Below are 50,677 nucleotides of genomic sequence, written 5' to 3'. Positions count from 1 at the left end.
CCACCAGGCCTGACCCGGCCCTCTGGTTGTTGACATCGGTGACTCCACGAAAAACAAGCGAAGCCGATACGATGCCCCAGGCCAGCAATGTCAACAAGGATGGGGGAAATGGAGCGCGTACCGTGTTGCGGCGAAGAGCCGGCCGCGCAGCATTATGTGCGGCTATTAGATGCCTTGGCAGGCTTGCGGCTTAAAGCCTGGCCTTTTGACGGCCCGGCCGTGTTGCGGGAAGGCGATGCGGTTCATGTGATTGACGGCTGGTGTCATTTGGGCACAGCCCGCTCTGACGAAGAGCTATGGGCCTGCCTGAGCAACGGACGACCCGGCTTTGACCGCGACACTTACCGGATTTTGATTAAGCACCAGGCGAAAATGCAGGGCTTGCCGGCAGGAAACTCCCGGATAAGTCAGGGCCAACTGCATTGCGCTTTACCTTCCAGCGCGTCGGTCTAGCGGCTTTTCACCGCCCAACCCTGTGCTTGATTCGGTGCTTAAAGGTAAACGGAAGGCTCAGCATCAGGGCGTCGCTTGAACCTGCGATGTACCCAATAGTATTGTTCCGGTATCTGTCTGATTTGTTCTTCAAGGAACTGATTGGTGGTTATTGCGTCGGCTTTGTCGTCCCCGCTGGGGTAATTTTGCAAGGGTTCAAAGATTTTCAGTGCATAGCCCTGGTAATCGGGCCGTACCTCGGTCACAAACGGGACCACGCGGGCACCGCTGATCTTGGCCAAACGGGAAACCGCCGTCAGGGTGCAGGTTTGAATGCCAAAGAAGGGAACAAATACCGAGTCTCGCAGGCCGAAATCCATATCGGCGGCAAGCATAATAGGCTTGCCTGTTTTTAGAACGCTCAGGGTCTGGCGGGCACTGGCGCTGCGGGGAAGCATCACCGTGCCGAACCGCGATCGTTGCGTATAGGCAATTGTTTCCATCGCCTTGTTTGACATGGGCGTGTACAGCGAAGCCACGTCGTGCAAGATGGAATAATACATACAGCCGGCTTCAATCGCGGCAAAATGAAAGCCCAGAAAAATCGTGGGTTGTTCGTAGCTGTCCGCCAGTTCAATGGCGCTTTCCAGTGTGCTCAGGTCAAGCAGCGTCTGGGCACTGCCATACCATTGCACGCCGCGCTCGAGGTAGCTGCGAATCACGTGCTGGAAGGTAGCCCTCCCCAGAATATCCAGTTCCTGTTCGCCTTTTTCCGGAAAGCACAGCCGAAGATTGGTTTGCAGGATGCGTTTGCGTTTTCCGGGGATACGATAAAGCAGAGAGCCCAGAGCATGCCCCGCTCTTGCGACCCACCGGTAGGGTAGGCTGGCTAGCAGGCGCAACAGGCCGGAAATAAGTACGTGCTGGATTTTTTCATTCAAAATGGGGGCTCTGGAAGGTGTACCGGGTGGTTTATCCCGGGTGAAGTATGACCTGACAGCATACAGGATGAATGTGTCGTCGCTGCCAAGCGTAGGCTCCCCGAATGCGTAATATCAGAAAGAAAAAAATCCCGTAAGATCTTGCGCTTACGGGACTATGCTTATCCAAGCGAATCCGTGAAAATCCAAACTCCGGTTTAGATGTTAAATGGAAAATTGCTTGACAACTAATTGATAAAAAATGGTCTATCTCAAGCACTATCGATTTGTACTCGCTTACGTAGCCAGATTAAGTGCCACTAACCTTACGCAGATAAAGCCATGCACTAATCATGCGATCGTCTATGATCAACCGTATGCAAAATTGCATAGAAATCGCATAGAACCAATTCTATGCGCGAATCAATGCTCACGCGCATTGATATATTCATAGCGGGTCCAGCGGCGCTCACCGATTTGCTGCAGCTCCGGATGCTCCGCCTGGAGTTCCTGCATCAGCCGCCTCACCTGACTACGATCATAGTGAGTGATCTGCCGGATGTGCTGGTTGCTCAAACCGGGCTCGCCCCGCTTGGCACGCTCCATCAGGATGCTAAGTACACGAACCTTTGCCGCGTCCCAATCGATACGACGACGTTTTTCGCCCTGCCCATCGCCCGTCAATCGGCGATACAGCGCCGGTGACAGACACCAATAAGTCCCCCTGCCCGTGCCCCCATGCTCGACATAGCCATTGGACTCCATGCCGGACAAACGTTCCCGGATTTCGGCTTCACTACGCTGGCACAAAACTGCAGCCGCTGCGGTATCTACCTCGGGATGCTGGCGCAAGTGGCCCAACAACAGCAGTTCATCCACGCCCAGAATATGGCCTTTCTCAGCTTCTTCGGCGACAAAAAGGCGCATGGCAGCATCGAACTCCCGCTTGGCAAAACTGACCAGTACAGAGTCACCGATCTCACGAATCACCGGTGGCTCCTTGCCTTCCACTAGCAACGATGAAAACATTCGGTTGATGCCGAGATTGCTGCGATTGACCAAACGCAAACGAGTGAGCGCTTCTACCAACAGCGGGTTCCGGGCCGCAGGCTGATGGTGCAGGATATTCTCGGGCGTAATACCTGCGATAAACCCGCCGTTGTTGCTGATCTCCAGCCGGTCACGGTACAGCTTTACCATCACCGGCCCCGCAATCCGCAGATCCGCGTGACAAAATGCGTTCATCAGCGCCTCGCGCAAGGCAATTTCCGGCCAGGTGCGATATTCGTAGTGGAACAGGCCCTGCTTGTAAGTCGTGATCGGGTTGAACGGCAACAGTAGTTCTTCCAGCCGCTGCACCGCCAGGGGCAACGCACTGACACGGTCTTCACGATTGGCGTAATCAGTGTCGGAGGCCATGTGCAGAAAGGTCCATCCGTGGCCAGGCACATACCCGCGAATCGCTTCCTCCGTTCCCGCCAAGAGCAGCGCTGCCCGGGTCAAGCTGCCGTTCTTGATCAGACCCAGGGTACGCAAAAGCTCTATATCACCTAACCGTAGCAGCTCATCGGGTGCGCGTTCCCGACGCGCCTGGTTGCGCAAGGTCTCCAGCGCGGTCGCCGACAGAAACCGAGGATTGGCTTCAGCAACAAACTGGCCGGTATAGTCTGTCTCGCCCGTTTCCACGCCAATCTTGCGGCGCAGTGTGCCGGTCAGAGGCTGGCAATCCTTACCGATTCGGATGGTACCTTTACCAGCGCTATCGGTGTAGGGTGGCATGCCCGGATGAATCTGCATCAGCAACAGGCGCCCGGTGCCTTCCGACACCAGCAGCTCTTCAAACACAGGCATGATTTTCGGGTCAGTCTGATCGTAGACCGCCGCCTTGAGCATATTGGTGTCAATTTCCGGTGGAACACCCAGAATCGCCCTACCGCGCCCCTTCACTCGATCAGCCACACCAAAAACAACTGTGCCGCCGCCACCATTAGCCATGCACACGGCCATTTGCACCAAAGTCTTCACAGCCTTGTCTCGGCTTTGCGTATCCCATTGTTTGAAGTCGAGATCCTGATCCTCCAAGTCATCCGCAACGCACAGCTCCAAATCAGGCAGCAAGGCTTCTATCTGGGCTGCAGAACGCATGAATGGCCCCCCATCAATGGATATTTTGTGTCTAAATACATAGTAGCCATGAATGCAAATTGTCCAACACGCTGTTGGACATCTTTTGCCTGGCAGCACCATGCGCGGCACGTGGCCGCTGCCGTGGGGACATCAGCATCCATAGTCGCGTCGACCCCTGAATGCTGTCGACATTGAGCGGGCACTGTGGATTCATTGCGCCATTGCGGTGGCGCCAACGTGTCGATACGGTGGCCCCAGAGACACGTTAGCTTACAATGATATCAATCTCTGATAAACATTGCTGGACGCACAGGGAAAGCTCGCCACGACCCCACAAAAAATGGGGTAATTTCAATAAAAATTACCCCAATATCCTCAATTGATTACCCCATTTCCAGCCTTCCGCACCCGGCAGAGACAAATGGCAAGGGAATGGAACCAAGGCACAACGAGGTATCCGGATAGCCCCAGTAGCCGCGCAAATCCTGATAAAACTTCTGGATTTGCTCTAGCTGATCGGCACGCGCAGCAACGCTCAGCAGACCGCATTACTCCTACAGCCCATTAATTTGAAATGGGTCAACCTATCCACCAAGCGCTACAGAGACCCACCGAGACCCAGCGAAAAACCGTCAGACGTTGAACAAAAAGTTCAACACGTCGCCGTCTTTGACCACGTACTCTTTGCCTTCGGCCCGCATTTTGCCGGCTTCTTTGGCGCCTTGCTCGCCCTTGTGGGCGATGAAGTCTTCAAAGGCAATGGTTTGGGCACGAATAAAGCCACGTTCGAAGTCGGTGTGAATGACACCGGCGGCTTGCGGCGCGGTATTGCCAATATGGATCGTCCAGGCGCGGACTTCTTTGACGCCGGCGGTAAAGTACGTTTGCAAACCCAGCAAACGGAAACCGGCGCGAATGACGCGGTTCAGGCCGGGCTCGTCCATACCCATGTCGGCCAAAAATACGTTGCGGTCTTCGTCGTCGAGGTCGGCGATTTCGGCTTCGACGGCAGCACATACAGCCACCACGGGCGCGTTTTCGGCCTTGGCGTATTCTTGCACGGCAGCCAGGTGCGGGTTGTTTTCGAAACCGCTTTCGGTAACGTTAGCCACGTACATGCTGGGCTTGGCCGTGATGAAGCACAGGGGCTTGAGCAAGGCGAGGTCGTCGGCATCGAGACCCAACGACCGGATGGGGCGGGCTTCGTTAAGCGCGGGAATAACCTTTTCTAGCAAGGCCACCATTTTGATGGCCTCTTTGTCGCCGGCACGCGCTGTTTTCTGGTGACGCAACAAGGCCTTTTCGGCAGCCGTCAGGTCGGCCAGCGCCAGTTCGGTATTGATGACTTCGATGTCGGAAATTGGATTGACGCGGCCTGCGACGTGAATGACGTTTTCGTCTTCGAAGCAGCGTACGACGTGCACAATGGCATCGGTCTCGCGGATATTGGCCAGGAACTGATTACCCAGGCCTTCGCCCTTGGATGCCCCGGCAACCAGCCCCGCAATGTCTACGAACTCGACCACTGCCGGCATGACGCGTTCGGGCTTGACGATTTCGGCCAGGGCGTCGAGACGCGGATCGGGGACTTCGACCACGCCGACGTTAGGCTCGATGGTGCAGAACGGGTAGTTTTCGGCGGCAATGCCTGCTTTGGTGAGCGCATTGAAAAGAGTAGATTTACCAACGTTGGGCAAACCAACGATGCCACATTGCAAAGCCATGAGTATCCTGAAATTTGAACAATAAAAGGGCTATTTTAACTTGGCTGCCCCGAGAGCGACGACAAGATGAGCCATATCACCAGCAACGGGCCGGCATTGAATATGGCGTGCAGCGCAACCGCTGCCCCGAACCCGCGCCGTACGCGGATCCAGGCCAATACCAGGCCGGTAAGCCACTGCGGCAAAACCAGCATGGGCATGACCCATAAGGGCGTTGAGTTGTACGAAAAATTACCCAGATGAATGGCGGCAAACGCCAGGCAGGACAAGTGAATAACCCAGAAAAATACAGCCCGATACTTTTTGCGACGACGCCACGCCCCGGCAGAAAACCGCGCCGAGGCGCGCGCACTAACAGGCCACCAGGCCGCCAGTAACACCAGGGCGACCAGAGCTATGGTTAACGCTTGCGGCCCGACAAACAATGCACACAGCGCTGCGGGCAATAGCCACCACAACTGGCCCAGGCGGCGCAGCCCGTAACGAAACACCAGCTCTTCGACCAGCGGCGCCCACAACACGGCTTGCAGCCACGGGATGCTGTCGAGCCGCAGGCGATGCTCGGCGCCACCTAGCCCTGCCGCAGCCACGGCAATGGGCCCCAACACCAGCATGTTCAGCAACCACAACAAACCGGCCCACTGAAACAGACGCCCGATACGTAGGCGCGGAAACCAGTCTTCGACCCAGCCGTCACGGGCGTGTCGCCCGGGCAACCGGCCAAAATCGGGGTGGCGCACAAAGCGCACAAAGTCCCGGAATTCGGTACCGAACCCGGGCCAGCCGCCTGTGGCAGTCGGTCTAGCCACTGTTGGCCTCGTGCAGTTGATTCATGGCTTGGGGGTAACGACCTTCGAGGAGCGCCGGCATGACGGCGCGACAGCGTTCAAGTGAGTGTTCGATTTGATCGAGCTCTTCGCGGCGCGGCGGATTAAGCACAAATGCAGCGACTTGTTGCGCCAAGCCCAACGTACGCGGGTGACCAATGCCAATGCGCAAGCGCCAGAAATCGGCACTACCAAACACCAACTGGATATCGCGCAGGCCATTGTGGCCGGCGTGGCCTCCACCCTGCTTCAGTTTGACATGACCCGGCATCAGGTCGAGCTCGTCGTGCAAGACCAGCACCTCGGGGGGAGTAAGTTTATAAAACCGCATCAGCGCCCCGGCCGCCTGCCCCGAGCGGTTCATGAAGGTGGTTGGCTTGGCCACGATAATCTGTTCGCCCGCCACACGCGCCTTGGCCACCCAGGCAAAGAAGGCCTTCTCGAGCGTAAAACTGGCGCGAAAGTCGTCGGCCAACTGGTCGGCCAGCCAAAAGCCGGCGTTGTGGCGTGTTTTCTCGTATTCGGCTCCGGGGTTACCCAGGCCGATGATCAGGCGAATCGGGGGCTTCATGACTGCCAACAAAAAGTGTAAAGGGGCTATCGTAAAACAAAACCCCTGGCGGGCGACCGTCAGGGGTTTTTTGCACCCGGTGACTACGCACACGGGCACGATACAACAGTGCAAACGATTACTCGGCTGCAGCTTCGCCTTCGGCAGAAGCGCCACCCTTGACCATGGCAACAGCCAAAGCGGGGTTGGTATCGCCACCGTGAGCCACAAACGTTACGCCTTTAGGCAGCGTAATGTCGGCCAGGTGAACGATTTCACCGGCGATCATTTTGCCCAGATCGACTTCGATGAACTGGGGCAGGTTGCCTGGCAAGCAGCTGATTTCGAGCTCGTTCATGACTTGGCTGATGAGCGCACCACCCAGTTTGACCGCAGGCGATGCATCGCCGTTGATGAAGTGCAAAGGCACTTTGGTGTGGATGATGTGGCTGGCATCGACGCGCTGGAAGTCGACGTGCAGAACCAGTTGTTTGAAGGGGTGCCATTGCACAGCACGCAACAAAACTTTTTGCGACTTGCCTTCGAGGTCCATGTCGAGAATCGACGCGTGGAATTCTTCTTTGCGAAGCGCGTGGTAGATTTCGTTGTGATCGAGCTCTATGTTGATGGGGGCCTCGGGGCCGCCGTAAACAATGGCTGGAACACGACCGGCGTTGCGCAGGCGGCGGCTCGCACTCGTACCTTGGACGCTACGCAATGTGGCATTAAATTTCATGGATAAAGCTCCGGAATAAGGGGCAAGATGCCCCGTTAAAAAACAGCCATGATGGCTGCAGATACCTGCGGGCTGCCGCGACCAGCGAACCCGCAGTAAAAAAATTTAGTCGACAAACAACGAGCTGACCGATTCGGCGTTTGAAATACGCAGAATGGTTTCGCCCAGCAACGACGCGCACGACAGCTGACGGATTTTGCCGCAATTACGGGCGGCCTCGGACAGCGGGATAGTGTCGGTCACGACGAGTTCGTCGAGATCGGACGACGTGATGCGCTCGACGGCCTGGCCGGACAAAACCGGGTGGGTACAGTAGGCGTAAACACCCAACGCACCGCGCTCTTTAAGCGCCTGAGCCGCTTTGCACAACGTGCCTGCGGTGTCGACCATGTCATCCATGATGATGCAGGTACGGCCTTCGATTTCGCCGATGATGTTCATGACTTCGGACACGTTGGCACGCGGGCGACGCTTGTCGATAATGGCAAGGTCGGCCTCGAGTTGCTTGGCCAGCGCACGGGCACGCACAACGCCGCCGATGTCAGGCGATACAACAACGACATCTTTGTAATTACGACGCCAGATATCGCCCAGCAAGATGGGGCCGGCATAGACGTTGTCGACGGGGATATCGAAGAAGCCCTGAATCTGGTCGGCGTGAAGGTCCATGGTCATGACGCGATCGACGCCTACGACCTGAAGCATGTTGGCCACGACCTTGGCCGAAATGGACACCCGCGCAGAGCGCGGGCGGCGGTCTTGGCGCGCATAACCAAAATATGGCAATGCAGCAGTAATGCGGCCGGCCGAAGCGCGACGCAGAGCGTCGACCATGACCATGATTTCCATGAGGTTGTCGTTTGTGGGTGCGCACGTAGGCTGCAACACGAAAACATCTTTACCCCGGACATTTTCATTGATCTCGACCATGACTTCGCCGTCGGAGAACCGGCCTACTGTCATTTTCCCGAGGGACATGTCGAGGTGGTTGACGACGTCGACGGCAAGGCGAGGATTAGCCGTGCCGGTAAAAATCATGAATCTGTCTTGTGCCATGATGGATGGGGGGTAGTTTCGAAGCGTTAAATAACAAAAGCTGTTGACCCGCACACCCTTTTTATGGGGCCGACTCAACAGCTTGTATTAACTGCAAGCCTTTGGAAGGCTTTACACCAAATTTTTGGCTGGGGAAGAAGGATTCGAACCTTCGCATGCTGGAATCAAAATCCAGTGCCTTAACCAGCTTGGCGATTCCCCACCTGACTGTTTTACCAGTTGTACAACGGATGATTTACCAACCCGGGGCATGCCCACGCGTTGCTGACTACCGCTGTATTGCCGTTTTCATAGCACGCTATTTTACCGACAATTTTTTCCTGAAAGGCCTGGGCCTGGCTTAATGTTACAAACTCGACAAAAAGACAAGCACCTGATCCTGTCATTCGTGGTGTTACCCCAAGGCTTTGCATAAAGCGGCTGGCATTTTGTACCGCCGGGTACTTACCAAAAACAACGGGCTGCAAATCGTTTTTACCAAATAAAGCACAGCCTGCATTACTGCCAACCTGCTTTTTTTGTTCAACCGATTCTTGCCAATCAGTAAAGACCGTTATTTTGACGTAACCTGTATCTCTTGTCAAATCGGGTGATGAAAAAATTCCTGCCGTGGGTACAGACTGCGTCGGCTGTACAACAACATAGGCACGGTCGGGCATGGGCACAGGGCTGAGAATTTCGCCTATGCCCTCGGCAAACGCCGGCTGCCCGAAAACAAAAACAGGTACGTCGGCGCCCAGCGGCAACGCAAGCTGCATGAGTTGTTGACGGGTTAAGCCGGTACCCCACAACCGGTTAAGCGCAATGAGCGTGCTGGCCGCATCGCTGGAGCCACCGCCCAAGCCGCCGCCCGACGGGATATTTTTTTGATAACTGATTTGCGCGCCAAACGACGTGCCGGTGGCTTTTTGCAGCGCCATCGCGGCCTTCACGACCAAATCATCTTCGGGCGCAATGCCGGGAAACGTGGTTTCGCACACAATACGGCCATCGGTGCGCCGGTCGAAATTAAGGTAATCGTACAGACCAATGAAACGAAACGCGGTTTGCAACAGATGGTAGCCGTCGGGTCGACGCCCAACCACATGAAGAAACAGGTTCAGCTTGGCCGGCGCAGGTACGTCGTACAGCGCTTTAACGCCGGGTGCGGGTGCTTGCAACGCCATAAACAACCTTAAGACGCGTCAACGACCAGGCGCACGCTGATTGCCCTTTGGCCTTCGGTACGCTTAAGCTGCAACAAGCCGGGCCCCTGGTTATCGTAGCGCGACAACGTCACAGACCAACCGTCTTGCACAAAACGCGTCAGGCGGCCCTCGGCATCGGTTTCGCGCGACTGCACCAGACCCTGCCCCGTACGCCCCCTAAGCCAATCGCGCAAACCCGCAACCGGAATCGCCACGCCGACGACTTCTTGCACCAGGGCATCGGCATTAGGTGCGGTTTGTGTTGTGCCGTTGCTGCGTGTAAGCACGGCCTGCCCGGGCAACACCTCGACCCGCGCCAGTGTGCTGCCCAAAGGGTTGGCCAGATCGAGCAACAACCGGTAGCCTGCGTCGTACCAGGCAAAACCGCCTTGTACCGCCTGCGGATTGGCCCCGACCTCTTCTACCGACACGGCAAACCGGCCGCTCCGCTGAAAAGCCGGGTCGGCGGACTGCACCTGAATGGCTGCGGGCGTGGCACATGCTGCCAACACGGCGGCAATACATACCACCAACAGGCTGCGAAACCAAAGGCGAAAGTTTATGAGCGGCATGAACAGACCTGAGTAAACCGCCACTTACTTCACCCCAAAACGGCTGAGCGTTTTCAGCAAGGTTTCGTTGTTCGGGTCTTTTTCGCGACCTTGCTCCCAGATTTTCAGGGCATCGTCTTTGCGCCCCATTACCCAGTACACCTCGCCCAGATGGGCCGCGACGTCGGCGGCCGGCAAGGCGCGGAACGAGCGCTCGAGGTACTGCACCGCCGCGCTGTAATCGCCTGTGCGATACAAATACCAACCAACGCTGTCCAGAATGTAGGGGTTGTTGGGCTCTAGCTGAAGCGCCCTTTCGAGCAAAGCCTGGGCTTCGTCCAGACGGATGTTTTGCTCGGCAAAGGTGTAGCCCAGCGAATTAAAGGCATTGGCATCGTCGGGCTCGAGCACCATAACTTCGCGCATGAGCCGCTCGAAGGCCTCGAAGTTACCCTGACGCTCGTACAGCATCGCCAGGTCGTACTTTATTTCGGCGCTGTTGGGCACCGCTGCATCGGCCTTGGCTAAAGTGTCGATGGCCAGATCGGTACGGCCACCATCGCGATAGATCGAGGCCAACGTCATGGCCAGTACAGCACGCTCGTTTTCGCTTTGCGGCGCAATGGCATCGATGGTTTTACGGGCTGCGGCCAAGTCGCCCATACGGCCATACAGCACAGCCTCGTGCACCCTCACCTGAAACTCCAGCGCGGGCTCGTCGATTTTGCGCAACTGCGCAATGGCCTCGGGCAAGTCGTTTTCTTGCTCGGCAATGCGCACCAGCATCAGGCGGGCGTCGGACGAGTCGGCAATTGCATTGCTGGCCTTGTCGTCGAGCGACTGGCGCCGCTGGGTTTGCACGTTGATGTATTCGTTAAGCAGCGCTTTGGCCGCGCTGTTATTACCGGCCCTGAAATTCACTTCGGCCTCGGTGTAGAGCAGGTCGAAGTTTTCGGGGCTGCTGCGGCGCATTTGCTGGACTTGCTGCAACGCGGCGGCATAGTCGCCACGCCCGGCCAGCCGCGACACCAGCATCAGGCCCAGCCGCCCGCTTTGCGGGTTGCGGGCAATAAAAGCCTGGGTAGCAGCGATTGCCGCCTGCGGGTCAACCTTAAGGCCGTACTCGAGCATACGTTGGGCCGCCTGTTCGGAGGCGGGGTCGAGCTCGAGTGCGCGACGGGCATTGCCAAGCGCACGCTGGGTATCGCCACCCGCCCACGCGGCATCGGCCAGCGCCAGGTAGGTGATAGGCAACTTGCGAACCGGTTCGCGCAAGGCGGCGTCGAGCACTTGGTAAGCCGCACGCTTGTCGGCCAGCTTGCTGACAATGGCCGCCGCCTGACCCACCGCGGCGTCTTTGTCGTCGGCCTTTTCAATTCGCGTCCAGAGCGCAGCGGCAAGCCCTTCGGTTTTCCCGTTCGATGCCGACAAAGCCAATGCGCTGGCAACGGCTTCAGGATCGTTGGGCGCCATTAACGACCACAGTTGGGCGGCCTGATCGGCCAAGCCGAAATTGCGGCTGACCATGGCAAACTGGAATGCCCGCTTGGCCAACCGTGGGTCGGATGTGTCGCGTGCCGCACCTAACAGTAATTCGCTACCCAGCGTAAGGTCACCGCGCTGAACCGCAAACTCGGCCACCATCAGGCGGTATAAAAGTTCGGGCGTCAGCGTAACCGTGGGCAACGCATTGGGCCGCAAGTGGATTTGCTCGACAGGTGTGGGCGGCGCATCGCCCGGCGCCGCATGCGCCACAACAGAAAACTGCAACAATGCAGCCGCCACAACAGAGGGCAGCAGGGAAATCGAAAGTTTCATTAACAAGAACCGTCACAATTGCGCCGATAATACTGCGCCTGATGGCAAAATAACATAAAGCCGCATAGACCGTAGCCCCCCAATATGCCCGAATTACCTGAAGTTGAAACCACCCGTCGCGGAATTGCGACGGTCATGCCCGGCCAGGCGCTCAGAGCCCTTAATGTCTTTGAGCCGCGTTTACGCTGGCCGGTTCCCGCCGACTTACCAGACCGGGTCAAAAACCAGGTCGTACGGGCCTGCGAAAGGCGCGGAAAATACCTGCTGATTACGTTTGATCATGGCGTGATGATCGTCCATTTAGGCATGTCGGGGTCGTTGCGCCGGGCCTTGCCCGACGAACCGGCAAAAAAGCACGACCATGTCGAATGGCGGTTTGACGACGCCCGGTTTTTATTGCACGACCCGCGCCGTTTTGGCGCGGTGCTATGGCACGACCTGGCCGATGGGCCGGTGCTGGCGCACCCCCTGTTGGCCAAACTGGGCATTGAGCCCTTTGACGACGCCTTTACCGCACAATATTTATTTAACGGGCTGCGCGGCCGCACACAAAACATTAAACAGGCCTTGCTGGGCGGCGACATTGTGGTGGGCGTGGGCAATATTTACGCCTCTGAAGCCTTGTTCAGGGCTCGCATAAACCCGCGCATCAAGGCCGGCAGCCTTTCGTTGGCGCGCGCCGAACGCCTGTGGACGAGCATAAAGTCGACGCTGTCAGACGCGCTGACCTCGGGCGGAAGCACGCTTCGCGATTACGTGAATGCCACGGGCACACCAGGCAGCTATTTTGAAATTCATGCTGCCGTGTACGACCGCGCCGGCCAACCTTGCCGTATGTGCCAAACGCCCATTAAACGCATTGTGCAAGGTCAGCGCGCGACCTACTACTGCCCAAGCTGCCAGCGCCGTTAACCGCGCACCGGCAGCCAAAGCAAGCCCGGCTAAGGGTGGGTGCCTTGCACCAGCACCTTACCCGGGTTCATGAGGCCTTTGGGGTCGAACACGGCCTTAATGCGATGCATCAGCGCCATTTCGACCGGGTCTTTGTACTGGGGCAGAACGTCGCGCTTGAGCTGACCCACGCCATGCTCGGCACTGATCGACCCACCCAACCGATACACGCTGTTGTGGACCAGTTCGTAAACCTGGTCTTGCAGCGCAAGCAAGGCGTCTTCTGACAGCTGGCTACCGCGCGTAATGTTGTAGTGCAGGTTGCCGTCACCCAAATGGCCAAAAATAACGTGCCCCAACCCGGGAAACTGGTCTTGCACGGCCTGGTTGGTGGTTTTAATGAACTCGGCCATGAGCGACACCGGGACCGACACGTCGTGCTTGATGCTTTTACCTTGCATTTTCTCGGCCAGCGGAATGCTTTCGCGCAGATGCCACAGCGCTTTGCTTTGGGCGATGTTTTCGGCAATGACGGCGTCAATGACCAGGCCGGACTCGATGACCTCACCAATGATAGTTTCAAAGCGTTCGCGGGCGTGATCGGCGCTTTCGGCATCGGACAGCTCGAGCAAGGCATACCAGGGTAGCTGGGCCGATGAGCCCTCGAATGGCAACCGCTGCTGCGGGAAGCAATCGTTGACGGCTTTCAGGCAATTACCGGCGATGAGCTCGAAACCAGTAAGGGCGGGCCCAAAACCCTTGCGGGCTACCGACAGCAAAGCCACCGCATCTTGCACGCTATTGATGCCCACCAGTGCCGTGCACTGTGCAACAGGTAACGGGTAAAGCTTGAGCGTTGCCGCTGTAATGACACCCAAAGTGCCTTCGCTGCCGATGAACAGATCGCGAAGATCGTAACCGGTGTTGTCTTTGCGCAGGCCACGCAAACCCTGCCACACCTGGCCGTCGGCCGTAACGACCTCGAGCCCCAGCACCAGGTCGCGCGCATTGCCGTAACGCAACACCTGCGTACCGCCGGCGTTGGTGGCCAGATTACCGCCAATGGTGCAGCTGCCTTCGGCGGCCAGCGACAACGGGAACAGGCGATCGGCGTCGCGGGCGGCCTGCTGCACCGTCTGCAAAATACACCCGGCCTCGACGACCATAGTGTCGTTGTCGATATCGATACTGCGAATACGATTGAGCCGACCCAGCGACAACACCAGTGCCCGGCCGGAGTGGTCGGGGGTGGCCCCGCCGCACAAGCCGGTGTTACCCCCTTGCGGCACTACCGGCACGTTATGTTGATTGGACCATTGCATGACGGCTGCGACTTCTTGCGTTGAGCCGGGCCGAACAACGGCCAGCGCGGCCCCCGTATAGCGGCCACGCCAGTCGGTTAAATAGCTTTCGGCATCGGCGCCGGTCAGGACATTGGGTGCACCGAGCAGGCGCACAAGTTCATCGAGCAGGGTCATGGCATACCTCGTAGACAGTCATTTTCCATTTTAAGCCTATGCCATAATTGGACCGCTTTTAACCCCACGGTTCATCAGGATCTATTGTGACGACCCCTTCTTTTCCCGACGCTGTTTTCAAAGCCTACGATATTCGTGGCACGGTACCCGAACAGATCAACCCCGACTTTGCCCACCACCTGGGCCTGGCGCTAGCCCAACAAGCCATTAAAGAAGGCGTTGATACGCTGGTTGTGGGATACGACGGCCGCTTGAGCAGCCCGGCGCTGTCGCAAGCATTACAAGGCGGCATTCAGGCCGGCGGCGTCAATACGCTGGACTTGGGCTGCGTACCTACGCCGCTGGTGTACTTTGCCGCGCACACCAAGAAAACAGGTTCGGGCGTTGCAATTACCGGCAGCCACAATCCGCCCAACTACAACGGCTTCAAGATGATGATGGCCGGCAAAACGTTGTATGGCGCGGGCGTGCAAGCCCTGAAAGCCGCCATGAACCACGGTGACCTGCCGGTCGCTGCAACACCCGGCAAGGGCGCACACTATGCACCCATTACCGACTACATCCAGCGCATTGTCGGCGACGTCAAACTGACACGGCCCATGAAGATCGCCATCGATTGCGGCAACGGTGTCGGCGGCGCCGTAGCGCCCGAGCTGTTCCGGGCGTTGGGTTGCAACGTTATCGAACTCTTTTGTGAGGTCGACGGCAACTTCCCTAATCACCACCCCGACCCGGCCGACCCGCACAATCTGCAAGACCTGATCCACACCGTAAAAACCACCGACTGCGAACTGGGCCTGGCCTTTGACGGCGACGCCGACCGACTAGGCGTAGTCACCAAGTCAGGGGAAATCATCTGGCCCGACCGCCAGCTCATTTTGTATGCGCAAGACGTGCTGCAGCGTGAGCCGGGCGCCACGATTATTTTCGACGTGAAGTGCAGCCGTCACGTTGCTCAGGCCATTCGGGCCGCTGGCGGCCAGCCCCTTATGTGGCAAACCGGTCACTCGATGATCAAGGCCAAGCTGGCGGAAACCGGCGCGCCACTAGCCGGCGAAATGAGCGGCCATACCTTCTTCAAAGAACGCTGGTTCGGCTTCGACGACGGGCTGTACACCGGCGCCCGGTTGCTGGAAATTGTGTCTCGCCAGGCGAACGCGTCCGCCCTGCTGGAAGCGTTGCCCCAAGGCGTGTCAACGCCCGAGCTGAAGATTGAAATGAATGAGGGCGAACCGCACGCGTTGATTGCACGGCTTCAAACCGAAGGCCGTTTTGCCACAGCTACCGAAATCAACACGATTGATGGCGTTCGCGCCGAATATAACGATGGCTTCGGGTTAGCCCGCGCCTCGAACACTACACCCGTTGTGGTGCTGCGCTTCGAGGGCGACAACGAACAAGCCCTCAAACGCATCCAGACTGAGTTCCGTGATGCGCTGCTGGCTCTGGCACCACACGCCCGCTTACCGTTTTAACAACGATTCATACAGTTGCAAGTGGGCCTGCTGGACGAGTCTGATGTCGAACACACGTTCGGCCAGTTGTCGGCCGGCCCGGCCCATTTGTTGACGTAGCTCGGGGTTTTCGGCCAGGCGTACCACCGCATCGGCCAGCGCCCGCGCATCGCGCGCAGGCACCAGCACACCGGTTTCGCCAGGCTCGATGGCATCGCGGCAACCCGGCACATCGGTAGTCACCACCGCACGGCCGCTGGCCGCCGCTTCAATCAGCGACTTGGGCAAGCCTTCGCGGTACGAGGGCAATACGGCGATATGCGCCGACTGATACAGCTCGGCAATATCGGTGCGCTCGCCCAGACACTCCACCACACCCTCTTGCTGCCAGGCTTTCAGCGTGTCTTCTGTGACGCTGGCCGGGTTGATGACGTCGGGGCTGCCCACCAATACCCAGCGCAGGCCCGACGGATGCCCTCGCGTCAGACGCGCTGCTTCGACGAATTCGTTGACGCCTTTGTCGTGCAGCAAACGCGACACCATAATCGCCACGGGCGCACCCCCGGGTTCCGGCAGTGCCGGAAACTCGTCCAGGTCAACACCCGACCCTCGGATCATGACCACCTGCCCGGGCCGCAAGGCCCCGGCCGACTGCAACATATCGCGGTCGCCGCTGTTCTGGAAAATGACCCGGCTGTGCGGATGGCCCAGCGCCAGACGGTACAACCGTGTTGCCGCCCAACGAATAAGATTGCGTTTAGGGTCGCCCCCGGTAAACACAAAGCCCAGCCCCGATACCGCACCGATAAACGCCGGTACTTTAGCCAGGCGCGCTGCTATGCCGCCATACAGCAAAGGCTTGATGGTGACCGCGTGCACGATGGCGGGGCGCTGCTGAACAAACAGGCGACGAAAGGCCAGCATGGTCAGAAACTCGCGAAACGGGTTACGGCCGCTACGCGACATGGGAATGACATGATGGCGAAAACCCAGCGCCTGAATTTGCGGCACGGTCGGGCCATCCATTGTGGCGACATGCACGTCAAAGCCGGCCTCACGTGCCGCCAAAGCCAGCGGCAGACGATGCGACAGGAAAAACGCGGGGTTATTGATCGCAAACATCAGGCGGCGACGCCCGGCCAGTTCGTGCCAGTGCGCACGGTACGCTTCCACCATCGCCGACAAACTGAAGAATCGGGCCACGCGCTCGCGCCCTTTTTGAAGCCGGGTCGCCATATCGGGCGTGCCCAATTGCGCCAATGCCTGGCTAAGCGCATCGGACAAGGCCTGGCTGTCTTGGGGCGGCGCGACCCAACCCAAGGTACTGACAATACGCGATGCATCGCCGACATCGGTCACTACATTGGCAACCCCTACGGCCATCGCCTCGGCCACCACGTTGGGAAACCCTTCGGCACAACTGGACAACACATGAATATCCAGCGCCTTCATGATGTCGGGCACGTCGTCGCGACGGCCCAGCAGCAGTACCCGGTCGCGCAGGCCGTGCTGCTCGACAAGCGACATGAGCTGCGCATTGTTTTCGTCGACCTGGTGGCCGACCAAGACCAGTTTCAGTTTGGGGTGGGCTTGTGCGCTGCGCGCCACGGCAGCCAACAAATTGGCATGATCTTTCAGCGGGTTCCAGCGCGCTACACACCCCACCAAAGGTGTATCGAGCGACACATGAAGCTGCGACCGCATGCGCAAACGCACCTCAGGATCGGGCTTCCAGCGCGACAAGTCGTAACCATTGGGGATGACGCGAAAAAGATTGGCCCGATACCCCCACGACTTATGCCGGTGGGCGGCGTTGTCGGCGCAGGCCACAATAGCTGCTGGAATCATCCCCGAAGTGCGGGCGCACAGCCATGCAATGGCACGACTGACACGACTGGCCTTGTGCAGGTTGGCCCCCGAATTACGAATGCCCCAGGAAACAGCCCGAATACCGGCAAGGCGGGCAACCACGCCACCGACCAGATCCGCATGGTACATCCAGGTTTGTACGACATCGGGTGACAGCTGGCGCAACAGGCGATACATCTCGCGCAGGCCGGCAAAAGTCAGCCGGCCCGAGGGCATGCCTAGCGTCAACACATTGACACCGGCCTCGCGCAATCGCGGGCCGAACACGCCGTCGTCCGTCATGGAAATGACGGTGTGGCGGTCTTTTTGGTCGGACGCCGTCAGCAAGCGGTGCAATACGGTTTCGGCGCCGCCATGCCCAAGCCCGGAGATGATATGAACGATATGCAAAACGGTCGTATCAGTCATTGTGCTTTGTAACCCTGGAAAGAACCCCGCCCCATTGCTTGACCACAGCAGGCAGGCTGAATCGGGCCCGCACCGACTGCGCCGCCACTTTACCCAGCTTTTGCCGTTGGGCGGCATCGCCCAACAAGGTGCGCAAACCCGCGACAAACTTGTCTTCGTCGCCTAACGCCACCAACACAGCATGTTGACCGTCTTCGGTCAGTTCACGTGGACCACTGGGGCAGTCGTACACAACAGCGGGCAGCCCAAGGGCCATCGCCTCGAGCAATACATTGGGAAACCCCTCTACAGAGGACGTCATGACAAACGCACTGGCCTTTTGCAGCTCAATCCACGGCGACGTCGTGCGCCCCGGCATATGCACCCTACCCGATAGCTCCATTTGCTGAACCTTTAATTCGAGCCCTTCACGCATGGGGCCGTCGCCAAAAATATAAAGATCCCACTGCGGGAAATCGGTGTGAATGCGCGAAAACATATCAATCAAACGGTCGAATTGCTTGTTGGGCATAAACCGACCCATGGCGACAAGACGGAAACGACCGCTGTCATCGGGCATAAGCGACGAAAGCGCCATGCCGTCGAGTTCCGGCGGCATCGGATTGGGCAGTACGTCGAGACTGGGCATGTGCGGCACCATCTGCGCAAAAGCGCTGGCCGTTGCCTGGGTTTGAACGCAAACCGCCGCTGCGCGTCGGTACAGCCATCGGCGCAACATCGACAATACAGGCCCGCTACTGTCGCTGAATGCCGGATTGGTACGCTCGCATACCACGACAGGCACAGTCAGCCCCCAAGTGGCCAATAACGTCATGACGTTGACATTGGTCAGGAAGGAAACAACAACATCAGGCTGCTCGTCGGACACAAACCGGCGCATCTGGCATAACTTTAAAAACGGCGAACGCCACGAACGAGCGCCGGCACCTAATCGATCAGCCAACCATTCAACCCGCACATTTGATGCCAGCGGATAAAAACTATGTCCCTTGACGGGGTAGGTCGGCATGAGCAGCACGTGATGACCCTGCGACGCCCAGGCGTTGCACAGCGTTGCCGCAACACGTTCGGCACCGCCTGCATTCATCGAGCTGACCAGGAGCGCGATTTTCATGCCGAGAGGCCTTCGTTCGATTGCGCGTCAAGCCAGGCCTGCGTCATTAACACCCCCCATAAATGGGCGCTCCAATCATGATGCCCCGCTAAATGCGACTGCCATTTTTTCGTGACAGGCTCGGCATTGAAAACACCATGGCGCGCCAGGTGCGCTGGGTCGAGCAAACTTTGCGCCCAGTCTTTTAATGGACCGCGCAGCCACTGCCCGACAGGTACGCCAAACCCCTTCTTGGGCCGGTCAATGAGCACTTCGGGCACATGGCGATAAAGCACTTGCCGCAACAACCATTTGCCCTGCCCATCGCGAAACTTGTATTGCGGCGTCAGACGCTGCGAAAACGCATACACGCGGTGGTCCAGTAAAGGGACGCGCGTTTCCAGGCTGGCGGCCATTGCCGCCCGGTCGACCTTGACGAGAATGTCGTCAGGCAGATAGGTCTGGGTATCGAGCAGCATCATGTGGTCTGCGAACGGCAAGCCACTGGGCTGGTCAAACACTGTGGGCGCCAGACGACCGCCGTTGATCACCGCGGAAGGGTCTTCCCAATACGACACAAACTGGCGGTAAAACGGCCCCGAGCCCTCGGCGTGCATCAGACGACCGAATTTATCGAGCTGCCCGGCGCTGTTTCCGGGCAGCGCCCGGCCCAGCGTTTGCGCCAGCGACCCAAAAGGCTTGCGCATCAGACCCGGCATACTGCTGCGCTTGTCCCACCAGCGCTGCGCGCGCTGATAACGCGAATAACCGCCAAACAGCTCGTCGCCACCGTCGCCCGACAAGGCCACAGTGACGTGCTGGCTGGCCATTTGCATCAGCAACACTGTGGGGATCTGGGAAGAGTCGGCAAAAGGCTCGTCGTAAATGTCGGGCAAACGCGGCACGACATCAAGAGCATCTTGCGCCGAAACGTACAGTTCGGTGTGCCGTGTTCCCAGATGCGCGGCCACTTCACGCGCGTATTCGGCTTCGTTAAAGGCGGGCTCTTCGAAACCAATGGCATAGGTATTGACGGCGTTGGCGCTCAGCGCCTGCATCAAGGCCACAACCAGCGACGAATCGACTCCGCCGGACAAGAACGCCCCCAAAGGCACGTCGGCCATCATTTGGCCACGAATCGCCGTCGTCAATACCTCTTCAAGCGCGTCGACGGCATCTTCTTCGCGGGAAAAGCTCAAGGCCTGCGCTTTGCCCTCTTCGGCCACCTGGCGCGCAGACCAATAGGCCGAGGAAGGCGGCAGACTACGCTGACGGCAATCTTCGGCGGTAAGGGTAATGTAGTGGCCAGGCGGCAGCTTTTTGATGTCTTCGTAAACGCTAAACGGCGCCGGAATATAGTTGTGACGCATCATCAGCGTCAGTGCGGTTTTGTCGGGCGCGGTATTGAAACCCGGCATGCCACGCAGCGCTTTGAGCTCTGACGCGAAAACCAGCGCTTCGCCGGCATGGCCCCAATACAGCGGCTTTTCGCCCATCCGGTCGCGCGCCAAAGACAGCGTACGGGCGTCGCGATCCCAGACCGCAAAGGCAAACATACCCACCAGCGACTGCAACGTGGTTTCGAGGCCCCAGGCGGCAATGGCCGCCAGCAAGGTTTCGGTGTCGGAGTGGCCACGCCAGTCGGGTGCACGGCTTTGCACCTGCAGCAGCTCGCGCAAGGCCAAATGGTTATAGATTTCGCCATTAAGCACAACCACATAACGACCGCATGCCGACACCATGGGCTGGTGACCGGCTTCGGACAAGTCGATAATGGCCAGCCGCACATGGCCCAGGCCAATATTGGCGTCGGCGTCTTCCCAATAGCCCTGGCTGTCCGGCCCGCGATGCTTCATGACTTTGCGGCTGTTAGCCAGAACATTCTGCCGGTCGTTCAGTGGGCCCCAGGCCCCAACAATTCCACACATAGCTACCCTTTATTCAGGCTGTTTTACCCGGATCGGCGGCGTCGACGAATACCTGCCGCCACAGCGCCATGACCCGGGCCGACGAAAAGCGGTCGCGCACATCGATGGCGCGCCTGGCCATGGCCTCGCGCTTTTGCGGGCGGGCCATGAGGTCGGACAAATGGGCCGCCAAGGCGTCGACGTCTTCAGACGGGCTGACCAAGACGCCGTCGATGCCATGACGGACGATTTCACGCGGGCCTGTTTCGCAATCGAAGGCCACTGCCGCCAGCCCGCTGGCCATGGCCTCAAGCAAGGTATTCGACAGCCCTTCGACCCTCGAACTAAGCACGTAAAGATCAGACTGCTCGTACCATTGACCGACATTACCGACACGACCCGGCATCGTGACCCGATCGGCCAGGCCAAGCGCCTCGATTTGCGCTTGCAGGGTTTCGCGTTCAGGCCCCTCGCCCAACAGGGTCAAGTCCCAATCGGGCAAATACTTTGCGATGGCGGCGAACGCAGTTAATAGAAGATCGAATCCTTTATGCGGATGCAGGCGGCCAACCGCCAGCAAACGCTTGCGACCATGCCGCTCGGGCGGCTCGACGCACGGGTCAGTCGCGTCAAGTGGCCAGCGTACTGCATTGGGGATGACGCAAACCTTCGAGCCCGGCACATGTTGTGACAACCATTGCGCCGTACCCGACGTAAGCGCCACCACCCTTGCCGCGCGCGGATAAGCCCAACGACGCATGCGCAGCCAGAATGTCGAAAGCTCTTGCGATGGCGGGTGCGTGTGCTCGGTAGCAATGACGCGACACGGCAACCCGCGCGCGGCGGCCACGGCCAGAACCGATGAAGTGGTCATCATGCCCAGGACGAGCGTGGGCCGCACACGCCGGATGACGCGGCGCAACTTGAACACGCGACGGATGTTGGCCAACAAGGCACTGACCTGCCCACGGCTGGCCCCGGCTGTACCCAGCACAATGCGGGCTATGCCCGCTTGCAACGGATAGGCGTCGGACGAAGCATCGGCCTGAGTGACCACAGTAACCTGGTAGCCCTGCCTGTACCAGTAGGCGCCCAGGTCGGCGGTGACGCGCTCGGCCCCACCCCCGCTCAGGGAGTGGATCACAATCATCAAATGCGGCGCAGACTTCTTTTTAGACACAACACAACCCAAAAACATATTGAAAACTATACGGTTGCAGGCCGATACCGCAAGGCGGCAACCGCATAGCACACATACGACGAGGCATACATGAAGGCGGTTGCCAGCATGATGCCCTGGGCGCCGTACACGGGCGCCAGCACAGCGTTCATGGCTGCTTTTACGGCAAAATTTGCCACGGCAATGGCGGCCATAAGCCGATAGCGGTTCTGACTGGCCAGCAACTGCACCAAAATGAGCACCCCGAAATAGAAGGGCAACTGCAACAGCCCCCATCGCAATACTTCGGTAACACGCTGCGTATCGTCGGCGGTAAACGCACCACGCTCAAACAACAACGCAACCCCGTATGGCGACAGCCACCACCCGGCCAACGTGGCAGCCGCCCCAGCAGCCAGCATGGCGACTGACCACTTCAGGGCAACGCGCCTGCCGTAGACCGCATCACCCCGACTATGAATATCGGCCAGCACCGGCAACGCAGCCCGACCGACCGACGCTGCCCCCACACCCAGCACCAGCGCCAACAGCCGTGTCGCATAACCTAATGTAGCGTTGGTGTTGTCGCCCAACGAAGCAGCCGTGTATTGGTCGATGGGGCCGACAAAACTCATGGCCACTTGACCAACAAGCATGACCCCTGCAGCCTTGACCAGTTCGGGCCAATGAGACGACCCGAACCCGAACTGCGGCAATGCCAATGTTTTATCGGCCCGCCCCGCCAGCCACAGCAACAGCACCGACTGCAAAAAATAACCAACCAACGTACCCCACAGCAGCGGCCCGACATTGTCAACGACCCCGGCCAGCAAGACCCAGATCAGGATAACAACCGCCGGCACGCTATCAAGCAAGGTGTTCAGGTGCCGCTCGTGGGCACGCAAACGCGCCGCACTAATCCCTGCAACCAAGGTCAGCAGCGCTGCCGGCGCAAATGCCCAGGTCAGTTGCAGGCTCATGGCACGGGTTTGCGGGCTTAACCCCTGCCCGGCAAAATCAAGCACCCACGGCCATGCGGTGTATATCAACACGGCCAGCACTGTACCCAGCGCAATCGACCAGGCTTGAAGCTCGGACAAAAACTGGTTGCGGGCCTGGTCGGGCTCGCGTCGGGTACGCACCAACACGGGTATCAGTACAACCGACAGCACCCCCACCAGCGTAACCGGCAGCCAACTGGCCAGTGTCAGCGTGAACTGATAGGCGTCGACGGCATCGGACACACCGTAGCGGTACGCCACGGCCATTTCTTTGGCCGCCCCTGCAAACTTGCCCAGCAACAAGAACAGGGCGACCCGCAGTGCTGCTTTGGCGATGCGCTGGTGATCGTCACCCAGCCGGGCAAGTTTTCGGGACAGGAAGCTCAAGTCAACCCAGAAACTGAACGTACCAGGGCATCGCCTTTTTCAGGCCGTTGACGATATCGTAGGCCGGGGCGTAACCCAGTAGCCGTTGGGCCTTGCCAATGTCGGCTTGCGAATGACGGACGTCGCCGGCGCGAAAATTGCCATATACCGGCGACTTGGCGTACTGAATGCCATTCTCGGACAAGGTATTGGCCAAATAGCCAAACAATTGATTCAGGCTGGTGCGCGCATTGAAGGCCACGTTATAAACCTGGTTGACGGCGTCGCCGGTAGCCGTGGCTGACAAAATATTGGCCTGGATGACGTTCTCGATGAAGCAGAAGTCGCGGCTGGTTTCGCCGTCGCCATTGATGGTGACATCTTGGTTTTTGATCATGGCGGCCACCCATTTGGGGATGACTGCAGCATAGGCGCCATTGGGGTCTTGCCGACGGCCAAATACGTTGAAGTACCGCAGGCCAATGGTATTGAACCCGTACGAACGCGCGAATACGTCGGCGTAAAGTTCGTTGACGTACTTGGTGACGGCATACGGCGACAACGGGCGACCGATACGGTCTTCGACCTTGGGAAGCGCTTCGTGATCGCCATAGGTAGAGCTGGATGCCGCATAAACAAACGACTTGACCTGCGCATCGCGCGCCGCAACAAGCATGTTCAAAAAGCCGGAAACATTCACTTCGTTGCTGGTGATGGGGTCATTAAGCGAACGGGGTACCGACCCCAGTGCCGCCTGATGCAAAACGTAGTCTGCGCCCTGCACGGCCTGATGGCAGGCATCAAGATTACGGATATCGCCTTCGATGAAACTAAATCGCACCCAGGCCTCGGGCCCCACATTTTGTTTGACCTCGTCGAGGTTGCGCTGATGGCCCGTAGCAAAATTGTCGAGCCCGACAACGGTTTGGCCGTGTTCAAGCAAGGTTTCGACAAGGTTGGAGCCGATAAAGCCGGCGCACCCGGTGACCAGCCAGCGTTTAGGCTGGGCGCGCAGGTTTTCAAGAACTTCTGAATAACGTGTCGTCATGCCTGCCCCTTACAGACGCAAATCGGCTTCGTCGGCCGACAACACATACTTCAGGTCGTACAGCACATGATCGGGCTTACCCAAGGCACGAATTGCCTGAGCACCCATGTCGACAAACTGATGGTGGGCAACCGCCAGGATGACGGCGTCGTACTTGCCATTGACGGCCGAGGGCACCGGTGTAATGCCGTACTCGTGCACGGCCTCTTCGGCCGACACCCAGGGGTCGTAAACATCGACTTCGATGTTGTATTCGCCCAGTTCGCGAACAATATCGACCACGCGGGTATTGCGCAGGTCGGGGCAGTTCTCTTTAAACGTAAGCCCCATGACCAGCACGCGCGAACCTTGCACCTGAATACGTTTTTTGGTCATGGCCTTGACCAGCTGCGACACAACGTAGCTGCCCATGGCGTCGTTGAGACGCCGGCCTGCCAAAATGATTTCGGGGTGATAGCCAATAGCCTGGGCTTTGTGCGTAAGGTAGTAAGGGTCAACGCCAATGCAGTGCCCGCCCACCAAACCGGGGCGGAACGGCAGAAAGTTCCACTTGGTGCCGGCCGCCTCGAGCACGGCCTGGGTGTCAATACCCATTTTGTTGAAAATCAGGGCCAGTTCGTTGATAAGCGCGATATTGACGTCGCGCTGGGTGTTCTCGATAACTTTGGCGGCCTCGGCGACGCGGATGGACGGCGCTTTGTGCGTACCGGCCACGATGATTTCACCATAGAGGGCATCGACCAGGTCAGCCACTTCGGGGGTCGAGCCGGATGTCACCTTTTTGATGGTGGACACGCGGTGCTGCTTGTCGCCCGGATTGATACGCTCGGGACTGTAACCCGCGTAAAAATCGACGTTGAATTTCAAACCCGAAACCCGCTCGAGCACAGGCACGCAGTCTTCTTCGGTGGCCCCCGGGTAAACCGTAGACTCGTAAATAACAATATCGCCGCGCTTGAGCACTTTACCAATGGTTTCGCTGGCACGAATCAGCGGTGTCAGGTCGGGTTGCTTGTAGTCGTCGATGGGCGTGGGCACCGTCACAATAAAGACATTGGCCTGACCCAGCTGGGATGCTTCGTGACTGAATACCAATCCACTGGCTTCGGCAAGTTCGGACTCTTCAACTTCGAGCGTGTGATCTTTACCCGTTTTCAGTTCGGCAATACGCCGCGCATTGATATCAAAGCCAATAACAGAACGTTTTTTACCGAATTCGACGGCCAGAGGCAGGCCCACATAGCCCAGGCCAACCACAGCAAGTTTTACGTCTTGAAGTTGCAAAATTGATCTCCAGAAAATTATTTAGTGTGACGACCGATAGACGGCAACAGTAACCAAGAGGGGCGACGCCAAGACACCAGGCGCGAGTAAATCCAGATGTACACCGACGCAAACACAACAAGGCTGATGCACAGGATCAAGGTGTTGTCCCACCAGATAGTGGCCGGCACCAGACCGATAAGGGTGAGCACCCACAAGTAAGGCGATGTCATGGCATTGCACAATGCCGGTACCGCATGACGGCCGTCGCGGCTGAACGTAACGCGTACCAGCCGGCGGAACACCAGCTGGTGCAAATGCAAGGCATCGGGTTGGTCGATAGGTGTGCCGCGCTTGAAGCGACGACGCCAGATTGAGAAGAGGGTTTCGAATACCGGGTAAAACAAAACGGCCAGGGCATAAAACGGCGAAACCCCGGGGTTGCGAACCACTAACTGAACCGCGAGTTCGGCCAGCATGAACCCCAGAAAATACGCCCCGCCGTCGCCCAGAAACACCCGTCCGAAGGGGAAGTTCCAGACGAGGAAACCCAGCGTGGCAGACGCCAGCGCTGCAGCAATAAGAAAGATGGGAATATCTTGGACTTGCAGCGCCACCAGACCGATGGATATGGCCATGAGCGTTGCCACCATACCGGCCAGACCGTTCATGCCGTCGACAATATTAAGCGCGTGCGTACAGCCGCCCACCGCAACCATGGTGAACAACAGCGAAACGGGCCAGTACGCCAGCAACCAGTCGACGCTGGAAAAGCCCACGCGAGAAACTCCGCCGATGAGCCACCAGGCAATAGCAGCGGAAAGAAAGGCCGCCAGCAAACGCTTGCTGGCGCCGATGTCTTTGGTGATGTCTTCGAGGAGGCCCGCGACGAAAACGGGCATGGCCGCAATAAACAGTACCGGCCACAGCCAGGTAAGCGTCATGTTGCTGGGGCCCAATACCAGCAACCCCGCCAAACTACCTGCAACAACGGCAAGCCCACCCACACGCGGCGTGGCGCGCGAATGCGAAGCCTGGGGCTTGTTCAGGTCGGAATCCCCCGTAAGCTTGCCGTGCCAGCGCTCGGACGCCACGATAAGACCGCCCACCATAAAGGCGACGATACAAATGTAGAGCCACGTCAGGGTGTCCCAAGTTTGAGGTGTGTTCACAAATTACCTACAACGCAATACAGATAAACGCTAATTATGCAGTGGATCTGTAACAATGGTGCCACTTGCATGCAATAAGATGCTACTGAAAATTGTTACTGTATTTAAATATGGAACACCTGGGCAAAAAAAAGCCCGAGATCGAGAGATCTCGGGCTAAATCCACCAAAGGAGGAGGGTGGAGGAGACAACCTGGGCATGTCGGGCTACGAAGGTAGTTACCTGAGCCACACTGCGCTAAAACTAGGGTTAACCCCCTTGCGCTGCGTTTCGACATCCGATAGAAGCATTGTATTTAAACTTTTGTTGCGTTGCAAGAAAAATTTTATTTCCCTGCTTTTTTACAACAACCGCGTTAACTTGCAACGGCCTGTTCAAATACGTTTAAGCTTCAAACATTAGGCAAATTGTAGACTAGGGCAAACCCTAGGTCAATAGCTTTTTTGCAGCTTTTTGTTTTGTTACAAAAAAGGCATGCGCGCGCCACACACTACACCCGATAAGCCGTGGTGGTCATGATTTTGGCCATGAGTTTCATGCCCGCTTTAAGGGGGGCCGGCAACGGCAGCGCGCCGTGTTTTTCGGCCGTTTGACGATGGCTGATTTCGTCGTCACGCATCTGCTCGACAATTTTGCGCGAACGCACATCGTTGTCGGGCAACATCGACAAATGGCTTTCAAGGTGGTGCTCGACCTGGGTTTCGGTTTCGGCCATGAAACCCAGATTGCGGCCAATGCCGGCACGCCCGGCCACCACCCCCAATGCAAAAGAACCGGCGTACCATAGCGGGTTCAGGTAGCTGGGCCGGCTATGAAGCTCTTTAAGACGATCCGCGCACCAGGCCAGGTGATCAACCTCTTCGCCGGCCGCGTCGTAAAGCATCTTGCGCGTTGCTGCATCGGGACAAAAAAGCGCCTGCCCGCGGTACAACGCCTGCGCGCACACCTCACCCACATGATTGACTCGCATCAGGCCCGCCGCATGGTGTTGTTCGGTTTCGGATAGCGCACGATCTGCGGCGGTGGGCCGCCCGGCGGGATTGGGCCGCGAGGCATGGGCGGCGCCCGCCAACACCTCAAGCGCCCGCCCGGCTTCGGCCAGACATTGGTCAACCGGGCTGAACTGGCGTTGCATGGGTTTAACAGCAGTCATACGAGCATCCTTTAAATACAGCATGGCGGCCTGGGGCGATGTGAACACCCTGCCGGCTGGTATCCCTGAATTCTACAAAATACCCGACCTGTGCGGGGCCACGTTAGCCGGCGTTGTAAACGGGACACGGGTCAATCCGGCAGGCTATTGCCCTGCCCCGTAGGCGGCCGCAACATATTGACGCGCCAGCCAGCCAGTATCTCTGTGCGTCGGCCTACGCGCGTACCGGCGTAGTGACGATGATATGGATTAATATTGAAGCTTTTCTTCGATGCTGGATTTTTGCCATGGAATGCACAATTGACTGGGGTGGCCCCGAAGGCATGCTTTTTGTTGCCCGTACGGGTAGCGGACACGTAACCGCCATGGACGGTGCCCCCGAAGGCGGCGGCAACAACCTGGCCCCGCGCCCTATGGAAATGATGCTGACCGGCGCCGGCGGCTGCGCCGCGTACGACGTAGTGCTTATATTAAAGCGCGGCCGGCACGCCGTAAGCGGCTGTCAGGTCAAACTTACGGCCGAGCGCGCCGACACCGACCCGAAAGTATTCACACGCATCAATTTTGCCTTTACGGTCACGGGCGCCAACCTGCCCGACGCCGCCGTCGAGCGCGCCGTAAAGCTTTCACACGAAAAGTACTGTTCGGCCACGGCCATGCTGGCCAAAACGGCCGAAATTACGCACACCATTACCGTCGTCAATACCTGAGCCCCCAATGAACCAGTACGAAACCTTCATGCGCCACGTGTACACCCACGGGGTACAAAAAACCGACCGCACCGGCACCGGCACCCGATCGGTATTCGGCTACCAGATGCGTTTCAACCTGGCCGAAGGTTTCCCGTTGGTCACCACCAAAAAACTGCACACCAAAAGCATTTTTATCGAACTGCTGTGGTTTTTGCAGGGCGGGCGCAACGTAAACTGGCTGAAAGAGCACGGCGTTAGTATTTGGGACGAATGGGCGCGCGAAGACGGCGACCTTGGCCCGGTATACGGCGTGCAATGGCGGTCTTGGCCTACCCCCGATGGCGGCCATATTGACCAGATCAGCCAGGTGGTTGATCAAATAAAAAGCAACCCCGATTCTCGCCGGCTGATTGTGTCGGCCTGGAACGTCAGCGACATCCCCAACATGGCGCTGCCGCCGTGTCACGCCTTCTTCCAGTTTTACGTGGCCGATGGCAAGCTGTCATGCCAGCTGTACCAGCGCAGCGCCGATATTTTTTTAGGTGTGCCCTTTAATATTGCCAGCTACGCCCTGCTAACCCATATGGTGGCACAGCAATGCAACCTTGATGTCGGCGATTTTGTCTGGACAGGCGGCGACTGCCACCTGTACAGCAACCACTTCGAGCAAGTCGAGACACAGCTTGCGCGCGACCCGTATCCGTACCCCAAGCTAAACATCAAGCGCCACCCGGCCACCTTGTTTGACTATGCCTACGAAGACTTCGAAGTACTGGACTACCAGAGCCACCCGCATATCAAGGCGCCGGTTGCCGTGTAACGGCAAGCTTGCACACCCCTTATGACACTGGCCCACATACCCCAATCGCCTCGTATCAAGTGCGTTGTTGCGTATTCGCGCAACCGCGTTATTGGCAAAGACAACGCCCTGCCCTGGCACTTGCCGGCCGACCTGCAACACTTTAAAAAGAATACGCTGGGCCAGCCCATTATTATGGGACGCAAAACCTGGCAATCGTTAGGAAGGCCGCTGCCCAAGCGACGTAATATTGTCATCAGCCGCGACCCCGCCTTTGCGGCACCAGGCGCCGAAGTATTCACCGGGCTGGATTTGGCGTTGGCCGCCTGCAGCCACGAAACCGAAATTTGCATTATTGGCGGCGCACAAATATTTACCGACGCCCTGCCCTACATCGACGAAATTATTGCCACAGAAGTACATGCCGAGATCGCGGGCGATGTTTTCTTTCCGGAACTGCCTGCGGGGCAATGGCAAGAAACCGAGCGGTTACCCCAGCCCCCCGAGAACGGCTACACGTACGATTTTGTGACCTATAAACGGGTAGACCTGGCCCCGTAGTGCTTGCCGGCGGGCCGTCTTGGTGCGCCAAGACACCAAGGCTGCCGGGGCCGGAAGTCATTAAACCGCCAAAGCGCGTTACTGCCCAAGTGCTATTGCCCGGCTTGCCAAGGCGGGCAGGCACAAAACAGGTTGCGGTCGCCGTAAACGTTATCGACACGCGCCACAGGCGACCAATACTTCGACTGCCTTAGCCTTGCCAGCGGATACGCGGCCTGCTCGCGAGAGTACGGTGCGCGCCAGCTGTCGGACAGCAGCATTTGCGCGGTGTGAGGCGCATTTTTAAGCACATTGTTTTCGGCATCGCACCCGCCCGATTCGATGCAGGCAATTTCTGCGCGAATCGAGATCATGGCATCGATAAAGCGGTCGAGCTCGGCCAACCCTTCGGATTCGGTCGGTTCGATCATTAGCGTGCCGGGCACCGGGAAGCTCATGGTCGGCGCATGAAAACCGTAATCGACAAGGCGTTTGGCAACGTCTTCGACCTGGATACCGGCGCTGTCTTTGAAGGGACGCAAATCGATAATGCATTCGTGGGCCACCCAGCCGCCACGCCCCGAATACAGAACCGGGTAATGGCCGCGCAAGCGCGCCGCAATATAGTTGGCATTTAATATGGCCACGGCCGTGGCGTTATGCAGACCCTGCGCACCCATCATGGCAATGTACAAATACGGTATGGGCAAAATACCGGCCGACCCGTACGGCGCAGCCGACACTGGCCCGCAAGGGTCGTTGGGCACAATACCCCGCGCGCCGGAAACACCCGGCAAGTAAGGGGCCAGATGCGCTTTGACCGCGACAGGCCCAACACCCGGCCCACCGCCGCCATGCGGAATACAAAACGTTTTATGCAGGTTAAGGTGCGACACATCGGCGCCGAACAGGCCCGGCTTGGCCACACCCACCATGGCGTTCATGTTGGCGCCATCAAGGTAAACCTGGCCCCCCGCACGGTGCACGATATCGCACAGCTGTACAACGGCCTCTTCGAAAACACCATGCGTTGACGGATACGTGATCATGACCGCCGCAAGAGCGTCGGCGGCCTGCGCCACCTTGTGCTCAAGGTCGTGCATGTCGATATTGCCGTGCTCGTCGGCCTGCACCACCCGTACCTCGAAGCCCGCCATTTGCGCCGAAGCCGGATTAGTGCCGTGGGCGGACGAGGGAATAAGGCAAATATTCCGGTGGCCCTGCCCGCGTGCACGGTGCCAGGCGCGAATGGCCAGCAAGCCGGCGTACTCGCCCTGGGCGCCCGAATTGGGCTGCAGACTAATGGCGTCGTAACCGGTGATTTCGCATAGCCAGGCCGACAGCTGCTCAATTAATTGATGGTAACCCTGCGCCTGCTCGAGCGGCACAAACGGGTGCAGCTGCGAAAAAGCCGCCCAGGTAATGGGGAGCATTTCGGCTGTCGCGTTAAGCTTCATGGTGCACGACCCCAGCGGGATCATGGTGCGGTCAAGCGCCAGGTCTTTGTCGGCCAAGGTGCGCAGGTAGCGCAACATGTCGGTTTCGGACTTGATGGACGAAAACACCGGGTGGGCAAGCACCGGGGCGGTACGCTGCAGGGCCGCCGGGAAGAGCTGCGCTAACAGCGCACCGACGGGCTGCGGCTTGAACGAACCCAGTAAGCCAGCGATTGTTTCGTGTGCCTGCGCGGGTTCGGCCGAGACGTCGGCAAAAACCGCCAAAATATCTTGCACATCGGTCAATTCGACAGTTTCGTCGAGCGAAATGGCAAGACTGTCGGGACCCGCTTGCCTGAAATTGATATGCCGGGCTTGCGCCGCCTGCAGCAAGGCTTGAGTTTGGCGACCTGTGGCGATGTGCAGGGTGTCGAACTGGGCGGCATTAACCACCCGCCAGCCCAGGGCTTCGAGCGTACGACGCAATAATGCGGTACTGTCGGCCACCTGGGCGGCAATTGACCGAAGACCGTCGGGACCATGCCACAACGCATACATGCCGGCCATCACGGCCAACAGCACCTGGGCGGTACAGATATTTGAAGTCGCCTTCTCGCGACGGATGTGCTGCTCGCGCGTTTGGAGGGCCAGGCGCAAGGCCGGGTTGCCTTGCGAATCGACAGACACCCCCACCAGGCGACCGGGCAAATGCCGGCGCAAGGCCTCGCGACAGGCCATGAATGCGGCATGCGGCCCGCCATACGCCATGGGCACACCGAAACGCTGCGCCGAACCTACAACGATGTCGGCACCCCACTGCCCTGGCGGCGTCAGCAGCACCAGCGCCAATAAATCGGTAGCCACCGCCACCGTAGCTCCCGCCTGATGCGCCTGGCTAACCAACCCGGCGTAATCGACGACCCCGCCCAACGAGTGCGGATACTGCAATAAAACGCCAAAGCAGTCGGGCAACCCGTCGGCCTCGTCACCCACCTTGAGCTCGATGCCCATGGCCTGCGCGCGGGTATGCAGCACCGCCAGCGTTTGCGGATGACAATGCACAGACGCGAAGAAACAGCGGCTTGGCCCGGTGGCATTGCGCAGGGCCATACCCATGGCTTCGGCCGCGGCTGTTGCCTCGTCGAGCAACGAGGCATTGGCGATATCCATGGCGGTCAGGTCGGCCACCATGGTTTGAAAGTTAAGCAGTGCTTCGAGGCGCCCCTGGGAAATTTCGGGCTGGTAAGGCGTGTACGCTGTGTACCACGCCGGGTTCTCGAGGATGTTGCGCTGAATGACAGGTGGCGTATGCGTGCCGTAGTACCCCTGCCCGATATAGCTGCGAAACAATGCGTTTTGACTGGCCAGTGCAGCTACCTGGCGCAGCGCAGCCGCTTCAGACAGCGGCTCGGGCAACGACAAACGGTTGTCACGAATGCCCTGGGGGACAACTTTTTCGATGAGGTCGGCAAGGCTGTGTGCCCCAACCACCGAAAGCAGGTGCGCCTGTTCTGGCGCCGAAGGCCCAATATGACGGGCCGCAAAAGGGTTGAGGTTTTGGGCGCCGTGCTGCATAGACCGCTTACCCTTGGGCCTGCCGATAGCCTTCGGCGTCGAGCAGGCCGTCGAGGTCGGCCGCATTGGCGGGGCGAATCTTGAATATCCACGCCTCGTAGGCCGACGCGTTGATCAGCTCGGGCTGACCTTCGAGGGCGGTATTGAATTCGACGATCTCGCCGGCCACCGGCGCGTAAATGTCGGACGCGGCCTTGACCGACTCGACGACGCCGGCAGTGTCGCCGGCCTTCAGCGTATTGCCTACCTTGAAGTCACCGACGAACACCAGGTCGCCCAACTGGTCTTGGGCGTTGTCGGTGATGCCGACCACCAGAACATCGCCATCGGCTTTTACCCATTCGTGCGACGCGGTGTATTTACGATCGTTTGGCAAATTCATTCAAACCTCTTTGTTCTGGAAAACTGTGTTCTGAAAAATAATGACAAGCATAGCGTAAGCCGGGCCGGCTGCGTAGCTTACGTCTGGGAGCGAACAAACGGAAGCTGGACGACCCGCGCCGACAACCAGTTGTCGCGAATACGTACTTTGACCGCCTGACCGACCGCCAGCCCCGCCGGCACCCGGGCCAACGCAATCGAATGCCCCAGCGTAGGCGACACCGTGCCGCTGGTGATTTCACCCTCGCCGAGCGGCGTGTTGACCACCATGCCGGCCCGCATTACGCCACGATCGAGCAGTTCGACACCAACACGAACGCGGCCTTTTGGCGCGATTTCGAGCGCATCGCGACCTACGAACTCGCGGTCCGGATCGTGCAAGGACACCGTCCAGCCCAGGCCGCACTCGTAGGGATTGACGCTTTCGTCCATGTCTTGACCGTACAAATTAAGCGCGGCCTCGAGGCGCAGGGTATCGCGTGCACCCAGGCCACAAGGCTTTACCCCGGCGCCCAGCAAGGTGGCCCACAACGTCACGATGACGGGCGACGGCGCGGTAATTTCGTAGCCGTCCTCACCGGTGTAGCCGGTTCGGGCGACCAGGATGTCGTCGGGCAAAATAGTTGATCCAAAGGGCTGCACAGCCGACACGACGTCGGCCCATTGCGGCCATACCTGATGCAGCATCGAGCGGGCGCTTGGGCCCTGCAAGGCCAGCATGGATAAGTCGGAGCGGGGGATAACCTGAACGTTGAAGTACTCTTCGTGAGCGACGCGATGCATCCAGTCAAGGTCTGCGTCGGCCGTGGCCGCGTTCAGTACGGTGCGCCACGAGTCTTCGGCGTGACGATAAACGATCAGGTCATCGATAACACCGCCTTCGGGGTTGAGCATGCAGCTGTACATGGCCTGACCGGGGCGCTGGACCCGCGCGGCATCGTTGGCCAACAGCCGACGCAAAAACGGCAAACTGCCATCGCCCTGGATATCGACCGCCCGCATGTGCGAGACATCGAACATGCCGCAATCGCGACGTACCGCGTGATGCTCTTCGAGCTGAGACCCATAGGCCAACGGCATCGACCACCCGGCAAAGTCGACCATGCGGGCCCCCGCGCTAAGGTGCGCGTCGTGTAATGCCGTGTGTTTTAAAACGTTTGCCATACCACCCCGCCAATGCTTATACCGGGCGCGCCGTTGCGATAAGCGCCCTGGCGCAGGCCACCGCCGAAGACCACGCCCATTGAAAGTTATAGCCGCCAAGCCAGCCAGTCACGTCAACCGCCTCGCCCACAAAATAAAGCCCGGGCACCGCTTTGGCCTGCATGGACTTCTGATTCAAGCCCTGCGTATCGACGCCGCCCTTCATGACCTCTGCCTTTTTATAACCAGCCGTGCCGGTGGGGGCAAGCGCCCATTGGTGCACACGTTGAGAAAGGTCGCGCAAAAAACGGTTTGACGCATCGGCCAAACGGACGGCACCCGCCTGCCCGTCGTACCCGGGCATATGCGCCAGCCACTGCTCGGCCAAACGACGCGGCCATAGCCCGGCCAACACCGTTGACAATTGTTGTTTGTTGCCCGGCCTCGCGTCGAGCAAAAGCTGCTCGATTGGCTGACCGGGAGCCAGGTCGATATGAATGGCTTGGCCGGGTTGCCAATAGCTGGAGATCTGCAAAATAGCCGGGCCCGACAAACCGCGATGGGTGAACAGCAGGTCTTCGAGGAACTGGCCACCCTCGCCTTTGCGGCCTGTTTGCCCGCAGCTGACGTTGACCTCGAGCGCCACACCGCTTAAGTCGGCAAAAGGTTTCCAGTGGTCGGGGTCAAACAGCAAGGGCACCAATGCAGGCCGTGGCTCGACGACTTTCAGCCCAAACTGGCGCGCAATTTTTAACGAAAAATCGGTTGCGCCCAGCTGCGGGATCGCCATCCCGCCGGTGGCCATCACCAACTGGCCGGCCCGGATCGTGCCGCTGTCGGTAGACAGCACAAAGCGGGAGGTATCGTGGCCGATGTCGTGCACGGTGCAAGGCATGCGCCAGGCCACACCGCCCGCGTCACATTCAGCACGCAGCATGTCGATAATGGACTCGCTGGAATCATCGCAAAACAGCTGCCCCCGGTGCTTTTCGTGCCAGGCAATACGGTAGCTGCGTACCAGTTTAAGAAAGTCTTCTGGGGTGTAACCCGCCAGGGCCGAACGGCAAAAATGCGGGTTTTGCGAAATGAAATTGGCGGGCGTGGTGCCAATATTGGTGAAATTGCACCGCCCCCCGCCCGAAATACGGATTTTCTCGGCCAGGCGAGTCGCGTGATCGATGAGCACCACGCGCAAACCGCCCTGGCCGGCAACAGACGCCGCCATCATGCCGGCCGCACCGGCCCCCACGATGGCGACATCGAAGTCAGCGCGCGACACGCTTAGTCTTCGCGCAGGCAGTCAACGTAGTAGCGAGGCTGGCCGTCGGGGCCGATATCTTCGGCCAAACCATGCACATAAGTTTCGAACCCCGGGAAACGGGCGTTGAACTCGCGTACAAACTGCAAATAATGAACAATGCGCGAATTGAACCGTTCGCCCGGAATGAGCAACGGAATGCCGGGCGGGTAAGGCGTCAGCAACACGCCGGTTACCCGACCTTCGAGCTCGTCGATAGATACGCGCTCGACCTCGCGGTGGGCCATTTTGGCGTAGGCATCGGACGGCTTCATGGCCGGGACCATGTCGCTGAGATACATTTCGGTCGTCAGGCGCGCGACATCGTGGTCTCGATAGGCTTCGTGAATTTGCTGACACAAATCACGCAAGCCCATGCGCTCGTAGCGGCGATTTTCTTTGCAGAAATCGGGCAAGATGCGCCACAACGGATGGTTGCGATCGTAGTCGTCTTTAAACTGCTGCAGCGCGGTCAACATCGTGTTCCAGCGGCCTTTGGTAATGCCGATGGTAAACATGATGAAGAACGAATAAAGCCCGGTCTTTTCGATGACCACGCCGTGCTCGGCCAGGTACTTGGACACCAGCGCAGCCGGAATACCGGTTGGCGCAAACGTACCCGAAATGTCGAGGCCGGGCGTGACAATAGTGGCCTTGATAGGGTCGAGCATATTGAAGCCCTTGGCCAGCGGGCCAAAGCCATGCCACTCGTCGTCAGCTTCAAGCATCCAGTCTTCGCGGCTGCCAATGCCATCGGGCACAAGGCGCTTGGGGCCCCACACCTTGAACCACCAATCGTTTTTGCCGAATTCGGATTCGACCTTGCGCATGGCCCGACGAAAGTCGAGCGCCTCTTTGATGCTTTCTTCGACCATGGCGGTGCCCCCCGGGGGCTCCATCATGGCGGCGGCGACGTCGCACGACGCAATAATGGCGTACTGCGGTGAAGTAGACGTGTGCATGAGGTACGCCTCGTTGAACACGTTGCGGTCGAGCTTGCGGTTCTCGGGCTCTTGCACTGTAATTTGCGAAGCCTGCGACAAACCCGCCAGCAGCTTGTGAATAGAGTGCGTGGCAAACACCATGGCATCTTTACTGCGCGGCCGGTCTTTGCCAATAGCGTGCATGTCTTTGTAGTACTCGTGGAACGCCGCGTGCGGGATCCAGGCCTCGTCAAAGTGCAAGGTATCGACTTCGGAACCCAACTTTTCTTTGATCATCTCGACGTTGTAGCTGACGCCGTCGTACGTGCTTTGCGTAATGGTCATGATGCGCGGACGCTGGTTTTTAACGTCGCGCGCAAAGGGGTTGGCTTCGATTTTGGCCCGGATGGACTCGGGCTCGAACTCTTCGAGGGGAATAGGGCCAATAATGCCCAGGTGATTACGCGTTGGGCGCAAAAACACCGGGATGGCGCCCGTCATGGTAATGGCGTGCAAAATTGATTTATGGCAATTGCGGTCGACCACAACAATGTCGTCATTCGCGACGTTGGCATGCCACACAATTTTGTTCGACGTCGATGTACCGTTGGTCACGAAGAAACAGTGATCGGCGTTAAAAATACGCGCCGCGTTGCGTTCGGACTCGGCGACCGGCCCGGTATGGTCAAGCAGTTGCCCCAGTTCGTCGACCGCATTGCACACGTCGGCACGCAACATGTTCTCGCCAAAAAACTGGTGAAACATTTGCCCGACAGGGCTTTTCAGGAACGCCACCCCGCCCGAGTGCCCAGGGCAGTGCCACGAATACGACCCGTCAGACGCATACTTGACCAGCTCGCGGAAAAACGGCGGCGCCAGGCCGTCGAGGTAGGCACGCGCTTCGCGGATGATGTGACGCGCCACGAATTCGGGCGTATCTTCGAACATGTGAATGAAGCCATGCAGTTCGCGCAGGATATCGTTGGGAATGTGCTGCGACGTGCGGGTTTCACCGTACAAATAAATAGGGATATCTTCGTTGCGAAACCGCAGCTCGCCAATAAAAGAACGCAAGTTCTTGATGGCGTTGGCGACGTCTTCGGGAGAGTCAACGTCGAATTCCTCATCGTCGATCGACAAAATAAATGCGCTGGCCCGGCTTTGCTGCTGGGCGAACGAGCTGAGGTCGCCGTAGCTGGTCACCCCAAGCACTTCGACCCCTTCAGCCTCGATGGCAGCGGCTAGCGCGCGAATACCCAGACCCGAAGCATTTTCGGAACGGTAATCCTCGTCGATGATGACGATGGGAAAACGGAATTTCATGCGCCTGCTCCTATGTGCGTGGCAATGTCACGCCCTGCTGACCCTGGTACTTGCCACCACGGTCACGGTACGAGGTTTCGCAAACCTCGTCGCTTTCAAAAAACAACATTTGTGCACAACCCTCGCCCGCGTAAATTTTGGCCGGCAAAGGCGTTGTGTTGGAAAATTCGAGTGTAACGTGCCCCTCCCACTCGGGTTCGAGCGGGGTCACGTTGACGATAATGCCGCAACGCGCATACGTGCTTTTGCCCAGGCAAACGGTAAGCACGCTGCGGGGAATACGAAAGTATTCGACCGTACGCGCCAACGCGAACGAATTGGGCGGAATAATGCAGACGTCGCCCTTGAAGTCGACGAACGACTTTTCGTCGAACGCTTTCGGGTCGACAATGGTTGAGTTGATATTGGTAAATATCTTGAATTCGTCGGCGCAGCGCACATCGTAGCCGTAGCTGCTGGTGCCGTAGCTGACGATTTTCCCGCCATTCACACTACGTACCTGGCCGGGCTCAAAGGGTTCGATCATGCTGTGCTCTTGGGCAACACGACGAATCCAGCGGTCACTTTTAATCGACATAGGGATCCCTTGTTTAATGGGCGTCTATTTTATAGCCAGCCCATGACAAATGCGCGGGCAAACAGACAAATGAGTCATTCGCGGGCCACATAACGGTAAATAAGCGCCAAACCATTGACCGTACCCGCACTGAGTTGGGCAGAAAGCCCCCGCGCAAGCCGATAACTGACCCGGCCCACCGTACCGGTATCGGACAAGGCCTGCTCGAGACTGACCGTGAAGCCACTTGCCAAATGCTTGGCCGCCACCATGAACTGGCGTTCGATATCGCTGGTGCCACTATCGAGCCCCCGTACAACGGACTCGGCAGGCAAGATACTGCCCACGCTGCCCAATTCGCCGGAACGCATACTGACCTCGTCGAGACCGAATTTTCTGTAAAAGGGCTCGCCATCGCCCAAAAACGATGTCCCGACCGAGAACAGCAAGGCAGCATCGCCACCCGAGTCATCGGGGCCACGCCCCAGCAACAGCCACGACAGCTTCTGCACATCGGCGACTTCGGGATAGGAAATAAGGTCGATGCGCGGACGGCGCGCCGTCCCGCTGACCCGTACGCCGGCCTCGACGGCCACACCGGTACGCAAGGCCTCGATGTTAAGGACGGGGCTGGCGATATCTCCCTGGAACGTGATGGTACCGCGGCGCAACTGAAGCCGCTGACCGTAGGCTTCGATGGCCCCACCCCGCGTACGCAAAGCACCGTAGGCCGAGAGCTTGCCTTCGTTCATGATGATGCGCATTTGCCCCACCAGGCCGGAATCGACACCGTACCCGGTAATGTAAAAGCGCGGCCCCAGGTCTACCGAAATATTCATGCCGATATTCATGGGTGCGGCCTTGGGCGGCGGCTGCCCGGCCCGCACAACCACGACATCGCTGTCGACGGTGGGTACGCTGCTTAACATGTCCAGATCGACCCAGCCCGCGTCAACCGTGACCTCGCCGTTGATATCGAGCCGCTCGGAGGGGGCATCGACACCGATCTTGCCGGTCACCATGGCAAAGCGATCTGAACGCTGCAAAATGGGATAACGATACAGATCGACCTCGACCTTACCGCCCTGGTCGCTCAAGTCCCAGTATCCGGTCAACGTCAGCTTGCCCCCCTGGGCATCCGGGTTCGCACGGGTCCACTCTTCGGTGCGCCACTCTTTAGGAATAGCGCGGCGCCGCGCAGGAAACTCAAGGCTGTCGAGCACAAAGCGGTCGCCTTCCATATGCGCTTGCAATGTGCCTTCGACAAGCCTGACGCCGTCGTCGATGCGCACAAAGCGGATGTCGCTGCCGTTTACCGTACCACTGGTTTGCCAGCTGCCGTCGGGGCGGCTGCGGGCTTGCACATCGGCCGTCAGACGACCGCCAATATCGGTAGCGTCGCCAACGAAAAGGCTGAGCCAGCTTAAGTCGGCCACGTCGGCTTTTACGTTAACCGTTGTGGCGTCGTTGGGGCTGACATAAAAACCGCCCTCCGGGGTGGTTCGCAGCAAACTGTTGGCCTGGATTTCGGCACGGCCCATTTTGACCGTGTCGACGTCGATGTCGATATCGATGCGACTGGCCCCGTTGCCGGTGGGCCGTGCTCGCAAATCGGCCTGCAAGGTGCGCAAACCCAGCGGAAACGGCGGGTCGCCCGGCACGATCATGTCGCCGCCCAGACGACGCACCTGCGCGGCGCCCGAAAGCGCCCCTTCGAAGGACAAGCCCCAGTTCAGCCCATAAGTAATCTCGACCAGATCATTACGGTCGTCGACATCAAGAATCACGCGCCCGCGATCGGCCGTGCCTTCCGGATTCGCCGCGTCAAGCATCGCCGTCGCCTCGTCGATAATCCGCTTGGAAAGCGTCAGACGGTCGATATCGCCCCGGGTAGTCCAGCGCCCGGGCGAAAACTGGGTGCGGGCATGGTCGATCACCACGCTGTTACGCGACGGCAAGGCCAGTTCGATTTGCGTTGCACCAACCTCGAGCAGCCAGGCGGGCGCCTGAGCCGCCGGCACCACTTGCAGGGGCACCGGCGAACGCGCATCGACCTTGACGCCGGCATGCCCGATGTCGAGCCGGGTAAAACGACCCGACCAGGCTGGCGGCGAGTCGGGTCTGGCGGTGTAGCCACCTTCTATTTGGGCGTCGAGCACCACAGGGGCCTCGCCCAAGGTATTGCCGCCTGGTTGATTTAAATCGTACTGCCCTTTAAGGGTGAGATTATGGGCCGCCATCGCGCCCGAAAGCCGGGCCTCGACAGAAAGCCCCCCAGGCAACCCGGGCCAGAAATCGGCCAACCGGGATGCGCCGAGCGCCAACTGCATTTGGGTGTCGGACCACCCCAGACGCCCGCTACCTTTGAGTTGATGCGGCCCGAGCCGAACGTCGAGTTGCAGATTATCGGCCCGAAACCCGGGGTCGTCGGGGGCCACGGGCTCGGTATGCCTTATTGCCAACGCCACATCAGCCTGCAAAGGTTGACCGTTCCAACGCGAGCCTTCGCTGACCACCCATGTCAGGTCGGCCGCCTGCACTTTCGATTTATCTTTGAGCGCCGCGTCGAACACCAGGCTGGATGACAGCAACGCTTCGGGCAAGCCGGCGTCGGCCAAACCCGTCAGATCAAGACGATGAACATTCAATTGCCCTTTTACCCGGTCAACATCGACCCCGCTTTCCCAACCCAGGTCGGCGTTTATTGAAGCGCCGTCGCTCAAACCCAACTGCAGTTGGGCGGTACGCAGCGGAAAGGGCTCGCGTGGCGCCAGCTGCGCGGCCGCCTCGAGTGTCATGTCCTGGCCACTGCCTGCCAGCTTGACAGACGCCGCGTCGAGGGAACCCTCTGCGGTGGCTTTCAGGTCTACTGCACAAAAAGTACTGATGGCGTCGAGTTCGGTAGCCGCTTCGTCGTCGGCCTGCACTACCGCCACCGTTGCCGTTTCCGTTGCCGTTTCTGTTGACTGCGGCAACCCAGGCAAAAAACGGCGCGCGCACAGCAGGGAATCGGGCACGCTGCTTTTGGCATTGGTTTCTATGACCAATGAAAAAGGCCACGGGTCGGCCAGCGCCAACAAACGGAACTCGCCGGTGACATCGGCATCGATATCTTGCTGGCCCAACAACACCCGACGAAACACCAGCTGTGCATCTTGCTCGTTCAGCGCCAGCGAGGCCTCGAGGTTTTTAACGCGGGCCAGCACCGGTTCACCATTAAGCGATACATTCAGCTCGCCCAACGAAATACGATCAAGGGCCAGCGTCACCGGAAGCACCGGCAACGAAAACGGCTGATCTTCTTGCGGCTCGTCGCTTTCAAGCACATCAAGCGACAAGCGTCCTGCAGAAATATTTTGCGCATGCAAACGGCGGTCGCGCAATGCCGGCCAGTCAACCACCAGATCGACATCGGCCAAACCAATTTTTACGGCAGGCGTATCGACCTGGAGTTCACCAACGCGCAGGCCGTCCCAGATGGTGCCATCGACCTGGGCCACCCGACCGCCGGCCAGACCAACGCCGGTTTCAAGCGCCCAGCGTGAGCCGGGCTGCGAGGCCACAACCCAATACACGAACCCGGCCAAAATGGCGATGAGCATCACCAGAACCGGCCCCAGCCAGAACAGAAAACGACGAAGTCGACGCATCGGCCCGCTCAAAATGCCACACTCAGGGAAAAATGCAGTTTCAGGCGGCGATCGCGCTGGCCATAAGCCAGGTCGACCGCAAATGGCCCGGCCGGCGTGCGCAATACGGCGCCCAAACCATAGCCATAGTGCATTTCCATGTCGCGAAACGATGGCGCCGCATCGCCCGCGTCAAAAAATGCCCGCATGCCCAACTGCTCGGTAAAAAAATGCATGTATTCGATACTGGCCCAGGCTAGCGTGGGCGCACCAATAATGGCATCGCCCCTGGGAATACCAATGCTGTTGTAACCATAACCGCGAATGGTTCGTGCCCCGCCGGTACGAAACCCGAAATCTTCGGGCAGACGTTCGGTTTGCGACCAGACCTTACCCACTTCGGCACGCACGGTAAACACGTCGCGGCGCCCGACCGGCCACCATTGCTGCCCGCGCAAACTGGTTTTGTAAAACGGCTCGCCGCGGTCGAGCGTTACGCCGGCCCCTACGCCAAAATCAACTAAATTGCCTTCGCGCGGGTCGTACTTGTCGTTAACGTCGCGACGCAACCACTGCCAGCCTGCCACCATGGTCGGGACGCGGTACGATTCGGCGCCCGCGATTTTGGTTTCGTCTTGTGCAGCCACCAGACTCCACTGGGTTTCGTACTCGACCCGACTATTACCGGCGGCTTTGCGTGTCTGATTGCGTCGCCACCCCAGACCATAACGGGTTGTATCCAGGCCTTCGATGTCGGAATGGCTGGCCAGGACACCAAAACTGTCGGTGTAGCCACGCGTATCGGGGGGCAGGTGTACATCAAAAAAGAAACGCTGACGGTTTTTATCGACGCCCAGCCCCGTTTCAGTCCAAACAGGCTGGCCAAACACCACATTCTGGCGATACAGGCCTTCGACACGCGCCCCGTTGTCGGTATCAAAACCCAGCGACGCCGTGTATACGCGGGCAGGGGCCTCGGTTACCCGGACGACCACCGGCATTTCGACATCGCCGTCCGGGCGTTGCACGCGCTGATCGGCCCGACTGTCCATGACGACGAAAGCGCCACGAAAAAACGCCGTTGACTGCAGCGCCTGTTGCCAGTCGTCGAGCTTGTCCTGATCGTAGGCATCGCCCGGGGTATAACGCACGTAGCGCTCAATCAGCTTGGGTGGTACGCGCTTCAAGCCTATAAGGGTTAGTTCGCCCATGCGTACACGCGGGCCGCTATCAACCTGGACGTCAAGATCGGCCCGGGCGTCTTCTGCCTGAACGGTGGCTTGCGACTGCACCATGCGGGCCAGCAAAAAGTCTTTGCGGCTTACCTCGGTAATGAGGTCAGACTTGGCCTTGCTCCAGGACTCGTTGATAAACGGCATCCCTTCGTCAAGCGGCCAGTCTTCTTCAAGCAAACGCACACGATCGGCGAACTCGGGCTCGGCGATTTTGCCCAAGAAACGAATGTCGACCTGCCCAACCTGGGCGCGCGGCCCCGGGTCGATTGTGATCTCCCAGGTTTCACCGGCATAGTCTTGGCCGACGACCAGATCGACCCTGGACGCAAAATAACCCTGGGTTTCGAGCGCCGACAACGTGGCGTCACGCGCGCGACGACGCAGCCGCGAAACCTCGCCGCCATCCTGGTCTTCGGCCAGACGCGTAATGGCATCAATGGCGCCCATGATGGACTGCAAGGCTTCGGGCGGCACCCCGCCGGGGTCGATAATGACTTCGGGCTTGGCGGCCCACGCCAGCTGCGTGCCTGCCAGCCCCAAAGCAAGCAACAGGCGCCGGGCCAACACGGCCAACCGGCTGGGCCTTGCCCGGCCAAGCCCACGCCTGCCTGAACCCCGATCACGTGCGCAGAATACCCCCAACGGCATGGATAACTTTAGTGTTGAACAACGACAGACGGCATCTTGGCCGCCATATCTTTAGGCAACGCCGCCACCAGTACCGCCACCTTGTGCGCAATGCGCTGATATTCGGCCGCGGCGTCGCTTTGCGGGTCGGACACGACTGTAGGTGTACCGGCATCGGTTTGAGACCGGATACTCATGGCCAAAGGCAAAGACCCCAACCAGGGCAAATTAAATTCGGCCGCCAGATGCTGACCGCCATGCTCGCCAAAAATCGGTTCGGCGTGACCGCAGTTGGAACAAATATGCATGGCCATATTTTCGACGATGCCCAGCACCGGAACATCGACTTTACGAAACATTTGTAACCCTTTGCGAGCGTCGGCCAGGGCGAGGTCTTGCGGGGTGGTGACGATAACCGCCGCGGTGAGCGGCACTTTTTGAGATAACGTCAGCGCGATATCGCCCGTGCCGGGGGGCATGTCGATGATCAGGTAATCGAGGTCGCCCCAATTGGTTTGGCGCAGCAACTGTTCGAGGGCCTGACTAACCATCGGGCCACGCCAAATAGCCGCCGCGTCAGGGTCGATAAGGAAACCGATGGAGTTGGCTTCGATGCCGTGCCCTACCAGCGGCTCCATGGTTTTGTTGTCGCGACTTTCGGGTTTGCCCGACAGGCCCAGCATAATGGGTACGCTGGGGCCGTAAATATCGGCGTCGAGCAACCCCACTTTGGCCCCCTGTGCACGCAGCGCCAGCGCCAGGTTGACCGACGTCGTGCTTTTGCCCACGCCCCCTTTACCCGAAGCCACGGCAATAATATTGCGCACATTAGGCAGCGGCTTAAGGCCGCGCTGCACAGCGTGGGTTTCGACCGCAAGCGTGCAATCGAGGCGCTCGAGCGACAACCCGGCTCCGGCCAAAACGGTTTCAATCGATTGCCGAAGTGCGTCGACCCCATTGAAAACCGGGTAGCCTAACGCCAGATTAAGCTTAAGAACCGAGCCGTCGATGACGATCTCACTTTTTTTTACGATTGGGCCCAGTTTTTTTTGCGTGTTCGGGTCGACAACGTCGGACAATAGTGTCTGGATTTGCTCTACGGTAAAGCTCATGGTGTGGCCTTGCAGGTATTGTTTTCAGCTAAAGTCAAAGCATAGCGGATTGCCGTGATTCTTGGGGACTGGAACTTTTCCCCGCAAAAATGTCATACTTAATCTTATGAATACATTCACTCAAATTCTTCGCGGTCTGCTGTTTTTTGTACTTGCCATTTTCGGCATGGCCATGGCGTTTATTTTTATGGTGTCTACCGCCATTGCCATTGGTATTTTGTACATTGTGGCAAAAATTAAAGGCAGGCCGTTTGGCGCCCGCGCCTACTGGGAGGCACGCCAGCGTGCGGCCGCCGCCAGTGCAGGCCGGTATCGCCCAGGTGCGGCCAAACAAGCTTCGCGCTTTAACAAAGCCGACGTCGTCGACGTCGAAATGCGCGAAATCCGCTAAAGGGCCTAATCGCGCCGGGTTGGCGCCGGCCCTGCCGGGGCGTTTACCCCCGAACACCTTGGCAGGCGATTCATTACAATAGAGGCTTCGTTTCTATTGTTGATAAATACGCCTGCCCATGTCGCGCACCCTATTCGTTACCACAGCACTTCCCTACGCCAACGGCTCGTTCCATATCGGCCACATCATGGAGTATATCCAGGCCGACATTTGGGTGCGCACCATGCGAATGGCGGGTCATACCGTACACTTTGTCGGGGCCGACGACGCTCACGGCGCCCCCATCATGCTCAAGGCCGAGGCCGAGGGCATTACGCCCCAGGCGCTGGTGCAACGCTACGCCAACGAACGTCCCCAATACCTGAATGGCTTTCACATCCAGTTCGACCACTGGCACTCCACCGATTCGCCCGAAAACGTCGAACTGTCGCAAAGTATTTACAAGGCGCTTAAAGCCCAGGGGCTGATCAGCACCCGCCAAATCGAACAGTTTTACGATCCGGTCAAGGGCATGTTCCTGCCCGACCGCTACATCAAGGGCGAATGCCCCAAATGCCATGCGCCCGACCAATACGGCGATTCGTGCGAGTCGTGCGGCGCGGTATATGCACCCACCGACCTGATCAAGCCGTATTCAACGCTTACCAAAGCCACGCCCGTCCTAAAAAGCTCCGAGCATTACTTCTTTAATTTGTCCGACCCGCGCTGCGTGGCGTTTTTGCAAGAATGGACAACCGGTACGAACACCCGTGGCCAAAAGCGCCTGCAAAACGAAATTTTGGCCAAAACCCGCGAATGGCTGGGCTCGGGCGAGGCCGACAGCGAAGCCAACCTGGCCGACTGGGATATCTCGCGCGATGCGCCCTACTTTGGTATTGAAATCCCCGACGCCCCGGGCAAGTACTTCTATGTGTGGCTAGACGCGCCTATTGGCTACCTGGCTTCACTTAAGGCCTACTGTGCCAAGCAAGGCCTTGATTACGATGCGCTTGTCGCGCCCGACAGCACCACCGAACAGGTTCACTTTATTGGCAAAGACATCGTTTATTTCCATGCCCTGTTCTGGCCCGCCACCCTGAAGTTTTCGGGCCGCAAGGTGCCCGACCAATTACACGTACACGGCTTCATTACCGTCAGCGGCGAGAAAATGTCAAAGAGCCGTGGCACCGGGATTTCGCCGCTGCGTTACCTCGAACTGGGCATGAACGCCGAATGGATGCGCTATTACATCGCCGCCAAACTAAATGCCCGCGTCGAAGACCTAGATTTCAACCCCGATGACTTCATCGCACGGGTCAACAGCGACCTGGTCGGCAAATACGTCAATATTGCCAGCCGGGCGGCCAACTTCATCAGCAAGTACTTCGAGGGGCAACTGGGCTATGTCGGCGACACCGTTGGCTTGACCAACGACATTGCCGAGGTCGTCGCGTCTGTTCAGGCCGACCTTGAAGCCCGCGAATACGGCCGTGCCGTGCGTACGGCCATGGCTTACGCCGACCGTCTGAACCAGGCCTTCGATACGGCTCAGCCGTGGGTATTGGCCAAAGGCATTGCCCAGGCCACCCCCGAGCAAAAAGCACAGCTGCAAGACATTTGCTCGCGCGCTTTAGCCGGCTTCAAGGCCTTGTCGGTCATGCTAAGCCCCATTTTGCCGGTACTTACCGCCCGCGTCGCCCAAGAACTGTTCGCCGATGCCGACCACTATCAGTGGGCCGACGCCACCCAGCTGCCTTCCAAAATCAATGCATTCAAACACCTCATGCAGCGCGTCGAGCCACAGATGCTAGAAGACCTGTTCGAGCCCCCAGTGGTAGAAGCCCCCAAACCCGGCGGCGAGGCCATTGCCGACACCATTGACTTCAAAGATTTCGCAAAAATCGACCTGCGCATTGCGCGCATTGTTGAATGCACCGAAGTCGACGGGTCTGACAAACTACTGCGGCTCATGCTCGACGTTGGCGAAGGCCGGAACCGCCAGATTTTTTCGGGCATCAAGGCTGCCTACAAGCCCGAGGACCTGGTCGGCAAGCTAACCGTTGTCGTGGCCAACCTGGCCCCGCGCAAAATGCGGTTTGGGGTGTCTGAAGGCATGGTGCTGGCAGCCAGTCACGCCGACGAAAACACCAACCCCGGTATTTATATTCTTGAGCCTGTCTCCGGGGCCGAACCCGGCATGCGCATCAGTTAATGAACAAACACACGGCCGAGCCTCCACACACGTCACGGTATGCCCAGGGGCAGTTCAGCACCTGGGTCAGTGTGGTGGTCAATGTTGTTTTAACCATTGCTCAAGCCATCATTGGCGTTTTTGCACAGTCGCAGGCCCTGGTGGCCGACGCGGTGCACTCACTGTCCGATCTGCTGTCTGACTTTGTGGTGCTGGTGGCCAACAAGCAGGGGCAAAAAGCCCCCGACGCCGACCATCACTACGGCCACCTGCGGTTCGAAACAGCCGCTTCTCTGGTACTGGGCGTACTGCTGCTGGTCGTGGGCATTGGCATGCTTTGGGCGGCCTTCAGCAAGCTGCAAGACCCGGCACTCATCCCGCAGGTGCATTGGGCCGCGCTGGTCGCAGGCATTTTGACGTTGGCCTGCAAAGAATGGCTGTTCCGCTATTTGCTCAGGGTGGGCGAACGGGTCCGTTCCAGCATGCTGATTGCCAACGCCTGGCACGCACGCTCCGACGCGGCGTCGTCGCTGGTGGTGGTCGTGGGTATTGGCGCCAACATGATGGGCTTTCCCATGGCCGACCCGCTTGCGGCGCTTATCGTCGGGCTCATGATCGGGCGCATGGGCTGGAAGTTTTTTTACAATGCCTTCAGCGACCTGATGGACCGCGCCGTCGACGACGACACCGAAAACCGCATCCGCACGCACCTGCTGTCTACCCCCGGTGTCCAGGGTGTTCACGATCTGAAAACCCGCAAGCTGGGCGACATGATCTGGGTCGAGGTCGATCTTGAAATGGATGCCACACTTACCATCGCCCAGGGCCACGACATCGCCGTCGAGGCGCGTCGCCGTGTCATCGAGAACGAGCCCGTACTCGATGTCATGACCCACTTCGACCCGGTCGACATCACCACTCGCGCCCAGGCCGCCCCCAACCCACCTTCCTGAACGGAGCTGAGCATGACCACTGCCACCACATTCCAGTTGCAAGACCCTACCCTGTTGCGCACCCAATGTTATGTCGATGGCCAGTGGCGCGACGCCAACGCCGGCAAGACGCTGGCCGTACTCGACCCGGCCAGTGGCCAGGTTCTGGCCCACGTTCCCGATGCCGGCACCGACGAAACACGCCAGGCGATAGATGCCGCCCATCGGGCCTTGCCGGCGTGGCGTGCGCTCACTGCCGCCGAGCGCGCACGCTATTTGCGTCGCTGGTACGAACTGATGCTGGAACACAAGGCCGATCTGGCACGCATCATGACGCTGGAGCAAGGCAAACCCCTGGCCGAAGCCATCGGCGAAATCGGGTACGCAGCCTCGTTTATTGAATGGTTTGCCGAAGAAGGCAAGCGCGCCTACGGCGAAGTCATCCCCTCCCCGGCGCCCAACACGCGCTACGTGGTGGTCAAGCAGCCGGTCGGCGTTTGCGCCGCCATTACCCCCTGGAACTTTCCGTCGGCCATGATTACCCGCAAGGCGGCACCCGCCTTGGCCGCAGGCTGCACGCTGGTACTGAAGCCGGCCGAACTTACGCCTTTATCGGCCCTGGCACTGGCCGAGCTGGCCGAACGTGCAGGTATCCCCGCCGGGGTGTTCAATATTGTGACCGGCGATGCCAAAACCATTGGCGCCGAGCTCTGCAGCAACCCCATTGTGCGAAAACTGTCTTTTACCGGCTCTACCCCGGTAGGCAAGCTGCTTATGGAGCAATGCGCCCCAACGCTTAAAAAATTGTCGCTTGAGTTGGGCGGCAATGCACCATTCATTGTCTTCGACGACGCCGACATCGACGCTGCCGTCAAGGGCGCCATGGCCGCCAAATACCGCAACACTGGCCAAACCTGCATCTGCGTCAATCGGTTTCTGGTGCAGTCGGGCGTTTATGACCGCTTCGTCGAAAAACTGACGGCGGCCACCCAAACCCTGAAGGTGGGCAGCGGCCTGGAAGACGGTGTTGTGCAAGGCCCGCTGATCAACGACGCTGCCGTGCAGAAAGTCGAACGACTGATTTCGGACGCCACCCAGAAAGGGGCGCAGCTGCACACCGGCGGCAAACGTCGCAGCCCAGACACCCTGTGGTTCGAGCCGACCGTACTTGCCAACCTGACCCAGGACATGGATATTGCCCGTCAGGAAATTTTTGGCCCGGTCTCGGCCGTATTCCGCTTCGATACCGAAGAACAGGCCATTGCCATGGCCAACGATACCGAATACGGCCTGGCCGCGTATTTTTACACGCGCGACATCGGCCGGGCCTGGCGGGTGGGCGAAGCACTTGAATACGGTATGGTGGGCATCAACACCGGCGCCATCTCATCTGAAGTCGCCCCGTTTGGCGGTATCAAGCACTCGGGTTTGGGCCGCGAGGGCTCACGTCACGGGATAGACGAGTACCTGGAGCTTAAATACATGGCTATGGGTGGGCTGTAAGGCGTTAACGCACAGCAAGCCAAAGAGCGAAGCCGGAAAAAGCCGTTTATTGCAGCGCCCTGCCGGCTACGCAACAAAAAAGCCAACCGTTTTAGGGTTGGCTCAGATTGCTGACAAACCCTCGCGTAAAACCGAGGGTTTGTTCATAATGGGGCATGCTAAAAGAACCTACTGCCTATCAGCATGAGCTTGAGATGGTGACGCTGGAATCGCTGGTTCCTCG

The 50,677-nt window shown here is 58.7% G+C and carries 39 protein-coding genes and 1 tRNA gene; 10 read left to right on the top strand and 30 right to left on the bottom strand.

The genetic code is table 11. The features are described 5' to 3' along the window. Nucleotides 1-108 precede the first annotated feature (108 nt). Entirely contained in the window at nt 109-453 is a 345-nt protein-coding gene (locus GTU67_RS13710) for a hypothetical protein (RefSeq protein ID WP_185780618.1), read from the top strand. A gap of 38 nt (nt 454-491) precedes the next feature. Here the strand turns inward: GTU67_RS13710 and GTU67_RS13705 are convergent, their stop codons facing one another. The 11 genes from GTU67_RS13705 to GTU67_RS13655 form a co-directional block, all read right to left on the bottom strand. Then, nucleotides 492-1,373 carry a lipid A biosynthesis lauroyl acyltransferase gene (locus GTU67_RS13705; RefSeq protein ID WP_185780617.1) on the bottom strand — a complete coding sequence of 294 codons (882 nt, stop codon included), beginning with the start codon at nt 1,371-1,373 and terminating at the stop codon, nt 492-494. Between the two features lie 402 nt (nt 1,374-1,775). Beyond that, the gene (locus GTU67_RS13700; protein WP_185780616.1) at nt 1,776-3,497 is read right to left on the bottom strand and encodes an RNA-binding domain-containing protein; all 1,722 of its coding nucleotides are present in this window, start codon (nt 3,495-3,497) and stop codon (nt 1,776-1,778) included. A gap of 614 nt (nt 3,498-4,111) precedes the next feature. Continuing rightward, nucleotides 4,112-5,203: a redox-regulated ATPase YchF gene (gene ychF, locus GTU67_RS13695; protein ID WP_185780615.1), complete on the bottom strand. Its 1,092-nt coding sequence runs from the start codon at nt 5,201-5,203 to the stop codon at nt 4,112-4,114. A 35-nt stretch (nt 5,204-5,238) separates the two neighbouring features. Continuing rightward, the gene (locus tag GTU67_RS13690) at nt 5,239-6,012 is read right to left on the bottom strand and encodes a CPBP family glutamic-type intramembrane protease (protein WP_185780614.1); all 774 of its coding nucleotides are present in this window, start codon (nt 6,010-6,012) and stop codon (nt 5,239-5,241) included. Then, entirely contained in the window at nt 6,005-6,601 is a 597-nt protein-coding gene (pth, locus tag GTU67_RS13685; RefSeq protein WP_185780613.1) for an aminoacyl-tRNA hydrolase, read from the bottom strand. The genes GTU67_RS13690 and pth overlap by 8 nt, the downstream gene beginning before the upstream one ends. 118 nt (nt 6,602-6,719) lie before the next feature. Continuing rightward, entirely contained in the window at nt 6,720-7,316 is a 597-nt protein-coding gene (locus GTU67_RS13680) for a 50S ribosomal protein L25/general stress protein Ctc (RefSeq protein ID WP_185780612.1), read from the bottom strand. A 105-nt stretch (nt 7,317-7,421) separates the two neighbouring features. Beyond that, on the bottom strand, nt 7,422-8,372 hold the full coding sequence (locus tag GTU67_RS13675; RefSeq protein WP_173862506.1) for a ribose-phosphate pyrophosphokinase: 951 nt from the start codon (nt 8,370-8,372) through the stop codon (nt 7,422-7,424). 125 nt (nt 8,373-8,497) lie between these two features. Further along, nucleotides 8,498-8,574 (bottom strand) — tRNA-Gln (locus GTU67_RS13670). A 10-nt stretch (nt 8,575-8,584) separates the two neighbouring features. Then, on the bottom strand, nt 8,585-9,538 hold the full coding sequence (gene ispE / locus GTU67_RS13665) for a 4-(cytidine 5'-diphospho)-2-C-methyl-D-erythritol kinase (RefSeq protein ID WP_185780611.1): 954 nt from the start codon (nt 9,536-9,538) through the stop codon (nt 8,585-8,587). A gap of 8 nt (nt 9,539-9,546) precedes the next feature. Beyond that, nucleotides 9,547-10,131 carry a lipoprotein insertase outer membrane protein LolB gene (gene lolB, locus GTU67_RS13660; RefSeq protein WP_185780610.1) on the bottom strand — a complete coding sequence of 195 codons (585 nt, stop codon included), beginning with the start codon at nt 10,129-10,131 and terminating at the stop codon, nt 9,547-9,549. A gap of 24 nt (nt 10,132-10,155) precedes the next feature. Continuing rightward, the gene (locus tag GTU67_RS13655; RefSeq protein ID WP_185780609.1) at nt 10,156-11,928 is read right to left on the bottom strand and encodes a tetratricopeptide repeat protein; all 1,773 of its coding nucleotides are present in this window, start codon (nt 11,926-11,928) and stop codon (nt 10,156-10,158) included. An 84-nt stretch (nt 11,929-12,012) separates the two neighbouring features. On the opposite strand from GTU67_RS13655, the gene mutM reads away from it, so the two are divergent. Next, nucleotides 12,013-12,840, top strand: a complete 828-nt coding sequence (gene mutM, locus GTU67_RS13650) for a bifunctional DNA-formamidopyrimidine glycosylase/DNA-(apurinic or apyrimidinic site) lyase (RefSeq protein WP_185780608.1) — start codon at nt 12,013-12,015, stop codon at nt 12,838-12,840. 29 nt (nt 12,841-12,869) lie between these two features. Here mutM and GTU67_RS13645 read toward each other — a convergent pair whose 3' ends face one another. Beyond that, a complete protein-coding gene (locus GTU67_RS13645; RefSeq protein WP_185780607.1) occupies nt 12,870-14,297 on the bottom strand; it encodes an FAD-binding oxidoreductase in 1,428 nt (475 codons plus the stop codon). 83 nt (nt 14,298-14,380) lie between these two features. Between GTU67_RS13645 and GTU67_RS13640 the strand changes: the two genes are divergently transcribed. Continuing rightward, nucleotides 14,381-15,772: a phosphohexomutase domain-containing protein gene (locus tag GTU67_RS13640; RefSeq protein WP_185780624.1), complete on the top strand. Its 1,392-nt coding sequence runs from the start codon at nt 14,381-14,383 to the stop codon at nt 15,770-15,772. Here GTU67_RS13640 and GTU67_RS13635 read toward each other — a convergent pair. From GTU67_RS13635 to coq7, 9 genes are all read right to left on the bottom strand, one after another. Next, complete coding sequence (locus GTU67_RS13635; RefSeq protein ID WP_185780606.1) at nt 15,761-18,028, bottom strand: glycosyltransferase; 2,268 nt, start codon at nt 18,026-18,028, stop codon at nt 15,761-15,763. The two genes, GTU67_RS13640 and GTU67_RS13635, sit on opposite strands and share 12 nt — an antisense overlap. Further along, a complete protein-coding gene (locus GTU67_RS13630; protein ID WP_185780605.1) occupies nt 18,021-19,142 on the bottom strand; it encodes a glycosyltransferase family 4 protein in 1,122 nt (373 codons plus the stop codon). The genes GTU67_RS13635 and GTU67_RS13630 overlap by 8 nt, the downstream gene beginning before the upstream one ends. Next, complete coding sequence (asnB, locus tag GTU67_RS13625) at nt 19,139-21,049, bottom strand: asparagine synthase (glutamine-hydrolyzing) (RefSeq protein WP_185780604.1); 1,911 nt, start codon at nt 21,047-21,049, stop codon at nt 19,139-19,141. Before asnB ends, GTU67_RS13630 begins: the two co-directional genes overlap by 4 nt. Nucleotides 21,050-21,062: 13 nt before the next feature. Further along, nucleotides 21,063-22,178: a glycosyltransferase family 4 protein gene (locus GTU67_RS13620; RefSeq protein ID WP_185780623.1), complete on the bottom strand. Its 1,116-nt coding sequence runs from the start codon at nt 22,176-22,178 to the stop codon at nt 21,063-21,065. 56 nt (nt 22,179-22,234) lie between these two features. After that, nucleotides 22,235-23,575: a murein biosynthesis integral membrane protein MurJ gene (gene murJ, locus GTU67_RS13615; protein WP_249417723.1), complete on the bottom strand. Its 1,341-nt coding sequence runs from the start codon at nt 23,573-23,575 to the stop codon at nt 22,235-22,237. Between the two features lies 1 nt (nt 23,576). Next, entirely contained in the window at nt 23,577-24,602 is a 1,026-nt protein-coding gene (locus GTU67_RS13610) for an SDR family oxidoreductase (RefSeq protein ID WP_185780603.1), read from the bottom strand. 9 nt (nt 24,603-24,611) lie between these two features. Next, nucleotides 24,612-25,886: a Vi polysaccharide biosynthesis UDP-N-acetylglucosamine C-6 dehydrogenase TviB gene (gene tviB / locus GTU67_RS13605; protein WP_221893381.1), complete on the bottom strand. Its 1,275-nt coding sequence runs from the start codon at nt 25,884-25,886 to the stop codon at nt 24,612-24,614. A gap of 17 nt (nt 25,887-25,903) precedes the next feature. After that, the gene (locus GTU67_RS13600) at nt 25,904-27,010 is read right to left on the bottom strand and encodes an MraY family glycosyltransferase (RefSeq protein WP_185780620.1); all 1,107 of its coding nucleotides are present in this window, start codon (nt 27,008-27,010) and stop codon (nt 25,904-25,906) included. Between the two features lie 517 nt (nt 27,011-27,527). Further along, the gene (gene coq7, locus GTU67_RS13595; RefSeq protein ID WP_185780602.1) at nt 27,528-28,190 is read right to left on the bottom strand and encodes a 2-polyprenyl-3-methyl-6-methoxy-1,4-benzoquinone monooxygenase; all 663 of its coding nucleotides are present in this window, start codon (nt 28,188-28,190) and stop codon (nt 27,528-27,530) included. Between the two features lie 287 nt (nt 28,191-28,477). Between coq7 and GTU67_RS13590 the strand changes: the two genes are divergently transcribed. From GTU67_RS13590 to GTU67_RS13580, 3 genes are read left to right on the top strand one after another with little or no spacing between them, the layout of a single operon-like run. Then, complete coding sequence (locus tag GTU67_RS13590; protein ID WP_185780601.1) at nt 28,478-28,900, top strand: OsmC family protein; 423 nt, start codon at nt 28,478-28,480, stop codon at nt 28,898-28,900. A 7-nt stretch (nt 28,901-28,907) separates the two neighbouring features. After that, on the top strand, nt 28,908-29,702 hold the full coding sequence (locus tag GTU67_RS13585; protein ID WP_185780600.1) for a thymidylate synthase: 795 nt from the start codon (nt 28,908-28,910) through the stop codon (nt 29,700-29,702). 21 nt (nt 29,703-29,723) lie between these two features. After that, nucleotides 29,724-30,242 (top strand): dihydrofolate reductase, encoded by a 519-nt coding sequence (locus tag GTU67_RS13580; RefSeq protein WP_185780599.1) that lies wholly within the window; start codon nt 29,724-29,726, stop codon nt 30,240-30,242. A 92-nt stretch (nt 30,243-30,334) separates the two neighbouring features. Here the strand turns inward: GTU67_RS13580 and gcvP are convergent, their stop codons facing one another. The 9 genes from gcvP to apbC form a co-directional block, all read right to left on the bottom strand. Beyond that, nucleotides 30,335-33,232 (bottom strand): aminomethyl-transferring glycine dehydrogenase, encoded by a 2,898-nt coding sequence (gcvP, locus tag GTU67_RS13575; protein WP_185780598.1) that lies wholly within the window; start codon nt 33,230-33,232, stop codon nt 30,335-30,337. A gap of 7 nt (nt 33,233-33,239) precedes the next feature. After that, on the bottom strand, nt 33,240-33,614 hold the full coding sequence (gene gcvH / locus GTU67_RS13570; protein WP_185780597.1) for a glycine cleavage system protein GcvH: 375 nt from the start codon (nt 33,612-33,614) through the stop codon (nt 33,240-33,242). A 77-nt stretch (nt 33,615-33,691) separates the two neighbouring features. Beyond that, entirely contained in the window at nt 33,692-34,777 is a 1,086-nt protein-coding gene (gcvT, locus tag GTU67_RS13565; protein ID WP_185780596.1) for a glycine cleavage system aminomethyltransferase GcvT, read from the bottom strand. Between the two features lie 16 nt (nt 34,778-34,793). Further along, nucleotides 34,794-36,056, bottom strand: a complete 1,263-nt coding sequence (locus tag GTU67_RS13560) for a BaiN/RdsA family NAD(P)/FAD-dependent oxidoreductase (RefSeq protein ID WP_283245262.1) — start codon at nt 36,054-36,056, stop codon at nt 34,794-34,796. After that, entirely contained in the window at nt 36,038-38,299 is a 2,262-nt protein-coding gene (locus tag GTU67_RS13555; protein WP_185780595.1) for an arginine/lysine/ornithine decarboxylase, read from the bottom strand. The genes GTU67_RS13560 and GTU67_RS13555 overlap by 19 nt, the downstream gene beginning before the upstream one ends. Nucleotides 38,300-38,309: 10 nt before the next feature. Continuing rightward, nucleotides 38,310-38,876 (bottom strand): dCTP deaminase, encoded by a 567-nt coding sequence (dcd, locus tag GTU67_RS13550; protein WP_185780594.1) that lies wholly within the window; start codon nt 38,874-38,876, stop codon nt 38,310-38,312. A 74-nt stretch (nt 38,877-38,950) separates the two neighbouring features. Beyond that, nucleotides 38,951-42,505 carry a translocation/assembly module TamB domain-containing protein gene (locus tag GTU67_RS13545; RefSeq protein ID WP_185780593.1) on the bottom strand — a complete coding sequence of 1,185 codons (3,555 nt, stop codon included), beginning with the start codon at nt 42,503-42,505 and terminating at the stop codon, nt 38,951-38,953. An 8-nt stretch (nt 42,506-42,513) separates the two neighbouring features. Then, the gene (locus GTU67_RS13540; protein ID WP_430459017.1) at nt 42,514-44,292 is read right to left on the bottom strand and encodes an autotransporter assembly complex protein TamA; all 1,779 of its coding nucleotides are present in this window, start codon (nt 44,290-44,292) and stop codon (nt 42,514-42,516) included. An 83-nt stretch (nt 44,293-44,375) separates the two neighbouring features. Beyond that, the gene (gene apbC, locus GTU67_RS13535; RefSeq protein WP_185780591.1) at nt 44,376-45,458 is read right to left on the bottom strand and encodes an iron-sulfur cluster carrier protein ApbC; all 1,083 of its coding nucleotides are present in this window, start codon (nt 45,456-45,458) and stop codon (nt 44,376-44,378) included. A 106-nt stretch (nt 45,459-45,564) separates the two neighbouring features. Between apbC and GTU67_RS13530 the strand changes: the two genes are divergently transcribed. The 4 genes from GTU67_RS13530 (at nt 45,565) to GTU67_RS13515 (ending at nt 50,454) form a co-directional block, all read left to right on the top strand. Further along, entirely contained in the window at nt 45,565-45,849 is a 285-nt protein-coding gene (locus GTU67_RS13530; protein ID WP_185780590.1) for a hypothetical protein, read from the top strand. Nucleotides 45,850-45,967: 118 nt separating this feature from the next. Continuing rightward, on the top strand, nt 45,968-48,040 hold the full coding sequence (gene metG, locus GTU67_RS13525; RefSeq protein WP_185780589.1) for a methionine--tRNA ligase: 2,073 nt from the start codon (nt 45,968-45,970) through the stop codon (nt 48,038-48,040). Further along, a complete protein-coding gene (locus tag GTU67_RS13520; RefSeq protein WP_185780588.1) occupies nt 48,040-48,972 on the top strand; it encodes a cation diffusion facilitator family transporter in 933 nt (310 codons plus the stop codon). The genes metG and GTU67_RS13520 overlap by 1 nt, the downstream gene beginning before the upstream one ends. Before the next feature lie 12 nt (nt 48,973-48,984). Then, complete coding sequence (locus tag GTU67_RS13515; RefSeq protein WP_185780587.1) at nt 48,985-50,454, top strand: NAD-dependent succinate-semialdehyde dehydrogenase; 1,470 nt, start codon at nt 48,985-48,987, stop codon at nt 50,452-50,454. The last annotated feature ends 223 nt before the right edge of the window (nt 50,455-50,677 follow it).

The sequence above is a fragment of the Pusillimonas minor genome (assembly GCF_014237865.1).
Classification (GTDB): domain Bacteria; phylum Pseudomonadota; class Gammaproteobacteria; order Burkholderiales; family Burkholderiaceae_B; genus Neopusillimonas; species Neopusillimonas minor.
Note: the sequence above shows the minus strand (reverse complement) of the source record. Positions and strands in the feature narration are given on the sequence as shown.

Coding starts and splice junctions, on each gene's coding strand:
- GTU67_RS13710 (WP_185780618.1), top strand. CDS start 109: ATGGAGCGCGTACCGTGTTGCGGCGAAGAGCCGGCCGCGCAGCATTAT.
- GTU67_RS13700 (WP_185780616.1), bottom strand. CDS start 3,497: ATGCGTTCTGCAGCCCAGATAGAAGCCTTGCTGCCTGATTTGGAGCTG.
- ychF (WP_185780615.1), bottom strand. CDS start 5,203: ATGGCTTTGCAATGTGGCATCGTTGGTTTGCCCAACGTTGGTAAATCT.
- pth (WP_185780613.1), bottom strand. CDS start 6,601: ATGAAGCCCCCGATTCGCCTGATCATCGGCCTGGGTAACCCCGGAGCC.
- GTU67_RS13680 (WP_185780612.1), bottom strand. CDS start 7,316: ATGAAATTTAATGCCACATTGCGTAGCGTCCAAGGTACGAGTGCGAGC.
- GTU67_RS13675 (WP_173862506.1), bottom strand. CDS start 8,372: ATGGCACAAGACAGATTCATGATTTTTACCGGCACGGCTAATCCTCGC.
- ispE (WP_185780611.1), bottom strand. CDS start 9,538: ATGGCGTTGCAAGCACCCGCACCCGGCGTTAAAGCGCTGTACGACGTA.
- lolB (WP_185780610.1), bottom strand. CDS start 10,131: ATGCCGCTCATAAACTTTCGCCTTTGGTTTCGCAGCCTGTTGGTGGTA.
- GTU67_RS13655 (WP_185780609.1), bottom strand. CDS start 11,928: ATGAAACTTTCGATTTCCCTGCTGCCCTCTGTTGTGGCGGCTGCATTG.
- mutM (WP_185780608.1), top strand. CDS start 12,013: ATGCCCGAATTACCTGAAGTTGAAACCACCCGTCGCGGAATTGCGACG.
- GTU67_RS13645 (WP_185780607.1), bottom strand. CDS start 14,297: ATGACCCTGCTCGATGAACTTGTGCGCCTGCTCGGTGCACCCAATGTC.
- GTU67_RS13635 (WP_185780606.1), bottom strand. CDS start 18,028: ATGACTGATACGACCGTTTTGCATATCGTTCATATCATCTCCGGGCTT.
- GTU67_RS13630 (WP_185780605.1), bottom strand. CDS start 19,142: ATGAAAATCGCGCTCCTGGTCAGCTCGATGAATGCAGGCGGTGCCGAA.
- asnB (WP_185780604.1), bottom strand. CDS start 21,049: ATGTGTGGAATTGTTGGGGCCTGGGGCCCACTGAACGACCGGCAGAAT.
- GTU67_RS13620 (WP_185780623.1), bottom strand. CDS start 22,178: ATGATTGTGATCCACTCCCTGAGCGGGGGTGGGGCCGAGCGCGTCACC.
- GTU67_RS13610 (WP_185780603.1), bottom strand. CDS start 24,602: ATGACGACACGTTATTCAGAAGTTCTTGAAAACCTGCGCGCCCAGCCT.
- coq7 (WP_185780602.1), bottom strand. CDS start 28,190: ATGACTGCTGTTAAACCCATGCAACGCCAGTTCAGCCCGGTTGACCAA.
- GTU67_RS13590 (WP_185780601.1), top strand. CDS start 28,478: ATGGAATGCACAATTGACTGGGGTGGCCCCGAAGGCATGCTTTTTGTT.
- GTU67_RS13585 (WP_185780600.1), top strand. CDS start 28,908: ATGAACCAGTACGAAACCTTCATGCGCCACGTGTACACCCACGGGGTA.
- GTU67_RS13580 (WP_185780599.1), top strand. CDS start 29,724: ATGACACTGGCCCACATACCCCAATCGCCTCGTATCAAGTGCGTTGTT.
- gcvP (WP_185780598.1), bottom strand. CDS start 33,232: ATGCAGCACGGCGCCCAAAACCTCAACCCTTTTGCGGCCCGTCATATT.
- gcvH (WP_185780597.1), bottom strand. CDS start 33,614: ATGAATTTGCCAAACGATCGTAAATACACCGCGTCGCACGAATGGGTA.
- gcvT (WP_185780596.1), bottom strand. CDS start 34,777: ATGGCAAACGTTTTAAAACACACGGCATTACACGACGCGCACCTTAGC.
- GTU67_RS13555 (WP_185780595.1), bottom strand. CDS start 38,299: ATGAAATTCCGTTTTCCCATCGTCATCATCGACGAGGATTACCGTTCC.
- dcd (WP_185780594.1), bottom strand. CDS start 38,876: ATGTCGATTAAAAGTGACCGCTGGATTCGTCGTGTTGCCCAAGAGCAC.
- GTU67_RS13545 (WP_185780593.1), bottom strand. CDS start 42,505: ATGCGTCGACTTCGTCGTTTTCTGTTCTGGCTGGGGCCGGTTCTGGTG.
- apbC (WP_185780591.1), bottom strand. CDS start 45,458: ATGAGCTTTACCGTAGAGCAAATCCAGACACTATTGTCCGACGTTGTC.
- GTU67_RS13530 (WP_185780590.1), top strand. CDS start 45,565: ATGAATACATTCACTCAAATTCTTCGCGGTCTGCTGTTTTTTGTACTT.
- metG (WP_185780589.1), top strand. CDS start 45,968: ATGTCGCGCACCCTATTCGTTACCACAGCACTTCCCTACGCCAACGGC.
- GTU67_RS13520 (WP_185780588.1), top strand. CDS start 48,040: ATGAACAAACACACGGCCGAGCCTCCACACACGTCACGGTATGCCCAG.
- GTU67_RS13515 (WP_185780587.1), top strand. CDS start 48,985: ATGACCACTGCCACCACATTCCAGTTGCAAGACCCTACCCTGTTGCGC.